Genomic DNA, 56,702 nt, shown 5'->3' on the forward strand with positions numbered 1-56,702 from the left:
CGACCGCACGCACGACCCCGAGGGCGTCGCCCGGGCCGTCGCGGGCGCGCGCGACGCGGGTCTCGCGGTGAGCCTCGACCTCATCTACGGCACCCCGGGGGAGACCCTCGAGGACTGGCGCGCCTCGCTCGAGGCCGCGCTCGCCCTCGAGCCCGACCACGTCTCGGCCTACGCCCTCACCGTCGAGGACGGCACGAGGCTCGCCGCGCGCGTGCGCCGCGGCGAGCTGCCCCTGCCGACCGGTGACGACGAGGCCGACAAGTACGAGCTCGCCGACGAGCTGCTCGCCGGCGCGGGCTACGACTGGTACGAGATCAGCAACTGGGCGCGCACGCCGCAGGACCGCTGCCGGCACAACCTCGCCTACTGGCGCGGCGACGACTGGTGGGGCGTCGGGCCCGGTGCCCACAGCCACGTCGCCGGCACGCGGTGGTGGAACGTCAAGCACCCCGCCGCGTGGGCCGGGCGCCTCGACGACGGCTCCTCGCCCGCGGCGGCCCGCGAGGTGCTCACCGACGCGCAGCGCGCCGACGAGGAGCTCCTCCTCGGGGTGCGGCTCGTCGACGGGGTCGCGACGAGCGCGCTCGAGCCCGGCGCCCGACGTGCCGTCGCGGGTCTCGTCGCGAGCGGCCTCGTCGACGGCCGGGCCGCGGTCGGCGGTCGCGTCGTGCTCACCCGCCGGGGCCGGCTGCTCGCCGACACCGTCGTGCACACGCTGCTCGGGGGAGCGGCGTGAGCGAGCAGCAGGAGCTCATCGCCCAGGTGCTGCGCAGCATCGACCTTCTCGGCGTGGTCACCAACGCCCTGCTCGGTGCGGCGGTGGCTCGCCAGTTCAACCTCGACCCCGTCGGCTTCGCGATCATCTCGATGATCTCGGCGCTGGGCGGCGGGGCGATCCGCGACGTGCTGCTCAACCAGACCCCGATCGCGCTCACCGACGGGGCCTATCTGGGGTGCGCGCTCGTCGCGTCGGGGCTGGCCTTCCTCGTCCGCTTCGAGGGGCGGCGATGGCGTCAGGTCTTCCCCTACGTCGACGCGCTGGCGCTCGGGGCATGGGCGGTCGCCGGCACGCAGAAGGCGCTGCTCACCGGCATCAGCCCGCTGCCCGCGGTCCTGCTCGGCGTGCTCACCGCGGTCGGCGGTGGGGCAGTGCGCGACGTCATGCTCGGCCAGGTGCCGAGCATCTTCCGCCGCTCGGAGCTCTACGCGACGGCTGCGCTCGCCGGCGCCCTGGTCTACCTCTTCCTGCGCGAGGTGGTCGGGCCCTACTCCGCCCCCGGCGGGGTGCTCGTCGGTGCCGGGGTGTGCCTGCTGGCCCGCCGTCTGGGATGGGTCCTGCCGACCGAGCCCGCGATCCTCGTGCCCCAGATCCGGGGCAAGGCGATCAACCGCTTCCGGCGGCGCGGCTGACCCCTTCGCCCGCGGTGTCTGTTATGCATAGGGCGCACCGTCGCCCCCGTGGCGTGGTGCACTCACCCACGACCAGGAGGACACCACGCCCATGAGCACCCAGCGCACCGCCGTCGTCACCGGAGCCGCCCGCGGCATCGGACGGGCCGTCGCCGTCCGTCTCGCGGCCGACGGGCACCAGGTCGCCGTCGTCGACCTCGACGAGAGCGCCTGCGCCGGCACCGTCGAGGAGATCACCGCGGCCGGCGGCCGGGCGATCGCCGTCGGCGCCGACGTCTCCGACGAGGCCCAGGTGGCCGCCGCCGTCGAGCGCATCGCCGCCGAGCTCGGCGCGCCGACCGTGCTCGTCAACAACGCGGGCATCATCCGCGACAACCTGCTCTTCAAGATGACCCTCGACGACTGGGACGCCGTCATGGGCGTGCACCTGCGCGGTGCCTTCCTCATGACCAAGGCGTGCCAGGCGTACATGACGCAGGAGAAGCACGGCCGCGTCGTCAACCTCTCGTCGACCTCGGCGCTGGGCAACCGCGGTCAGGCCAACTACGCGGCCGCCAAGGCCGGCATGCAGGGCTTCACCAAGACCCTCGCCATCGAGCTCGGCAAGTTCGGCGTCACCGCCAACGCCATCGCCCCGGGCTTCATCCAGACCGAGATGACGGCGGCCACCGCCGAGCGCGTCGGCGTCCCCTTCGAGGACTTCATCGCGTACTCGGCCAAGGAGATCCCCGTCCAGCGCGTCGGCCAGCCCGAGGACATCGCCGCGACGGCGTCCTTCCTGTGCTCCGACGAGGCCGGCTTCGTCTCGGGCCAGGTCATCTACGTCGCCGGGGGCCCACGGGACTGACCCGAGTCACAAGATTCTCGGGTGACCCGAGAAACCCCGGCTTCGCATGAGTTTCTTACTCATGCGAACCCGGGGTTTATCGGGTCACCCGATAAACCGGCTCAGGCGTCAGGGGCGGTGACGAAGTCGATGAGCTCCTCGACTCGCCCCAGCAGCGAGGGCTCGAGGTCGGCGTAGCTGCGCACGGTGCCGAGGATCTGCTTCCACGCGCGGGCGATGTCGGCCTGGTCGTCGTGGGCCCAGCCGAGGTGGGCGCAGATCCCGCGCTTCCACTCCACGGAGCGGGGGATGGTCGGCCAGGCCTCCATCCCGAGACGCTGCGGTCGCACGGACTGCCAGACGTCGACGAAGGGGTGACCGAGGACGAGGACGTGGGGGGCGAAGGGGGAGATCCCCGACGCCTTCGCGACGATCCGCGACTCCTTGGAGCCGGGCACGAGGTGGTCGACGAGCACGCCCATCCGGCGCCCTGGTCCGGGCGCGAAGTCCCGGATCGCCCCGGCGAGGTCGTCGACGCCGTCGAGCATCTCGACGACGACGCCCTCGACGCGCAGGTCGTGGCCCCACACCTTCTCGACGAGCTCGGCGTCGTGACGCCCCTCGACGAAGATCCGCGACCCGCGGGCGACGCGCGCGGTGCGGTCGGCGACGGCCACTGAGCCCGAGGCGGTCCGGGCCGAGGCCTGCTGCTGCTGGGCCAGGGCGGCCCGCCCGGCCCCCTTCGGCGCGGTGAGGACGACCGGGGCGCCGTCGAGGTGGAAGCCCGGCCCGAGGGGGAAGGCCTTGACCGCCCCGCGTCGGTCCTCGAGGTGCACGACGTGCATGCCGCCGGCCTTCTCGACCCGCACGACCGCGCCCACCCAGCCGGTCTCGACGTCCTCGACGACGAGGTCGGGGGTCGCCTCGACCTCGCGGCTGCGGGGCTTGCCCGCGCTGCGCCAGTCGCCGGACAGGACGTCGGATCCGTAGCGGTCGCTCACGTCGGGCGAGGCTAGTCGGCCGCGGCGCCCGTGCTCGCCGCAACACGCGTGCGCGATTGGGGAATACCGTCCGCGCCCGTAGACTTGGCACTCAGTGCCCGAGAGTGCCAGGGCGGGGGAGCCCGCCTCGGCGGGCCGTACCGACCGGATGAGCGAAGGGAGAGCCCGTGAGCACCGAGCGACGCATGGCCGTCCTCTCCGCGATCGTCGAGGACTACGTCCACACGAGCGAGCCCGTCGGCTCGCGCGCGCTGCTCGAGCGCCACCAGCTCGGCGTGAGCGCCGCGACCGTGCGCAACGACATGGCCGCGCTCGAGGACGAGGGGCTCATCGTGGCCCCGCACACGAGCGCGGGCCGCATCCCGACGGACGCGGGCTACCGGACCTTCGTCGACCAGCTCTCGACGCTCAAGCCGATGTCGCGGGCCGAGCGATCCGCGATCGCGCAGTTCCTCGAGGGGGCCGACGCCCTCGACGAGGTGCTCGACCGCACCGTGCGCCTCCTCGCGACCCTCACCCGGCAGGTCGCCGTCGTCCAGTACCCCTCGCTCACCCGCAGCACGGTGCGCCACGTCGAGCTCGTACCGATGTCCTCGAGCCGTCTCATGGTCGTCGTCATCACCGGCAGCGGCCGGGTCGAGCAGCGGGTCATCACGACCGAGACCGACTACACGACGCCCGCGGGCGCCGACGAGCTCGCGACCGCCCGCACCCAGATCAACGCCGTCGTCACCGAGCGCCGGCTCGGCGAGGCGGTCACCGCCCTGCGCACCCTCGACGACGACGAGCGCACCCGCTCCAGCCTCACCGACGGGGTGCTCGCCGCCATCGAGGAGGCCGCCCGCGAGGAGAGCGCGAGCCGCGTCACCCTCGCCGGCACGGCCAACCTCGCGCGGACCCCCTCGGACTTCCCGCTCACCCTCGAGCCCGTGCTCGACGCCCTCGAGCAGCACGTCGTGCTGCTCCGCCTGCTCGGCACCCAGGCCGAGCAGACCGGTGAGGTCGCCGTGCGCATCGGCAGCGAGAACCCCGTCTCGGGCCTGCAGACGACCTCGGTCGTCTCGACCGGCTACGGCGCCGGCGACGAGCTCGTCGGTCATGTCGGCGTGCTCGGCCCGACCCGGATGAACTACCCGGCGACGATCAGCCAGGTTCGGGCCGTCGCCACCTATCTCTCCCGGATCATCACGACCGGCTGACGCCGGGCACCCCCTTCGTCCCCCGACCCCTGATCGACAGGACCCCCACCGCTGTGAACGACTACTACGCCGACCTGGGCGTCGACCGCTCCGCCACGCCGGAGGAGATCAAGCGCTCCTACCGCAAGCTCGCCCGCAAGCTGCACCCGGACGTCAACCCCGGCGAGGAGGCCGAGGATCAGTTCAAGCGCGTCAGCCAGGCCTACGACGTCCTCGGCGACGAGGACAAGCGCCGCCAGTACGACATGGGCTCCGACCCCTACGGCGGCGCGCACGAGGGCTTCGGCGCGGGCTTCTCCTTCAGCGACATCATGGAGCAGTTCTTCGGCCAGGCGGCCGGTGGTGGTCGCGGTCCGCGTCCGCGGCAGACCCGCGGCCAGGACGGTCTCGTCGCCCTGTCCGTCGACCTCGAGACCGCGGTCTTCGGCGGTACCCAGGACCTGACGATCGACACCGCCGAGCGCTGCAGCACGTGCTCCGGCGACGGCGCCCAGCCCGGCACGAGCCGCAAGGTCTGCGAGGTGTGCGGCGGTCGCGGCGAGGTCCAGATGGTCCAGCGCAGCTTCCTCGGCCAGGTCATGACGTCGCGCCCGTGCGCGGCCTGCCAGGGCTTCGGCGAGGTCATCCCGCACCCCTGCCACGAGTGCTCCGGCCAGGGCCGCGTGCGCACCCGCCGCACGATGAGCATCCGCATCCCCGCGGGCGTCGACACCGGCACGCGCATCCACCTCTCCGGCGAGGGCGAGGTCGGCATCGGCGGAGGTCCCGCCGGCGACCTCTTCGTCGAGCTGCGCGTCACCCCGCACCCGACCTTCACGCGTCAGGGCGACGACCTGCACGCCTCCGTCCAGCTGCCGATGACGGCCGCCGCGCTCGGCACGACGCTCAACTTCGCGACCTTCGACGGCGAGCGCCAGGTCGAGATCGCCCGGGGCACGCAGCCCGGCGACACGATCGTCCTCGAGGGGCTCGGCGTCACCCACCTGCGGGGCGGCGGCCGCGGCGACCTCGTCATCCACGCCGACGTGCGCACCCCCACCCGTCTGGACGCCGAGCAGGAGCAGCTGCTGCGCGACCTCGCCGTCGCCCGCGAGGAGACCGAGCCCAGCGGCCAGCTCGCCGACGTCGACTCCGGATTCATGGGCAAGCTGCGCCACGCCTTCAAGGGCCGCTGAGCCGATGACCGCGCCGCTCTTCCACGTCGAGCGGGGGAGCCTGCAGGACCTGGCCCCCGGCGCGCACGTCAGCGTCGGCGGCGCCGAGGCCAGGCACGCGGTCTCGGTGCGCCGGATCGCCCCGGGCGAGCAGGTCATCGTCGCCGACGGCGCCGGCCAGGCGGTCCTCGGCACGGTCGAGGCGGCCGACGCCGCCGAGCTCGTCGTGCGCGTGGAGGCCCGCCGTGACGAGCCGCAGCCGAGCCCTCGCCTCGTCCTCGTCCAGGCCCTGGCGAAGGGGGGCCGCGACGAGGACGCGGTCGAGGCCGCCACCGAGCTCGGCGTCGACGAGGTCGTGCCGTGGGAGTCCGAGCGCGCGATCGTGCGCTGGCGCGGCCCGAAGGTCGCCAAGTCGCACCAGAAGTGGGTCAACGTCGTCACGGCCGCGGCCAAGCAGTCCCGCCGCGCGCGCACCCCCGAGGTGGCCCAACCGGTCTCGACCAGGCAGCTCCTCGCGCGCGTTGAGCAGGGCGTCGTGGCGCTGGTCCTCCACGAGGACGCGACGACCCCGCTCGCCGCCGTCGAGCTGCCGGCCGACGGCGACGTGCTGCTCCTCGTCGGGCCCGAGGGCGGCATGAGCCCGGTCGAGGTCGACCAGCTCGTCGCCGCCGGCGCCACCCCCGTGCGGCTCGGGCCGGGCGTGCTGCGCGCCTCGACCGCCGGACCGGCCGCGATCGCGGTGCTCAGCGCCCGCGCGCGGTGGCGCTGACCCGGTCCCGCTCGAGCCCACCCGCACTGCCCGCCCCCGTAGACTGCAGGCCTGATGACTGACGACTCTCGTCCCGACCTCTCCGCCCTCGACTCCCTGCCCGACGCCGCGCCCGCCCCCGACACGCTCGGGGAGCGCACCGTCGACGAGGTGATCGTCCTGCCCGACTCGGTCACCCCCGTGGCCCTGCTGGGGCCGCGCGACGAGCTGCTGCGCACGATGGAGCGGCAGTTCCCCCGCACCGAGATCCTCGTGCGGGGCAACGAGTTCCGGATCTCCGGCCCGAAGAAGGACGTCGACGTCGTCGACGCCCTCCTCGGCGAGCTCGTCGAGATCGTCCGCGCAGGGCAGCCGCTCAACCGCGACGCCGTCGAGCGCTCGATCTCGATGCTGCGCGGTGCGAGCCGTCAGCGCCCCGCCGACGTCCTCACGCAGAACATCGTGAGCAACCGGGGGCGCACGATCCGCCCCAAGACGCTGGGCCAGAAGGAGTACGTCGACGCGATCGACGACCACACGGTGATCTTCGGGATCGGCCCGGCCGGCACCGGCAAGACCTACCTCGCGATGGCCAAGGCCGTCGCCGCGCTCCAGGCCAAGCAGGTCACCCGGATCATCCTCACCCGCCCGGCCGTCGAGGCCGGCGAGCGACTGGGCTTCCTGCCCGGCTCGCTCAACGACAAGATCGACCCGTACCTGCGCCCGCTCTACGACGCGCTGCACGACATGATCGACGCCGAGTCGATCCCACGGCTCATGGCCGCCGGCACGATCGAGGTCGCGCCGCTCGCGTACATGCGCGGCCGCACCCTCAACGACGCCTTCATCATCCTCGACGAGGCGCAGAACACCTCGCCCGAGCAGATGAAGATGTTCCTCACCCGTCTCGGCTTCGGCAGCAAGATGGTCGTCACCGGCGACACGACCCAGGTCGACCTGCCCGGCGGGATGGACTCCGGCCTCAAGGTCGTCCAGCGCGTCCTCGAGGGCATCGAGGACATCCACTTCTCCGAGCTGACGAGCGAGGACGTCGTGCGCCACCGCCTCGTCGGGCAGATCGTCGACGCGTACGGGCGCTACGACGCCCGCACGGGCGGCCGACGGGCGAAGGGGGAGCGTCGGTGAGCGTCGAGCTCGGCAACGAGACCGACCACGAGGTCGACCTCGACGAGATCCGCGAGCTGTGCGGCTACGTCCTGCAGGAGATGCACGTGCACCCGGGCGCGGACCTCTACGTCCGCGTCGTCGACGAGCCGACGATGGCCCAGCTGCACGAGCAGTGGATGGACCTGCCCGGCCCGACCGACGTCATGTCCTTCCCCATGGACGAGCTGCGCCCGGGCCGTCCCGGCGCGCCCGCCCAGGGCATCCTCGGCGACATCGTCCTGTGCCCGAGCGTCGCCGAGCGGCAGGCCGCCGCGGCCGGTCACGCCCCTGCCGACGAGCTGCTCCTGCTGACGACGCACGGCATCCTCCACCTCCTCGGTCACGACCACGCCGAGGTCGACGAGGAGCGCGAGATGTTCGACCTCCAGCGCCGCCTCCTGCTCACCTTCCTCGCCGGCCGCGGACGCAGCGCGAACCCGCCTGCCGGCCGCTCGTGAACCTCCCGCTCGTCCTCGCGGCCCTCGCCGCGACCGTGCTCGCCTTCGTCCTCGTCCTCGCGGAGTCCGCGATCTCGACGACCTCCCGGGTCGCCGCCGAGGAGGCCGAGGAGCAGGGCCGACGGGGGGCGGCCCCCCTTCGCCTCATCCTCGCCGACTCGACGGGCTACGTCGCCGTGCTCAACTTCGTGCGCGCGATGGCCGAGTCCACGGCCGGCGTGCTCGTCGCCGTGGCGGCCGTCGAAGCGCTCGACGGGCTGCTGCGCCCGCTGCTCATCGCCATCGCGATCATGGTGCTCGTCTCCTTCGTCATCGTCGGGGTCTCGCCGCGCACCCTCGGGCGGCAGCACTCGACGGCTGTCGCGCTGGCCGTCGCCCCGGTCGTCGTCGGCCTGCGCCGGGTCCTCGGCCCCGTGGCCCGGCTGCTCATCGCGCTCGGCAACGCAGTGACGCCGGGCAAGGGCTACCGCGACGGCCCCTTCCGCTCCGAGGCCGAGCTGCGCGACCTCGTCGACCTCGCCGGGGAGTCCTCGCTCATCGAGGCGACCGAGCGCCGGATGCTCCACTCCGTCTTCGACCTCGGCGACACGCTCGCCCGTGAGGTCATGGTGCCGCGCACCGACATGATCACCATCGAGGCCGACAAGACGGCCCGCAAGGCGGTCAACCTCTTCATCCGCTCCGGCTTCTCGCGGGTGCCCGTCGTCGGCGAGAGCACCGACGACATCGTCGGCCTGCTCTACCTCAAGGACGTCATCCGACGGGTGACGGCCGACCCGGAGAGCGCGACCCTGCCGGTCACCGCGATCATGCGGCCCGCCCCCTTCGTCCCCGAGAGCAAGCCGGTCGACGACCTGCTGCGCGAGATGCAGCGCGACCACACCCACGCCGCGGTCGTCGTCGACGAGTACGGCGGCACCGCCGGGCTGGTGACGATCGAGGACATCCTCGAGGAGATCGTCGGGGAGATCGACGACGAGTACGACCGCGAGACCCCCGGCGTCGAGCCGATGGAGGGCGGGCTCGTCCGCGTGCCCGCGACGATGCACGTCGACGACCTCGCCGAGCTCTTCGATGTGAGCATCGAGGAGGACGAGGTCGACACCGTCGGCGGGCTCATCGGCAAGATCGTCGGTCGGGTGCCGATCGTCGGGTCCCGCGCCGAGGTGGCGGGCCTGGCCCTCACGGCTGAGAAGATGTCCGGGCGACGCCACCGCGTCGCGAGCGTCGTCGTCGAGCGGCTCGCCGAGCCGAGCGAGGACCAGGAGCAGGAGGAGGCGTCATGAGCCAGGACGGCACGAGCACGGACGAGACGACCTACCGGGCGGGCTTCGCCTGCCTCGTCGGGCGCCCCAACGCCGGCAAGTCGACGCTGACCAACGCCCTCGTCGGCGACAAGGTCGCGATCACCTCGAGCAAGCCGCAGACGACCCGGCACACGATCCGTGGCATCGTCTCCCGGCCCGGGAGCCAGCTGATCCTCGTCGACACCCCGGGCCTGCACAAGCCGCGCACCCTGCTGGGGGAGCGGCTCAACGACCTCGTCCGCGAGACCCTCCTCGAGGTCGACGTCATCGGCTTCTGCCTGCCGGCCGACCAGCGGATCGGCCCCGGCGACAGCTACATCGCCGCCGAGCTCGTCGAGCTGCAGCGCGCGAAGCGCGTGCCCGTCGTCGCCATCGCGACGAAGAGCGACCGCGTCGACCGGCAGCGCCTGGCCGAGCACCTCATTGCCGTCGACCAGCTCGGCGACTGGGCCGCGATCGTGCCGTGCTCCGCCGTCGCCGGCGACCAGGTCGAGGAGGTGCTCGCGCTGCTCTCAGATCGGCTGCCGCCCGCCCCCGCGCCGCTCTACCCCGAGGACGTCCTCACCGACGAGCCGGCCGAGACGATGATCGCCGAGCTCGTCCGCGAGGCCGCTCTCGAGGGCGTGCGCGACGAGCTGCCGCACTCGCTGGCCGTCGTCGTCGAGGAGATGGTGCCGCGCGCGGACCGCCCGGAGGACGACCCGATGACCGATGTGCGGGTCAACGTCTTCGTCGAGCGGCCGAGCCAGAAGGCGATCATCATCGGTCGTGGCGGGTCGCGCCTGCGCGAGGTCGGCACGACCGCGCGCGAGGGCATCGAGCGGGTCCTCGGCCACCGCGTCTACCTGGACCTGCACGTCAAGGTCGCCAAGGACTGGCAGCGCGACCCCAAGCAGCTCCAACGGCTCGGTTTCTGACCCCCTCGCCCCCTGCGGGAGTGCCCGGGGAGAGGTCACACGTGGGTCTCGATCTGCACGGACCCCCCTCGTAACTTGTCCGTCGACACCCCTAGGGGTGATGGTGGATGGTCGGTCGAGCGCGATCTCGGCCGTCGCCACCGTTACGCAACCGAAGGGAGGGGCGGCCTCGGCCGCCTCGGACTGACGTGAAAGAGACACCAGACAAGAACGAGACCACCCGCCGGGGAGATGTCGTCCAGCAGGGCACGCCACGCAGCCGCGTCGGCACCTCCGGCCCCGCAGGAGCGGCCCGCCTGACCGGGGACGCCGGTCTGCTCGACCTGCCGGTCGAGCCGAACCACCCCGCTCTCGAGCCGGTCATCGACGCCCCCGAGCACGAGCAGCCCGGTCGCCTCGACACCGTCGTCTTCGGCGTCACCGCCGTGGCCACCATCGCCTTCGTCGTGTGGGGCGCCGTGAGCACCGCCTCGCTGGCGAGCGCCTCCGACGCCGGTCTGGCGTGGGTCCTCGCGAACGCCGGCTGGCTCTTCAGCATCACCGCCACCGGCTTCGTCTTCTTCGTCATCTGGCTCGCCGCCAGCAAGTACGGCCGCATCCCGCTCGGCCGCGACGACGAGGGCCCGGAGTTCCGGACCGTGTCGTGGATCGCGATGATGTTCTCCGCCGGCATGGGCATCGGCCTGATGTTCTACGGCGCCTCGGAGCCGCTGACCCACTTCGTCACCCCGCCGCCCGGCACCGGTGAGGCGGGCAACCCGGCCGCCGGCCGCAACGCCATGGCGACGACCTTCTTCCACTGGTCGCTGCACCCGTGGGCCATCTACGCCGTCGCGGGTCTGGCCATCGCCTACGGCGTCTTCCGCAAGGGCCGCGGCCTGACGATCAGCGCGGTCTTCGAGCCGATCCTCGGCAAGCGCCGCGTCCACGGCCCTGCCGGCAAGATCATCGACAGCTTCGCGATCTTCGCGACCCTCTTCGGCTCGGCGACCTCGCTGGGCCTGGGTGCGCTGCAGATCGCCACGGGCGCGCAGATCGTCGGCTGGACCGGCGAGACGGGCAACAACCTGCTCGTCGGCATCATCGTCGTCCTCACCATCTGCTTCGTCATCTCCGCCGTCTCCGGCATCGAGAAGGGCATCCAGTGGCTGTCGAACACCAACATGGTGCTCGCGCTCGTCCTCGCGCTCTTCGTCTTCGTCGTCGGACCGACGATCTTCATCCTCAACCTGCTCCCGACGACGCTGGGCACGTACTTCCAGCACTTCATGGAGTACTCGGCCCGCTCGGACGCCCAGGGCGAAGAGGGCATCCAGGCCTGGCTCGGCGGCTGGACGATCTTCTACTGGGCCTGGTGGGTCAGCTGGACCCCCTTCGTCGGCATGTTCATCGCGCGCATCTCGCGCGGTCGCACCATCCGTGAGTTCGTCACCGGCGTGCTCCTCGTCCCGAGCGCGGTCTCGCTCGTGTGGTTCGCCATCTTCGGCGGCGCCGCGATCAAGGCCGAGCAGGACGGCGCGGGCCTGTCGAGCGCCGAGTCGCTCGAGGCGACGCTCTTCAACCTCCTCGACACGATGCCGCTGGCGACGATCACCTCGATCCTCGTCATGGTCCTCGTCGCGATCTTCTTCATCTCCGGCGCGGACGCCGCCTCGATCGTCATGGGCACGCTCAGCGAGAACGGCACGCTCGAGCCGTCGAAGAAGACGGTGATCTTCTGGGGCGTGGCGACCGGTGCCGTCGCGGCGATCATGCTCATCCTCGGCGGTGAGGACAGCCTGGCCGGGCTGCAGACGATCACCATCGTCGCGGCCCTGCCCTTCGTCGTCATCATGATCGGCATGGCCGTGTCGCTCATGAAGGACCTGCGCAACGACCCGATGGTGGTGCGGCGCAAGTACGCCGTCGCAGCCGTCGAGGCCGCTGTCGTCGAGGGCGTCACCCACCACGGTGACGACTTCAACCTGCGCATCCAGCAGTCCGAGCCGGGCGAGGGCATCGGTCACTCGGTGCCGACGCCGGACACCACGGACTCGTCCGAGCCGGAGCCGCAGAGCCACGCCGACCAGCCCGTCGACCGCCCGGTCGACGAGCGCGTCGGGCACGACGACAGCTCGGAGATGTCCACGAGGTAGTCCCTCACGAGCTCGACGACGGAGCCGACCTATCCTGGGTGCCATGCGAATCGGTGTATTTGGTGCCACGGGGCAGGTCGGCTCCGTCATGCGTGCCCTCCTGCAGGAGCGCGACTTCCCCGTCGAGGAGATGCGGTACTTCGCCTCGGCCCGCTCGGCGGGGACGACCCTGCCCTGGCGGGACGACGAGGTCACCGTGGAGGACACCGCGACGGCGGACTTCTCGGGCCTCGACATCGCCCTCTTCTCCAACGGCGGGTCGACGAGCAAGGAGTGGGCGCCGAAGGTCGCCGCGGCCGGCGCGACCGTCATCGACAACTCCAGCGCCTGGCGCAAGGACCCCGAGGTCCCGCTCGTCGTCTCGGAGGTCAACGCCGGTGACCTCGACTCGATCCCCAAGGGGATCGTCGCCAACCCCAACTGCACGACGATGGCCGCGATGCCGGTCCTCGCCCCGCTCCACGAGGAGGCCGGCCTCGTCCGCCTCCACGTCGCGAGCTACCAGGCCGTCTCCGGCTCCGGCGGTGCCGGGCTCGACGAGCTCGACAGCCAGCTGCGCGCCGGGTACGCCAGCGGCGACCCGAAGGACCTCGCCGTCGACGGCGGCGCGCTGACGCTGCCCTCCCCGCAGAAGTACGTCGTGCCCGTCGCCTTCAACGTCGTGCCGGTCGCCGGCTCGGTCGTCGACGACGGCTCGCTGGAGACCGACGAGGAGCAGAAGCTGCGCAACGAGTCCCGCAAGATCCTCCACGCGCCCGACCTGCGGGTCTCCGGCACGTGCGTGCGCGTCCCCGTCTTCACCGGCCACTCCCTGGCGATCCACGCCGAGTTCGAGCGCGACATCGACGTCGAGCGTGCGCTCGAGCTGCTCGAGGCCGCGCCCGGCGTCGTCGTCACCGACCACCCGAACCCGCTCGAGGCGACCGGCCGCGACGAGGTCTTCGTCGGCCGCGTCCGCGCCGACCAGGCCGCCCCCGAGGGCAAGGGCCTCGTGCTCTTCGTCGTCGGTGACAACCTGCGCAAGGGCGCGGCGCTCAACGCCGTCCAGGTCGCCGAGGAGCTCCTCGCGCGTCGCTGAGCCTGAGCCGCACCCACGACGAAGGGGGCCTGCCGACGAGATGTCGGCGGGCCCCCTTCGCCATGTTTGTCCGCAGTACGGGACCCCCTGGGTGGCGTCGCGCAGGCGGGTCTAGGGTGGTCGTCATGCAGGCGCGACTCCTCCTTCTCTGCCGCGGCGAGGTCTAGACGGCCCCCCTCGTCGCGGAGTTCGGTGCGTCCGGCCGACCCACCCGAGACGAGACGAGAAGAGACGATGATCCACTCCCAGGCCCCCTCCGGGATGCCGACACACAAGTACCTGCCCTTCCAGGACCAGATCCGCGTCGAGCTGCCGGACCGCACGTGGCCCGATGCCGTGATGACCAAGGCACCGCGCTGGTGCGCGGTCGACCTGCGCGACGGCAACCAGGCGCTCATCGACCCGATGGACTCCGAGCGCAAGCTGACGATGTTCCGGCTGCTCGTGAAGATGGGCTACAAGGAGATCGAGGTCGGCTTCCCCAGCGCGAGCCAGACCGACTACGACTTCTGCCGGATGCTCATCGAGGGCGGGCACATCCCCGACGACGTGACGATCCAGGTGCTCACCCAGTGCCGTGACGAGCTCGTCGAGCGCACCTTCGACGCGATCACGGGCAGCCGCCAGGCGATCGTCCACTTCTACAACTCGACCTCGGTCCTGCAGCGCCGCGTCGTCTTCGGCACCGACGAGGACGGCATCGTCGACATCGCCCTCCAGGGCGCGCGGCTGTGCAAGAAGCTCGAGGAGACGATCCCCGACACCGACGTCTACTACGAGTACAGCCCGGAGTCCTACACCGGCACCGAGCTCGAGTTCGCCGTCCGCGTCTGCAACGAGGTCATCGACGTCATCGACCCGACGCCGGACCACAAGATGATCATCAACCTGCCGGCGACGGTCGAGATGGCCACGCCGAACGTCTACGCCGACTCCATCGAGTGGATGATCCGCCACCTCGACCGGCGCGAGTCGGTCGTCGTCAGCCTGCATCCCCACAACGACCGGGGCGAAGGGGTGGCCGCCGCCGAGCTCGGCTACCTCGCCGGCGCGGACCGCATCGAGGGCTGCCTCTTCGGCAACGGCGAGCGCACGGGCAACGTCGACCTCGTCACCCTCGGGATGAACCTCTTCAGCCAGGGCATCGACCCGCAGGTCGACCTCTCGCAGATGGACGAGATCCGGCGCACCGTCGAGCACTGCAACCAGCTGCCGGTGCACCCGCGCCACCCGTGGGGCGGCGACCTCGTCTACACGGCCTTCTCCGGGTCCCACCAGGACGCCATCAAGAAGGGCTTCGACGACATGGAGCGCCGCGCCAAGGCCGCGGGCACCGACACCGACGGCATCGACTGGGGCGTGCCCTACCTGCCGATCGACCCGCACGACATCGGCCGCAGCTACGAGGCCGTCGTGCGCGTCAACAGCCAGTCCGGCAAGGGCGGCATGGCCTACCTGCTGAAGTCGGACCGGGGCATGGAGCTGCCGCGTCGTCTGCAGGTCGAGTTCAGCCAGGTCATCCAGCGCAAGACCGACACCGAGGGCGGCGAGGTGAGCGGCGCCGAGCTGTGGCGCATCTTCTCCGACGAGTACCTCCACTCCGAGGAGTCCGAGATCCGCTGGGGCCGTCTGGCGCCCGTGCGCTCGACGATCTCGGGCAGCGAGGACGGCCTGGACCAGATCGAGGCCGTGCTCACCGACGGCGGCAGCGAGATCACCGTCCACGGCCGCGGCAACGGCCCGATCGACGCCTTCACCGACGCGCTCGGCACCATCGGGATCGACGTGCGGGTCCTCGACTACCACGAGCACGCGCTGTCGGCCGGTGGCGACGCCCGCGCCGCCGCGTACGTCGAGTGCGCCGTCGGCGACCGCGTCCTGTGGGGCGTCGGCCTGCACGAGTCGATCGTCAAGGCCTCGCTGCGCGCGATCCTCTCGGCGGTCAACCGCGCGGAGCGCGACACCGTCTGACCCGTCGGCGGACGACGAAGGGGGCGTGACCGGGCACCCGGTCGCGCCCCCTTCGTATCGCTCAGCGCACCCCGCGCACGCGGAGCTGGATCGAGATCCGCGGGCCGCTCACGGCGGCAGCCTTCGGGACGCTGTGGTCCCACGTGCGCTGGCACGAGCCGCCCATGACGACGAGGTCGCCGTGGCCGAGGGGCAGCCGGGTCGACGGGCCGCCATCGCGGGGGCGCAGGGCGAGGACGCGCTGCGCGCCGAGGGAGATGATCGCGACCATCGTGTCCTGCTCACGGCTGCGCCCGATGCGGTCGCCGTGCCAGGCGACGGAGTCGCGCCCGTCGCGGTAGAGGCACAGGCCCGCCGTGACGAAGTCCTCGCCCAGCTCGTCGCGGTAGTGCGCGCTGAGGGCGGTGCGCGCCTGCTCGACGAGCGGGTGGGGGAGCGGCTCGTGCTCGCCGTAGAACTTCGTCAGGCGGGGCACGTCGAGCACGCGGTCGTACATCTGGCGGCGCTCGGCGTGCCACGGGACCTCGCGCACGAGGTCGTCGAGCACCGTGTCACCCCCGCTCACCCAGCCCGGGTGCAGGTCGACCCACGCCCCCCGGTCCAGCGTCGTGCGGCGCGGGTCGACCGGGGCGAGGGTCGGCCGCTCCGCGTCGTCGAAGAGGCTGGGCTGCAGCGCGCTCACGAGACGAGGATAGCAAGTGCATCGAACAGGTGTTCGAGGTGCTTGCGCGACCCCTTCCCGGTGCGGGTGGTCTCGAGGCTCGGGCGCGGGGCGCCCTTCGCACCTCGACCAGCACCAGGTCTTGCGCGCCCTTCGCGCCCGACCGGGGACGACGCGCGGCGCGGCGGCGGGCGTCGTCGGCGGCTCGTAGGACAATGGACGCATGCCCCTGTACCGAGACACCGGTGTCGTGCTGCGCACGCACAAGCTCGGCGAGGCCGACCGCATCATCACGATGCTCACCCGCGGTCGCGGCAAGGTCCGGGCGGTGGCGAAGGGGGTCCGCCGCACGAAGTCCCGCTTCGGCGCCCGCCTCGAGCCGGGCATGCACGTCGACGTCCAGTGCTACGAGGGTCGCAACCTCGACACCGTGACCCAGGCGGTCGGGGTCGACTCGTGGGGCCACACCCTCGCCAGCCGCTACTCGGACTGGACCGCGGCCGCCGCGATCCTCGAGACCGCCGACCGGCTCACGGAGGAGCACGAGGTCAGCGTCCAGCAGTACCACCTGCTGTGCGGGGCGCTGCGCACCCTCACGGCCGGCGAGCACGACTCCTCGCTCGTCCTCGACGCCTACCTCCTGCGCGCCCTCGCCGTCGCGGGCTGGGCGCCGAGCCTGCACGACTGCGCCCGGTGCGGCGCCGACGGCCCGCACCGCGCCTTCCAGATCGCCGCGGGCGGCTCGGTCTGCTCGCAGTGCCGCACGCCGGGCGCGAGCGCTCCCGCGCCGGCGACGACGGCGCTCATGGCCTCGCTCCTCGCCGGTGACTGGGCCCACGCCGACGCCTCCCCGATGCCGGCGCGGCGCGAGTCGAGCGGCCTGACCGCCGCCTTCCTCCAGTGGCACCTCGAGCGGGGCGTGCGCTCGCTCGGCCTGGTCGACCGCACCCCCCAGCCTCCGAGGGCGCCCGCCCTCGACGACCCGATGACGAGGACGCGATGACGACGAGACGGTACGAGACCCCCTTCGCGCACCCCACCGGGGTCACCGCGCCGCCGGTCCCGGCCGAGCTCGTGCCCGGTCACGTCGCCGTCGTCATGGACGGCAACGGCCGGTGGGCCAACGAGCGCGGGCTGCCCCGCACGAAGGGGCACGAGGCCGGCGAGGGCGCGCTGCTCGACGTCGTCGCCGGGGCGCTGGAGATCGGGGTGACCCACCTCTCGGCCTATGCCTTCTCGACGGAGAACTGGCGCCGCTCGCCCGACGAGGTGCGCTTCCTCATGGGCTTCAACCGCGACGTCATCCGGCGCCGCCGCGACCAGCTGCACGCGTGGGGCGTGCGGATGCGCTGGGTCGGCCGGCGCCCACGGCTGTGGGCCTCGGTCATCAAGGAGCTCGAGATCGCCCAGGAGATGACGAAGGACAACGACGCGATGACGTTGTACTTCTGCGTCAACTACGGGGGCAGGGCCGAGATCGCCGATGCCGTGCAGCGCATCGCGGAGGACGTGCGTCGTGGCCGGCTCAAGGGCAACGGCATCGACGAGCGCACCATCGCGCGCTACCTGCCCGAGCCGGGGATGCCCGACGTCGATCTCTTCGTGCGGTCCAGCGGCGAGCAGCGCACGAGCAACTTCCTGCTGTGGCAGAGCGCGTACGCCGAGATGGTCTTCCAGGACACGCTGTGGCCCGACTACGACCGCCGCCACCTGTGGCAGGCGATCGAGACCTACGCCCGGCGCGACCGGCGCTACGGGGGAGCGGTGGACGCGGTCGACGGATGAGCGAAGGGGTCAGCCGCGCGAGCAGTCCGCGCAGCGCCCGAAGATCTCCAGCGTGTGCTCGACCTGGGTGAAGCCGTGCTCGGCGGAGACCCGGTCGGCCCAGCGCTCCACCGTCGGCCCCTCGACCTCGACGGCCCGACCGCACTCACGGCACACGAGGTGGTGGTGGTGCCCGGTGCTGCACCGGCGGTAGAGGGACTCGCCCTCATCGGTGCGCACGACGTCGACGTCGCCGTCGTCGGCCATCGCCTGCAGGGCGCGGTAGACGGTCGCGAGGCCCACCCGCTCGCCGGCGGTCGACAGCCGGGTGTGCAGCTCCTGCGCGGACTCGAAGGCCTGGGAGCGCGACAGCGCCTCGGCGACGGCGACCCGCTGGCGGGTCGGCCTGCGTGCTGGTGTGCTCATCGTGCCCCTTCGTGGTCGCGGGCGTCGTCACCGCGGTGGTCGTGCTCGTGGTCGCCGTGCTCGTGCCAGTGGTCGCCGTGCGCGGCGTGACGGTGCCCGTCGTGGACGTAGTCGACGTGGTCGCCGTGCAGCACCTGCTCGTGGCCGCACTCGTCCCAGTGCACGTGCTCGTGCGGGTGCCCGGCAGGAGCCGCCCGGCGCCGTCGCAGGGTGCGCGCCGCCGCGCCGCCGGCCGCGGCGAGGACGAAGATCGCGATGAGCAGGAGGACGATCGTGCCACCGGAGGGGGTGTCCGCGTAGAAGCTCGCGACGACCCCGCCGACGCTCGTCCCGATGCCGATGACAACGGCCCACCGCAGGGCCCCGCGGAAGCTGCGCCCGAGCTGCTGACCGGCCGCGTTGGGCAGGATCATCAGCGCGCTGATGAGCAGCAGGCCGACGACGCGCATCGAGACGACGACGGTGAGGGCGGTGAGTGCGGCGAGCAAGACGTTGGTGCCGACGACCGGCAGGCCGACGGCCCGTGCGTACTCCTCGTCCTGCGCCACGGCGAAGAAGCGGCCGCGCAGCACCGTCGTCACGAGGACGACGACGGCGGAGAGCACGGCGAAGGCGACGAGGTCGGCGCGCGAGACCGTATTGATCGCGCCGAAGAGGTAGCCGTTGAGGTTGACCGGGGCACCCGCCGGCGCACGCGCGATGAGCACGACGCCGGCGGCGATGCCGCCGTAGAACATCACGGCGAGCGCGAGGTCGCCGCCCGTGCGCGCGTACGAGCGCAGCAGCTCGATGAGCACCGCTGCGACGAGGGCGACGACGAGCGCGGTCCACACGGGGGAGGTCGAGGTGACCACGCCGACCCCGACACCGGCCAGGGCCATGTGGCCCAGGCCGTCGCCGATGAGCGACATGCGCCGCTGGACGAGGAAGACCCCGACGAGCGGCGCGGCAGCGCCGACGAGCAGCGCCGCGAGCAACGCGTTGCGCATGAAGTCCAGGGAGAGCAGGTCGCTCATGCACGCCTCCTGGGGGCGATGATCTCGCCGGTGAGCGAGGGGTCGGGCTCGTGGTCGAGCTCGTCGTCGTGGTGGTGGTGCACGTGGCCGAGGTCGTCGAGCGCCGAGGGTGGCCCGTCGTAGGCGATCGCGCCGTCGCGCACGACGACGGCCCGGGTGACGAGGTCGCGAAGGGCGTCGAGCTCGTGCGTGACGACGACGAGGGTCGCGCCCCGCTCGACGAGGCGTCGCAGCACGGCGGCGAGCACCCGCTGGTTGCCGACGTCGACGCCGGCGGTCGGCTCGTCGAGGATGAAGAGCTCGGGTCCGGCGGCGAGGGCCCGGGCGATGAGCACCCGGCGCTGCTGGCCGCCCGAGAGGGTCGAGACCTCGTGGGTGCGCTGCTCGCCGAGACCGACGACCTCGATCGCCTCGCGGACGGCCGTGCGGTGCTCGGGAGCCAGGGCCCGCCACGGCGCCCACCACGGCACGCGGGGGACACGGCCGGTCGCGACGATCTCCTCGACGGTCGCCGAGACGGTCGAGGCGAGGGTGTGGCGCTGCGGGACGTACCCGACCCGCGTGCGCTCCTCGAGGTGCTCGCGCGGGGTGCCGAAGAGGTCGACGGTCCCGCGGCTGGTCTCGGCGAGCCCGAGCAGGCCCTTGACGACGGTCGACTTGCCCGACCCGTTGGGCCCGAGCACGGCGACGACCTCGCCGCGCTCCACGACGAGGTCGACGCCGGTGATGACGGTGCGCTCGGAGTACCCGAAGGAGGCCGCGTGCACCCGGATCACCGGGGTGGGCTCTGCTGAGCTCATGAGCAGGACTGGCCCTTCTCCAAGGTCGTGAGGTTGGCCTCCATGATGCCGAAGTAGTCCTGCGCGGACGACTCGTCGGTCACCCCTTCGATCGGGTCGAGGACCATGACCTGCGCGTCGGCCTCCTTCGCGATGGTCTCGGCGATGTCCTTGGGCACGAGGGTCTCGGCGTAGACGGTCGGCACGTCGTGCTCGCGGATGTGCTCGACGACGTCCTTCATCGCCTGCGCGCTGGGCTCGGTCTCGGGGGTGAGCCCGGTGATCGACTCCTGGGTCAGGCCGTACGCGTCGGCGAGGTAGCCGAAGGCGGCGTGCGAGGTGACGAGGTCGGTCGTCTGGCAGTCCTTCAGGCCCTCGCGGAAGGAGGCGTCGAGCGAGTCGAGCCGGGTGCGCATGTCCTTCGCGTTCTGCTCGTACTCCGCGGCGTGGTCGGGGTCGACCCGGCCGAGCTCGCCGGCGATCGCGTCGGCGACGTCCGCGTAGCGCTCCGGGTCGAGCCAGAAGTGGGGGTCCTGGGAGCCGTGGTCGTGGCCCGCGTGCTCCTCCGCGGACTCGCCGCCGTGGTCGTGGCCGTCGTCGGTGGCGGCGAGGTCGAGCCGGGCGGCCTTCGTCACGTCGAAGGCGGTGCCGTCGGCCTCGGTGATCGCGTCGTCGACGGCGGGCTGGAAGTCGGCGAGGTAGACCACCGAGTCGGCCTGGGCCACCGACAGCACGTCCTTCGGGCTGAGCTCGAGGTCGTGCGGCTCGGCGCCGGGGCGGGTGAGGTTGGTCGCCTCGACGCGGTCGCCGCCGACCTGCTGCACGGCGTACTGGAGGGGGTAGAAGGAGGTGACCACCTCGAGGCGGTCACCCCCGCCCGCGGCGTCGTCGGAGCCGTCGCTGCCGCAGGCGGCGAGGGCGAGGAGGGGGGCGACGAGGAGGGCGGTGCGCTTCATGACAACCATTCTCATCTCAACTGAGAACGGTTGTCAAAATCGGCGGGTCAGCGCGGGACGGCCCGCACGACGGTGATCGCCAGGCACAAGACGATGACCGCGAGGCGGAGCATCTTCTCCGACGGCGTGAGGCGCGGCCAGCTGATGGCGAGCACCCAGACGAGGACGAGCACCGCGAGGGCGAGGAAGACCCAGCCCCAGCCGGGCACGACCGCACCGAGCAGGACGAGGGCGAAGACGCCGAGGACGGGCACGACCGGCGGCAGCCCCGACACCCATCGGACGAGGGGCGCGGTGGCGCGGGCGACGGCGGTGTCCCGCGGGACCTCGGGGGACGGCTGGGACGGGCTCACCCGACGATCGTAGGCGGTGGTCGGCACCCCCTTCGCGGCCGGATAGCCTTGCGCCATGGCCAAGCAGACCTCCACCGTCGACACCGTCGTCTCGCTGTGCAAGCGGCGGGGATTCGTCTTCCCCTGCGGCGAGATCTACGGCGGCACCCGCTCCGCGTGGGACTACGGTCCCCTCGGCGTCGAGCTCAAGGAGAACATCAAGCGCCAGTGGTGGCGCTCGATGGTCACCGGTCGTGACGACGTCGTCGGCCTCGACTCCTCGATCATCCTGCCGCGCGAGACCTGGGTCGCCTCCGGGCACGTCGGCACCTTCACCGACCCGCTCGTCGAGTGCCTCAGCTGCCACAAGCGCCGCCGTCAGGACCACCTGCAGGAGGCCGTGGCCGAGAAGGCCGCGAAGAAGGGCCAGGAGCTCGACCCGGACGACGTGCCGATGTCCGAGGTCGTCTGCCCCGACTGCGGCACCCGCGGCCAGTGGACCGAGGCGCGCGAGTTCAACATGATGCTCAAGACCTACCTCGGCGTCATCGAGGACGAGTCCGGGCTGCACTACCTGCGCCCCGAGACCGCGCAGGGCATCTTCATCAACTTCCTCAACGTCCTCGGCACCTCGCGCAAGAAGCCCCCCTTCGGCATCGCGCAGACCGGCAAGTCCTTCCGCAACGAGATCACGCCGGGCAACTTCATCTTCCGCACGCGCGAGTTCGAGCAGATGGAGATGGAGTTCTTCGTCAAGCCCGGCGAGGACGAGGACTGGCACCAGTACTGGATCGACGAGCGCACCCGCTGGTACACCGACCTCGGCATCAAGCCCGAGAACCTGCGCCACTACGAGCACGCGCAGGAGAAGCTCTCGCACTACTCCAAGCGCACCGTCGACATCGAGTACCGCTTCGGCTTCAGCGGTAACGAGTGGGGCGAGCTCGAGGGCATCGCCAACCGCACCGACTTCGACCTCAAGAGCCACAGCGAGCACTCGGGCACCGACCTCGTCTACTTCGACCAGGCCTCCGGCGAGAAGTACACGCCGTACGTCATCGAGCCGGCGGCGGGCCTGTCGCGCTCGCTCATGACCTTCCTCGTCGACGCCTACGCCGAGGACGAGGCGCCCAACGCCAAGGGCGGGGTCGACACCCGCACGGTGCTGCGCCTCGACCACCGCCTCGCGCCGGTCAAGGCCGCGGTGCTCCCGCTCTCGCGCAACGCCGACCTCTCGCCCAAGGCCCGCGACCTCGCCGCCCAGCTGCGCCGCAGCTGGAACGTCGACTTCGACGACGCCCAGGCGATCGGCAAGCGCTACCGCCGCCAGGACGAGATCGGCACGCCGTACTGCATCACCGTCGACTTCGACACCCTCGAGGACGACGCCGTGACGATCCGCGAGCGCGACTCGATGCGCCAGGAGCGGGTGAGCATCGACCAGGTCGAGTCCTGGCTCGCCCCCAAGCTCCTCGGCTGCTGACCCTCCCCGCACGACAGCCAGCGCCCCCGGCCACCAGGCCGGGGGCGCTGCGTCGTCTCAGAGGAGCTCCCAGACCACCTCGACCTGGACGGTGAGGTCCTGCTCGCCGGCGTAGAGGGCGAAGGCCCTGCCGGTGCTCGCGTCGGCGCTGCTGAGCGACTGGGCCTCGAAGACGCCCCGGTCACCGCCGGGCTCGACGATCTTCGTGGCCCTCCCGAGCCGGCGCCCCGACGCCTTCGCGTACTGCTCGGCGGTCGCGCGCGAGTCGGCCATCGCCTCGTCGCGAGCCTCCTTCGTCGCCCGCGTCTCGTCGCTCACCGCGAGCCGGATCCCGCCGACGCGCAGCGCCCTGCCGGCGTCCTTCGTCGCCGCGGTGATGGCGTCGCCGGCGTCCTCGAGGGCGACCTCGACCCGCACCGACTGCGTGACGGAGTAGCCCGTCGGCTCGGGCGCCTGCCCCTTGACCCGGCGGTAGGTCGGGCGCATCTGGGCGCCGGTGGTCCGCACGTCCTCGCGGGCGACGCCCTGGTCGACGAGGGCGTCGACGGCCGTCGACAGCTCGGCGCTCGAGCGGCTCAGCGCGTCGTCGAGGCCCTCGGCCCGGGTCGTCACCGACAGGTCGAAGTGGACCTCGTCGGGCACGACGCTCGTGCTCCCCGAGCCACGGATGGTGATCGTCTCGCTGCTCGCCGGGCCTGCCGGGTCCGGCTCGTCGGCCTGCGCGCTGCTCGTGCCGACGACGTAGGCGAGCGCGAGCCCGACCACGACGGCGAGCGTCACGACCGCCCCGCGCATGCTGCTGGAGATCCCGCTCATCTGCCCCACCCCGATCCTCGTGCGACGGCCCGTGCCGTCGACCTCGGGGCTAGGACGCGGCGGGGGAGCGGGTGGTTCCCTCGCTCAGGCGCCGGTGGCGACGGGCCGCTCGGGGTCGGAGACCCACTCGCTCCACGAGCCGATGTACGGCACGGCGGTCACCCCGATCTCGGCGAGGGCGAGCGCCGTGTGCGCCGCGGTGACGCCCGAGCCGCAGTACGTGCCGACGGGTGTCGCGTCGGAGGCGTGCAGCCCGAGGGCGTGCAGCCGCTCCCGCAGCTCCTCCGGCGGGAGCAGCCGGCCGTCCGGGCGCACCAGCTCGCCCATGGGCAGGTTCGTCGCCCCGGGGACGTGCCCGGCGACCGGGTCGATCGGCTCGCTCTCGCCGCGGAAGCGCTCGGGCGTGCGGGCGTCGAGGAGCAGACCCTCCTGCGCGACCCGGGCGGCGCCGTCGGCGTCGAGGACCGGCAGGCTCCCGGGGCGCACGACGACGTCACCCGGCTCGACCGGGTCCGGCTCGGTGCTCACCGGCAGCCCGGCGTCGCGCCACGCGGACAGACCGCCGTCGAGCACGCGGACGTCCTCGACGCCTGCCCAGCGCAGCACCCACCACGCCCGGGCGGCCGACAGCGAGGTGCGCTGGTCGTAGACGACGACGGTGCTCTCGGCGCGCACACCCGCGGCTCGCAGGCCCTCCTGGAGCACCTCCGGGTCGGGCAGGGGGTGCCGTCCACCCGCGCCGGGCGGGCCGGCGAGGACGGAGTCGAGGTCGACCGGCGCCGCCCCGGGCAGGTGACCGGCGGCGTAGAGCTGGGCGCTCGGCGTGCCGCCCAGCTCGTACTGCACGTCGAGCACGACGACGTCGGGGCGCTGACGCATCGCGTCGAGGGCAGAAGGGGTGAGCAGCGTGCTCATGAGGGTCCTCCGGGGGTCGGTGTCGGGCCGGCCACGGGCACCTCGTGCTCGTAGTCGTCGTAGGAGCGGGGGTCCTCGCGCGGCTCGATGTGGGTCGAGACCCGCAGGTCGGGGTACTCCGTCCGCAGCGCGTCCTCGACCTCCTCGACGAGGTCGTGGGCCCGGCGCACGTCCCACGCCCCGGGCACGAGGACGTGCACCTCGGCGAAGGAGGTGTGGCCGGCCACCCGCGTGCGCAGGCCGTGGAAGTGGACCTCGTCGTCGGCCCACCGCGAGAGCAGCTCGGCGAGCCGGACGTTGTCGGACTCGTCCATCGTGCGGTCCATGAGCCCGCTCGTCGACTCGTCGAGCAGCCCCCACCCGGCCCACAGGATGTTGGCCGCGACGAGCAGCGCGACGACGGGGTCGAGCCAGTCGATGCCGGTGAGCCACACGAGCGCGACGCCGACGACGACCCCGACGGAGGTGACGACGTCGGTGAGCAGGTGCCGGCCGTCGGCGGTGAGGGTGATCGAGCGGTGCCGGCGACCGGCCCGCAGGAGCACGACGGCGACGAGCCCGTTGACGACCGACGCACCGACCGAGATGGCCAGACCGATGCCGACGTCCTCCACCGGCCGGGGGTCGAGCAGTCGCAGCACCGACTGCCAGATGATGACGAGCGCGGCGACGGCGATCATCGCGCCCTCGAGGGCGGCGGAGAGGTACTCCGCCTTCGCGTGGCCGAAGTGGTGGCCCGCGTCGGCGGGGGCCGCCGCGACGCGCAGGGCGACGAGCGCGCCGACGGCGGCGACGAGGTTGACGACCGACTCGGCGGCGTCCGAGAGCAGACCGACGGAGTCGGTGACGAGCCAGGCGGTGGTCTTCATCCCGATCGTCACCAGGGCGGCGGCGATGGCCAGCCAGGCGAAGCGGGTCAGACGGGCCCGGTCGACCCGGGCGGGCGGTGCGGCGGTCGTCACCCGGCCATCCTCGCGCACGGGGCCCGACCTGCGGCCCCGCAGCCGCCGGTCGCGCGGGTAGCGTCCGCCCCATGAGCCGGCACCACGACGTCGTCGTCCTCGGGGGAGGGAACGCCGGCATCTCGCTGGCCGCCCGGCTGCGCCGGGTCGGCTGCCGTGACGTCCTCGTCGTCGCCCCCTCCGCGACCCACCTCTACCGACCGATGCTCAACTACGTCGGCGGCGGTCAGGCGCGCCTCGACGAGCTCACCCTGACGACGCACGCCGTCATGCCCTCGGGCGTGCAGTGGCTGCGGGACCGGGCGGTCGCCGTGCATCCCGACCTCCACGAGGTCGAGACGGCGAAGGGGGAGCGCGTCGGCTACACCGACCTCGTCGTCGCGACCGGGCTCGAGGAGGACCTCGGCGCGGTCGAGGGCCTCGAGACGGCTCTCGCGTCGGGCTGGGCGAGCACCCCGCACCTCGAAGAACGGGCCGAGCGCACCTGGGAGGCGCTGCGCCCCCTTCGCCGCGGCAGGGTCGTGCTGAGCATCCCGCCCGAGCCGGCGCCGTGCGGTGGCACGGCGCTCAAGCCGCTCTTCCTCGCGGCCGACCACTGGCGGCGCGAAGGGGTCCTCGGCGACGTCGAGATCCATCTCGTCACCCCCTTCGCGTCGGTCCTCGACCTCCCCTTCGTCGACGGCACGCTCACCACCCGGCTCGAGCGGCTCGGCGTCCAGGTGCACCACGACGCCCGGGTCGCGTCGCTCGACGGCGCCACCCGCGAGGTCGTCGTCGCGTCCGGCGGGGGCACGACGACGATCGCGGACGTCGACCACGCCGTCGTCGTCCCGCACTACCGGGGGCCGTCCTGGCTGGCCGGTCTCGCCGGTGGCGAGCACGGGCTCGTCGACGTCGACCCCGAGACGATGGCGCACCGCAGCGCACCGGACGTGTGGTCCCTCGGTGACGTCGCCGACCTGCGCACCCGCCCGTCCGGGGGAGCGCTGCGCCGGCAGGTCGACGTCCTCGCCGACAACATCGCCCGCCGCCGTCTCGGCGAGCCGTTGCGCCGCTACGACGGCTACACGATCATCCCGATCACCACCGACCGGCGCCGGCTGCTCCTCGCCGAGATGGACCGCGACGGCACCCCTCAGCCCACCGTGCGCCGACCCGATCTCACCGTCCCGAGGACCTGGCTGTGGGTCTTCGACCGCTACCTCGAGCCGAGGGTCTACCGCTACGCCCTGCTGCGCGGCCGCGTCTGAGGCCGGACCGAGATCGGACCGGCTGCGCGGGCGCAGGTGCAGGGTCCATCCTGGCGACGAGAGGTCGCGCCGCACGAGGGCGGACGGGAGGTCGGTGCCATGGGTGGGCCGTCGCGAGACGAGCAGGAGTTCGTCAGCTGGGCGCGCTCCAGCGTGGCCGGGCTGCTGCGCGAGGCCGGCCACGGCCGGGTCGACGAGGAGCAGGCCCGCGTCGACGTGCACGAGGCCCTCGTCCTCGTGGCCGTGCGCTGGGGCGTGCTGCGCCACGAGGAGCCCCTCGCGTACGCGCGGCGCGCCATGCACCGGCACCGGACCCACCCGGGCTCGCGGACGACGCCCCCTCCCGCCACGTCCGACCTCGACGCCCTCGTCGACAGCGCGTGGCGCACCGCGACGACCCGTCGTCGGGCCGGGCGGCGCCGCGGGGCGGTCGTCGCGGCGGCCGTCGTCGCCGTGCTCGGCGTCGGCTTCGCCCTCGGGCCCGACGCGGCGGTCGAGCCCGTGCCGGCCCCGACGTCGACCTCCGAGGGCCCGGGCCGCCCGGTCGTGCTCGGCGGCGCCCAGGTCGACCGGCTCGTCCCGGCCGAGCAGCTGGGCGACCTGCCGCGGCACCCCGACCCGGGCAGCCTGGGCCTCGGGGCGACGCTGGGCTGGACCGCGGGCGCCGACATCTCCGGGCTGCCGCAGGGCGGGCTCTCGCAGCCGGTGCGCGCCGTGGCCCTGCGCCGCGTGCAGGGTCGTCACCGGGCGCACCTCGTGCTGCGCCTCACGGGCACGCCGACGCCCTACGTCGAGGTCGAGGAGCTGCTGACCAGCCAGGTCGTCGGGGAGCCGCTCGTGCTCACCGGCGACATGATCCACCCCGACCGCGACCGGGTCGCCGTGCCCCAGCCGGGTCGGGTGGTCGTCGTGGACGTCGCCCGCGGGCGCACCCAGGAGATCCCGGTGCCCGACGACCGGCTGAGCAGCCTCGGGTGGGCCGGCAACGGCGACATCATCGTGCGCGGGGAGTCGACGTGGCGGATCACCGGCTCGCGCGTGCGGCGGGCAGATCCCCAGGTCAGCCCGGCCCCCGAGGTGCTCGTGCTGCGTCCCGACGGCCGGCTCGAGCGCTCCTCCTACGCCGGCACGGGCGACCTCGTCGGCGGCGAGACGATGCCGGGCCCGGTCGGCGGTGTGCACGGCGAGACGGTGAGCGACATCGCCGGGTGGTCGGCGGCCGGCATCTGGCTGCCGCAGTGGGCCACCGCCCAGCTCGACGGCAGCTACCAGGGCGTCTACGCCGTGCAGGTCGACGCCTCGCCCCGTCCCCGGGTGCTCGCCGCGGCCGACGACAGCACCGTCATGGGCGGCCTCTTCCCGCTCGACTGGGGGCCGGCCGACCAGCTGCTCCTCCTCTCGCGCTCCGCCCTGGGCACCTGGGTCCTCGTGTGGGACGTCCACACCGGCACGACGTGGCGGGTCACCGAGGTCCTCGGGCAGCCACCGCCGGGGTCGCAGCCGGCGGTGGGGGAGATGGTCGGCTCGCCGGTGCTGTGAGCCGGCGGGGAGGGGCTGTCCGCCGGTGGTGGGACACTGGGGTGGTCATGAGCGCTCCCACCACCACCTCGCCCCGCACCGCGCCGCCCGCGACGCAGGCCGCGTCGCCGGTGCTGCCACCCCTTCGCCTCGGCCGCCACACGATCACCTCGCCGGTGGTCCTCGCGCCGATGGCCGGCATCACCAATGTCGCCTTCCGCCGGCTGTGCCGGCGCTACGGCGCGGCCGGTCACGTCGCCGGCGGGGCCGACGGGGCGAGCAGCCTGTACGTCAACGAGATGGTCACCTCGCGTGCGGTCGTCGAGCGCTCGCCCGAGACGATGCGGCTGCTCGAGCACGACCCGGACGAGCACCCGCGCAGCGTCCAGCTCTACAGCGTCGACCCCGGTGCCACCCGGCTGGCCGCCCGCATCATCGCCACGGAGGACCGGGCCGACCACATCGACCTCAACTTCGGGTGCCCGGTGCCGAAGGTGACGCGCAAGGGCGGGGGAGCGGCGCTGCCGTGGAAGCGCGACCTCTTCCGCTCCATCGTCGCCGCCGCCGTCGAGGAGGGCTCGCGCCGCGACATCCCGGTGACGGTGAAGATGCGCAAGGGTATCGACGACGAGCACCTCACCTACCTCGAGGCCGCGCAGATCGCCGTCGACGAGGGGGTCGCGGCGATCTCGCTGCACGGCCGCACCGCGTCCCAGGCGTACTCCGGCCAGGCCGACTGGTCGGCGATCCGGCTGCTCAAGGAGACGATCACGCAGGTCCCGGTCCTCGGCAACGGCGACATCTGGTCGGCCGACGACGCCCTGCGGATGGTCCGCGAGACCGGCTGCGACGGCGTCGTCGTCGGCCGCGGCTGCCTGGGCCGGCCGTGGCTCTTCACCGACCTCGCCGCCGCCTTCGCCGGCTCCGACGCCCGCGTCCGCCCGACCCTCGGCGAGGTCGCGGCGACGCTGCGCCTGCACGCCGAGCACCTCGTCGACTTCTACGACGGCGACGAGCTGCGCGGCTGCCGCGACATCCGCAAGCACATCGCCTGGTACCTCAAGGGCTTCCCGGCCGGCTCGCGCGTGCGCAACCAGCTCGCGCTCGTCGACTCCCTCGCCGCCCTGGACGAGCTCATCGCGACGCTCGACCCGGACGTGCCCTGGCCCGCCGAGGCCGCCGACGGGCCCCGGGGCCGCGCCGGCTCCCCGCGCACCGTCGCCCTCCCGGAGGGCTGGCTGCGCAGCCGCGAGCTCGACGCCGACCAGGCCGCCCAGGTCTCCCAGGCCGAGCTGTCGGTGAGCGGCGGCTGAGATGACGTCGGGGGCGAAGGGGGCGCCCGGTCGCCCCGGGGGGACGCCGGAGCGACCGGCGACCTACTTCGCCGACGCGGCCGAGCTGCGCGCGTGGTTCGAGGAGCACCACGACAGCGCGAGCGAGCTGTGGATGGGGCTGCGCGGCAAGCACGTCGCCGACCGCGGCATCACCTGGGCCGAGGCCGTGCCGGTCGCCCTGTGCTTCGGGTGGATCGACAGCGTGAGCGAGCGGGTCGACGAGGACTCGCGGCGCCAGCGCTGGACGCCCCGTCGTGCAGGCAGCACGTGGAGCGCGGTCAACGTCGCTCACGTCGAGCGGCTGCGCGAGCAGGGGCTGATGACGCCGGCGGGCGAGGCGGCCTTCGAGCGGCGGCGCGAGGACCGCACGGCGATCTACACCTACGAGGTCGAGGCCGGTGAGCTGCCGCAGGGATACGCGGCCCGTCTCGAGGCAGAGCCCCGTGCCCGGGCCTTCTGGGCCGAGGCGACGCCGGGGTACCGCAAGCAGGCCACCCACTGGGTGCTCGGCGCGAAGCAGGAGGCCACCCGCGAGCGGCGGATGGGCGAGCTCGTCGCCGACTGCGCGGCCGGTCGGCTCATCCGCACGCAGCGCTACGGCACCGAGCCGGCCTGGGTGCGTCGGGCCCGAGCCGCCCAGGACGGGCTCTGAGGTCTAGGTCGTCCTCGACGTGTCGACGTCGTCACGGGGGTCCCACCCCTGCATCCAGCGCGAACCGCCGGTCGGGACCTGGCGGGGCTCGTGGACACGCAACGACCCGCTCTCCAGGCCGTGGCGGTCGCCGAGGGTGGGCAGCACCTCGGCGACGAAGCGTTCCGGGTCCGAGGGGACGACGAGCGCCGCGGGCCGGCCGGACCGCGTGCCCAGGGCGACGACCCAGCCGCCGGAGTAGCGCTCGACGTCGAGGTGGTGGTCCTCGGCGTTGCGCTCGACGGTGACGAGGGGTGCCTCGTGCCGAGGCCCGACGGCGACGAGCCCCGCGAGGTCCTGGTCGACCTGGTCATGGCGACGCGCGAGCTCGTCGCGGGGCAGGACGGCGGTCAGCGGGTAGACGACGCGCTCCTCGCTCGGGTGCCACCTGCTCGTGAGCGGCAGCTGGACGACGACGAGGACGTGCTCCTGCACCGACGTGGCGACGTCGAGGCGCACGCCGTCGTCACGGGTGCCGAGGATCAGCAGGTGCGCGCTCGCCACGGCGCCGGCCCGGCGCATCTCTCGACGCCAGCGCATGAGCGGCCAGGTCGGCAGCAAGACCGCCGCCGCCAGTCCGAGCAGGACGAGGGCGAGGACGGGGTCCGAGAGCACGAGCAGGCAGAGCAGCAGCGCGAGCCCGCCGATCACCCAGCCCATGACGGACAACGCCATGGCGGGACCCGCGAGCCCCGGGAAGGGATCGGCGACCGGGATCCCGCGGCCGCGCTGCCCGGCGCGGCTCGCGGCCCAGCGCACGGCGTACCGCGCCTCGGCGAGGGTGATGATGTGCCGCCACACCGAGGTGACCCACAGCAGCAGCACGCCGACCGCGAGCGGCGCCAGCAGGGCGAGGACGGCGCCGCGGAGCACCTCCGGCGACGTCTGCGCCTCGAGGGCCTCGAAGGGGTCGTCGACCCCCGTGTCCTGCCGGGCGACGAAGCCGGCGACGAGCAGGGCGAGGAGCACGACGAGGGTGAGCGCTCCCATGAGGTTGCGGACCCGGGCGATGCGGGCGCCCCACCGCTCGGCGGGCAGCCCGTCGGGGTGGTCTCGATGCCGGTCGGCGACGAGGTCGAGCCCGTCCTGCACGCTGTGCTCGGTGACCTGCGGGCGCATCGCGAGGAGGGCACGAGCCGCCGAGTCGGGGCCGGAGGCGCCGAGGAGCACGTCGACGGCGTCGGCGCCGAGCCACCGTCGTACCCGCACGGCGGCGGTCAGCTGCTCGGCATCGATCGTCGCGTCGTCGGGGGTGGCAGGTGGCGGCTCGTCCGGGGTCGTCACAGACGCAACCCTAGGGCGGGGTCCTGCCGGACATAGGCTCGCCCCGTGACCTATGCCGAGGCCGATCGTGAGCGCTGGGTGGCCGAGGACCCCGTGCACAAGCGCGCCGATCGCGACGACTTCGCGCGCGACCGGGGGCGGCTCATCCACTCCGCCGCCCTGCGCCGGCTCGCGGCGAAGACCCAGGTCGTCCAGCCGGCGAGCGACGACTTCGTGCGCAACCGGCTGACCCACACCCTCGAGGTCGCTCAGATCGGCCGGGAGTTCGGCGGGGCGCTGGGCTGCAACGCCGACGTCGTCGAGGTGGCCTGCCTCGCGCACGACCTCGGGCATCCCCCCTTCGGCCACAACGGGGAGAGCGCGCTCGACGCGATCGCCGCGGGCATCGGCGGCTTCGAGGGCAACGCGCAGACCCTGCGGATCCTCACCCGGCTCGAGGCCAAGCGGGTCCACCCCGACGGCCGCCCTGCCGGTCTCAACCTCACCCGCGCGAGCCTCGACGCCGCGACGAAGTACCCCTGGACCCGCGACGACGGCCCGCGCCCCGGACCGAAGTACGGCGCGTACGGCGACGACGTCGCGGCCTTCGGCTGGGTGCGCCATGGAGCCGCGCCACGGGTGCGCTGCCTCGAGGCCGACGTCATGGACTGGTCGGACGACGTCGCCTACTCCGTGCACGACGTCGAGGACGCCGTCGCCTCCGGCCAGCTCGACCCCGCGGCCCTGCGCGACACCGCCAGCTCGGACTCGGTGCTCGCCGCCGCCCACGGCGAGTACGCCGCGGACCTGCCGGCACACGAGGTCGAGGCCGCGCTCGCCCGGCTCACCGACCAGGGCCTCGTGCCGCTGCACTTCGACGGCAGCCGCGAGGCGCTCGCCCGGCTCAAGGACATGACCTCGCGCCTCGTCGGCCGCTTCGTCCAGGCCGCCGAGGAGGCCACCCGCGAGCGCTACGGGCCCGGCCCGCTCACCCGCTACGCGGCCTCGCTCGTCGTGCCCGACGACAGCCGCGCCGAGGTCGCGGTGCTCAAGGGGATGGCCGCCCACTTCGTCATGCACGCGAGCGAGCGCGCCGACGTCTACGTGCGCCAGCGGGTCGTCGTCGGCGACCTCGTCGAGTGGTTCGCCGCCGACCCACGGAGCCGTCTCGACCCCGATCTGCGGGCCGACCACGCCGCCGCGGCCGACGACGCGGCACGGCTGCGGGTCGTCGTCGACCAGGTCGCCGGGCTCACCGACGTCCGGGCACTCGCCCTCCACGCCCGGCTCTGAGCGTCCCCTTCGCCGCGACAGGGGTGCCGCTCGGGACGGCGTCCGGGGAACCCGTCCGTGCCCGGGACGACGGACCCGGCCCAGGACACCCGCCCATGACCGAGACGTGTCCCGGTCACGCGGAGACGTCCCGGTCGGCCGCGGTGATCCCGGCCCGAGCGCGGGACTCGGGTCATCGCGGCCGGGTCGTCACCTCCGTGCGCCGAGGTCGGCTCTGAGCGCCCCCTTCGCCGCGGCACCTAGACTCACCTCGACCGCAGGAGGTGCACGCGTGGCAGGCAGGATCAGGGCCGAGGACGTCACGGCCGTCAAGGAGCGCTCGTCGATCACCGACGTCGTCCGCGAGCACGTGACGCTGCGCCCCGCAGGGGTCGGCGCGATGAAGGGGCTGTGCCCCTTCCACGACGAGAAGACCCCCTCCTTCACCGTGCGCGAGTCCGTCGGCAGCTATCACTGCTTCGGCTGCGGCGAAGGGGGAGACGTCCTCGACTTCGTGCAGAAGGTCGACCACCTCACCTTCACCGAGTCCGTCGAGCGGCTCGCCGGCAAGCTCGGCCTCGAGCTGCGCTACGAGGAGGGCGGTGCGCCGCGCCGCGGCGAGAGCATCGGCAAGCGCTCCCGGCTCATCGAGGCCAACCGCACGGCCGAGCAGTGGTACCAGCAGATGCTTGTCGACACGAGCGAAGGGCGAGCCGGTCGCGACTTCCTGCGCCAGCGCGGCTTCATGCGCCCCGACGCCGAGCGCTTCGGCATCGGCTACGCACCCCGCGGGGGCGAGGAGCTGACCCGCCACCTCCTCGGACGCGGCTTCACCGACGAGGAGCTCGTCGCCGCCGGCTTGAGCGGGCGGGGCTCGAGGGGCCTCTACGACCGCTTCCGCGGCCGTCTGCTGTGGCCGATCCGGGACACGACGGGCGACACCCTCGGCTTCGGCGCCCGGCGCCTCTTCGAGGACGACCGGATCAACGCGAAGTACCTCAACACCTCCGAGACGGCGATCTACAAGAAGAGCCAGGTGCTCTACGGGCTCGACCTCGCGAAGAAGGCGATCTCGACCGAGCGCAAGGCCGTCGTCGTCGAGGGCTACACCGACGTCATGGCGGCCCACCTCTCCGGGGTCGAGCAGGCCGTGGCGACGTGCGGCACCGCCTTCGGTGTCGACCACATCAAGATGCTCCGGCGGATCATGCGCGACGAGGCCGACATGTCGCCGGCGCGGGTGGTCTTCACCTTCGACGGCGACGCGGCGGGGCAGAAGGCCGCGATGAAGGCCTACGGCGAGGACCAGCGCTGGGCCAGCCAGTCCTTCGTCGCGGTCGCCCGTGAGGGCATGGACCCGTGCGACCTGCGGCTGCGGGACGGGGACGCCGCGGTGCGCGACCTCGTCGAGTCGGCGGTCCCGATGTTCGAGTTCGCGGTGCGCACGACGCTCGAGCGCTTCGACCTCACGACCGCGGAGGGTCGCGTGCGCGCGATGACGGCGGTCGCCCCGATCATCAACGCGATCCGCGACAGCGCGCTGCGCCCGGAGTACATCCGCACCGTCGCCGGATGGGTCGGTGTCGAGGTCGAGCAGATGCGCACCGCGACCCAGCGCGCCGGCCGTGTCTCGGCACAGCCGAGCACCGGCCCGAAGGAGCGCTCCGCACCCGCCGCTCCAGAGCCGAGCGCGGAGGCGATGGCCGGGCTGCCGGCGCCCGACCTGCGCGACCCCGTCGTCTTCGCCGAGCGCCAGCTCTTCCAGTCCGTGCTGCAGTACCCCTCCCTCTTCGCCGAGTCCGGCATCGAGGACTGGCAGCCCGAGGCGATCAGCGCCCCGGCGCACCGGGCCGTGCTCGACGCGATCCGTGAGGTCGGCCTGCGCCCGGACCTCTCGCTCGGCGGCTGGCACGCGCTGCTCGGCGAGGCCGCGTCGCTCACCGTGCGCGGGCTCATCGCCGAGCTCGCCGTCGCCCCCGTGCCCGTCGTCCTCGAGGCCTCGAGCGGGCTGCCGCCGCGGGCGTACACCGACTCGCTCGTCGCCCGGGTGCGGGAGCGCCAGGTGAGCCGCGAGATCGCCGACGGCATGGCGACGATGCGGCGCCTGGGCACCGACCCCAAGGCCGACCAGGCCGAGCTGCGCGCACTCTCGGTGCGCCTGCAGGACCTGGAGCGCCAGCGCGCAGCCATCCGTGATGGGCTGACCCGATGAGCATCCTGCGCCGACGTGACAAGCAGCCCCAGCCCGAGGGTCTCGAGCGGGGGGAGCGGGTCCTCGCCAGCGCGGCCCTCGCCGACGGCGGTGTGCTCGCCGTGACGACCTACCGGCTCGTCGTCGACGGCGAGCAGCCCGAGCGCTGCCCGTGGCACCTCGTCGACGGCGGCGGCTGGCGTCCCGAGCGCGACGAGATCTGGGCGACCTTCGTCGACGGGCGTGAGCCGGGAGCCTGGGTGCTGCCGGACCCGGGCCCGGTGACGGACGCCTTCCGCGAGCGCGTCCAGGCCAGCGTCGTGCTCACCGAGCACGTCGGCGTCGATCGTCGCGACAAGGCCCGGGTCGTCCTGCGCAAGGACCTCGCGACGGGCGCGCTGAGCGTGCAGACCATCTACTCCGAGGGCGCCGACCCCGACCGGCCCGAGCTCAAGGAGCAGGTCGACGACGCCCTCGCCCGGCTCGCGGAGCACGTCGGCCTCGAGCGCTGACCGCCGTTTTCGTCGCTCGCGGTCTTCTTGCTATGGTGGCGCAGCGCTGAGGCGCGATCCCCTGTAGCTCAATTGGCAGAGCAATCGACTGTTAATCGATAGGTTGTTGGTTCGAGTCCAACCGGGGGAGCTCTTCATGACCAGGCCCGGACGCATCGCGTCCGGGCCTTCGTCGTGCCCCGGCCGGGTCAGCTCGAGGTGCTCGAGCCGGAGGGCGACGGGGTGGTCGGGGACGTGCAGGACCGCACCTGCGGCGGCCGGTAGGTCTGCCGGCCGATGACCTTCGCGCTCGGCAGGTTGCGGGCGACGGTCCGGCGCCACTCGCCCGAGGAGATCATCGTGCGCAGCCCCTCGCTCACCCGGTAGCACAGGGCTCGGTCGTCCTTGGCCAGCCCGATCCCGTAGGACTCCCGGCCGAAGGGGCGACCGGACAGCCGCAGGTCGCTCCCGTCCTCCTCCTCGAGGTAGCCGGCGAGGATCGTCGTGTCGGACGTGACCGCCTTGACCTCGCCCTCGCGGAGCCGGTCGACGCATGCGTCGACGCTCTTCTCCTCGACGATGTGCAGCCCGGTGTAGTCGCGCACGAGGCGCTGCGTCGCCGAGGAGCCCGCGGCACCGCACACGGTGAAGCCCCTGAGCTCCTGCGGCGAGCGGATGCTGCTGCGGCGGGGGAGCAGGAGCTCTTGGTCGGTGACGAGGTAGGGCCCGGCGAAGCGGACCTGCTCGGCGCGCTGCGGCGTCATCGAGTAGCTGGAGACGACCATGTCGACCTGACCGGTCGCGAGGAGGGTCTCGCGCTGGTCGGGGATCGCCTGGACGAAGGTGATGCGCTCGGTGCCCATCTGCTGCGCGACGTAGCGGCTGACGTCGACGTCGAGACCGGAGTAGTCGTCGCCGTCCTTGACGCCGAGGCCGGGCTGGTCGAAGGAGATCGCGACGCGCAGGCGGTCGGGCGCCGGCGGCAGCCCGTCGCTCGAGGTCGTCGTGCCAGGGGTGGGGGTCGAGGTGCTCGGGGGCACGTCGACGGCCTGGCTGCACGCGCTCACCAGCAGCAGGGCCGGGACCGCGAGGGCAGCGGCGACTCGACGACCCCTGGGCATGGCCCTCATCCTCGCACCCCGCGTGCGGGACGGCCTCCCCCTTCGCCCAGGTCAGACGGGGTTGTGACCGCACCGTCACCCGCCGTCTCGAGCCCTGGGCACGGGTGCGGGGGCGCGGGCGTAGTCTCCTGCGCACCCGACCGAGGAGCAGCGATGCCCGACCGCCCGACCGAGCACGAGTCCCTCGCCGGGGCTGCCCGCCGGCCCTACTGGACCGACCCGGACCTGCGGCCGGCGCCCTCGCCGGGGGAGTCGCTCCGGGGCGAGGTGCGCTGCGACCTCGCGGTCGTCGGGGGAGGCTTCACCGGGCTGTGGGCGGCCCTGCAGGCCGCGGAGGCGGACCCGGGTCGGAGGGTCGTCGTGCTCGAAGGGGGACCGCTCGGCTTCGGCGCGTCAGGGCGCAACGGCGGCTTCGTCTCTCCCTCGCTCACCCACGGGCTGGCCCAGGGTGTCGGGTGCTGGCCCGACGAGATCGAGACCCTCGAGCGGATGGGGGCCGAGAACTTCGCGGGTCTGCAGGCCGACGTGGCCCGGCTGGGCATCGACTGCGACCTCCACGTCCCGGGGGAGCTGACCCTCGCGCTCGACGAGCACCAGGTGAGCACGCTGCGCGAGGGCTACCAGCTGCACCGGCAGCACGGTGCCGACGTGACCTGGCTCGACGCCCGAGCGGCGCGCGAGCGCGTCGACTCCCCGTGCTACCGCGCCGGCATGCTCGACCCGACGGTGGGTCTCGTCGACCCGGCGCGGCTGCTGTGGGGCCTGGCCACCGCGGCCCGGGAGCGCGGCGTCGTGGTCGTCGAGCGCAGCCCGGTGCGGGCGATGGTGCGCGACGGGTCGGGGATGCGGCTGCGCGGTGACGAGGGCTCGGTCCGCGCCGACCAGGTCGTCCTCGCGACCGGGGCGTACCCCGCGCTGCTGCGGCGGGTGGGCGCGTGGGTCATCCCCGTCTACGACCACGTCCTCATGACCGAGCCGCTCACCGGCGAGCAGCTCGCGTCCCTGCGGTGGCACGGGCGCGAGGGGCTGACCGACGCGGGCAACCAGTTCCACTACTACCGGCTCACCGCCGACGACCGCATCCTCTTCGGCGGGTACGACGCGAGCTATCACTACGGCGGCCGCATCGACGCCGAGCTCGAGCAGGGGGCGTCGCACGACCTGCTGGCCCGGCACCTGCTCGAGATCTTCCCCCAGCTGGAGGGAGTGCGGATCAGCCACCGGTGGGCCGGGGTCATCGACACGACCTCGCGCTTCACCCCGATCTTCGGGACCTCGCACGGTGGCCGCGTGGCCTACGCGATGGGGTACACCGGGCTGGGGGTCGCGTCCACGCGCTTCGGCGCGGCGGTGGCGCTCGACCTCCTCGCCGGTGCCGAGACCGAGCGCACCGGTCTGTCGATGGTGCGGGACAAGCCCATCCCCTTCCCGCCAGAGCCGCTGCGCTACGCGGCGGTCCAGGCGACCCGTGCGGCGATGGCCCGTGAGGACAGGACCGGGCGAAGGGGGCCGCTCCTGCGCGCGCTCGACGTCGCCGGGGTGGGCTTCGACTCCTGAGCGGTCGGGACGCAGCCAGCAGTCGTGACGTAGGGCGGCTGGGGCTTGAACCCAGGACCGACGGATTATGAGTCCGCTGCTCTGACCGACTGAGCTACCGCCCCGCACCGCGAGGCGGTGACGCGGGCAGGCTACCGCCCCCTTCGCCCCTGCCCGCGCACAGGTCGCCGGCCGACCGACAGCCTCCTGACAGGTCCGCCCGAGGTCGGGCCTACGTCGTGCGGCGAGCGTGGGATCTCCACATCCCCGACGGAAGGAGACACACATGCAGACGGAGAAGCTCATCGGGATCGGTGCGGCCGGTCTGGCCGCCCTCGGCCTCGGCGTCACCGGCGCCTCGTTCGCCTCGGCGGACGACAGCCCCTCGACCGGCTCGTCCAGCACGGGCTCGACCCAGGGCTCCGGCGAAAGCCAGGGTCAGCAGGGCGCGAAGGGGGAGCGGCCCGCGCCGGTCGACGACGGCCGGGAGCTGAGCGCTGATGCCGCGAGCAAGGCGATCACCGCCGCGCAGGGCAAGGAGGCGGACGCCGCGGTCAAGGGCGTGCACCTCGGTCGTGACGGCGGCTACGACGTCATGATGCTCCGCACGGACGGCACGATGGTCGAGGTCACGGTCGACGACTCCTTCACCGTGACCGGTGTCGAGGAGCGCGACGGTCGCGGCGGTCCGGGCGGTCCTCGTGGCGGCCCGGGCGGCCACGGAGCACCCGGCCAGGCCCCTGGCTCCCAGGGCTCGAGCGGCGAGGACTCCGACGACGCCCAGCAGGAGGCGCCCTCGGCGCCTCAGGGCGAGCAGGACTCGTCGCCGAGCGCCAGCTCCACCGTGAGCTGACCTGCCGGCCGGGCCCGGGAGCCCCTGCCCCCGGGCCCGGTCCGCTCGCCCCGTCGTCCGGGCCGTGATCCCTTCGCCCCGGGCCGTGACGGGTGAGGCAGTCGTGACCCGTGCGACCTCGCACTACCAGAGTCATCAGAAGTGCCCGGTGCGGGGGGTGGTGCTCCTGGTGCCGATGGGGCATGATGAGCCCAAACAGACGGCTGCGGCCGTCTCATATCTATGCATCACCACCGCGCATCGAGCGCATCCATCTCCGAGCAGTGCCCTGGCCGTGGGGAAGACGTCCATCGCACACAAGGAGGAACGGATGTCGACCGCAACGCGTGGAGTGGTGTTCATCCACAGCACCCCGACGGCGCTCTGCCCCCACATCACGTGGGCGCTGGAGTCTGCTCTCGGGCGTGACGTGGCCCTCGAGTGGACCGAGCAGCCGCTGGGTCCCTCGCTTCGTCGTGCCGAGGTCTCCTGGACGGGTCTGCCGGGCACCGGCGCGGCCCTGGCCTCCGCCCTGCGCGGGTGGGAGGGCGTGCGCTACGAGGTGACCGAGGAGCCGAGCCCCGGTGTCGACGGGTCACGCTGGTCGCACACCCCGAGCCTGGGCATCCATCACGCGACGATCTCTGCCTCCGGCGACACCGTCATCCACGAGAACCGCCTGCGTGAGGTCCTCACCCTCGCCCAGGGCGCAGGGGAGGCCGTCGAGGACATGCTCGACGAGCTCCTCGGCAGTCAGTGGGATGCCGAGCTCGAGCCCTTCCGCCACGCCGGCGAGGGCGCGCCCGTGCGCTGGCTGCACAAGGTCGGCTGACCTCCACCCACCCATGACGAAGGGGTGCGCCGCGGATCCTCCCCGCGGCGCACCCCTTCGCCATGCCCTGAGTCACCCGCCCCAGTCACCTCGGGCAAGGACCTTCGACCTCGGGAAGGAAATGTTCTTTCCCGAGGTCGAGCTTTCCCGCCCTGGGCGGGAAAGCTGAGGCCTCAGAGCGGGATGTTCGTGTGCTGCCCACGGGTCGCGGGGGCGGCGGCGAGGGTGGCGACGACCGCGGAGCGGGTCCCCGTCGGCTCGACGATCTCGTCGACGACGCCGATCTCGACCGCCCGCGGCAGACCACCGGAGAGGCGGTCGTGCTCGGCGGCGAGCTGCTCCTCGACGGCGGCGCGCTCTGAGTCGTCGACCTCGGCCAGGCGTCGGCGGTGCAGGATCCGGATGGCCGCGACCGAGCCCATGACCGCCACGTGCGCGTCGGGCCAGGCGTAGACCTTCGTCGCGCCGAGCGAGCGCGAGTTCATCGCGATGTACGCGCCGCCGAAGGTCTTGCGGGTGACGACGGTGACGCGCGGGACGACCGACTCGGCGAAGGCGTGGAGCAGCTTCGCCCCGCGTCGCACGACGCCGTCCCACTCCTGGCCGACACCGGGCAGGTAGCCCGGCACGTCGACGAGGACGACGAGCGGGATGCCGAAGGCGTCGCACATCCGCACGAAGCGGGCCGACTTCTCCGCCGAGGCGGAGTCGAGGCAGCCACCCAGGCGCATCGGGTTGTTGGCGATGACACCGACGCTGCGACCACCGAGACGGCCCAGCGCGGTGACGATGTTCGGCGCCCACCGCGCGTGCAGCTCTTCGGTCGTGCCCTCGTCGAGGAGGTCGTCGACGAGCGAGTGCACGTCGTAGGCGCGCTTGGCCGACTCGGGCAGCGAGGCCGCGAGGTCGCGGTCCTCGACGCCGTCGACGTCGAACTCGCCCTGCGTCGCCGGGTCCATGAGACGCGCGATGGCGCGGCCCCGGGCGAAGGCGTCGTCGACGGAGCTCGCGAGGACGTGGACGACACCGGAACGACGCCCGTGCGGCTCGGGCCCACCGAGGCGCAGCGCGTCGACGGCCTCGCCGGTGACGGAGCGCACGACGTCGGGCCCGGTGACGAAGATCCGGCCCTCGGGGGCGAGGATGACGACGTCGGTGAGCGCCGGGCCGTAGGCGGCGCCGCCGGCAGCCGCGCCGATGACGATGGAGATCTGCGGGATCTTGCCGCTCGCGCGGGTCATGATCGCGAAGATCAGGCCGACGGCGTGCAGCGAGACGACGCCCTCGGGCAGACGGGCGCCACCGCTGTGCCACAGGCCGATGATCGGCAGCTGCTCGGCGAGGGCGAGCTCGTAGGCGTCGACGACGACGCGGCAGCCGTCGACACCCATCGCGCCGCCCATGATCGTCGCGTCGGAGACGAAGGTGATGACCCGCTGGCCGTCGACCGTGCCGCGCGCGGCCATCATGCCGGAGCCGTCGTCGGGCCCGAGGAGCTCGACCGAGCCCTCGTCGAGGAAGGCCCGCAGGCGCTTCTCCGGGTGACGCGGGTCCTGCAGGCGGTCGGGCTTGCCGGCCTTGCTCACGGCAGCGCTCGCGGCGCTGGGCTGGCGCGCCATCAGATGCTCCCGAAGGCGAGCGCGACGTTGTGACCGCCGAAGCCGAAGGAGTTGTTGAGGGCGATGATCTGGCCGTCGCCGAGCGGGCGGGGCTCGTCGCGCACGACGTCGAGCGTCACGGCGGGGTCGAGATCGGTGATGTTGATCGTCGGGGGAGCGACCCGGTGGTAGACCGCGAGCGCGGAGAAGATCGCCTCGAGCGAGCCGGCCGCACCCAGGAGGTGACCGGTCATCGACTTCGTGCCGCTCACGGCCATGTGGTCGGCCTCGTCGCCGAAGGCGCGACGGATCGCGGCCACCTCGGCGACGTCGCCGACGGGCGTCGACGTCGCGTGGGCGTTGATGTGGACGACGTCGGCGGGGGTGGCCCCGGCGTCGGTCACGGCGTCGGCCATCGCGCGGCTGGCACCGGCGCCCTCGGGCTCGGGGGCAGCCATGTGGTGGGCGTCGGCGCTCACGCCGAAGCCGGCGAGCGTCGCGTAGATCGTCGCGCCGCGGGCCTTCGCGTGCTCCTCGGACTCGAGGACCATGATCGCGGCGCCCTCGCCGAGGACGAAGCCGTCGCGCGTCGTGTCGTAGGGGCGCGAGGCGGTCGCCGGGTCGTCGTTGCGGGTCGACAGCGCCTGCATCGCGGCGAAGCCGGCGATGGGCAGCGGGTGGATCGCGGCCTCGGAGCCGCCGCAGACGACGACGTCGGCCTTGCCGTCGCGGATCATCTGCAGGCCGTAGCCGATCGACTCCGCGCCGGAGCTGCAGGCCGAGACGAGGGTGTGGGCGCCCGCGCGGGCACCGAGCTCGAGCGAGATCGTGCCGGAGGCGCTGTTGGGCATGAGCATGGGGATCGACAGCGGGTAGACCCGACGGGCCCCCTTCGAGCCGAGGGTGTCCCACGCGGTGATGAGGGTCTGCACCCCGCCGATGCCGCTGCCGACGGCGACGCCGAGCCGCTCGGGCTCGACCTCGGGGGCGCCGGCGTGCTGCCAGGCCTCACGGGCGGCGACGAGCGCGTACTGGGCGAAGGGGTCAAGCCGCTTGGTCTCGACCTTCTTGAGCACCTCGGCCACCGGGGTGGTGAGGCTGGCGGCGAAGGTGACGGGCAGCTCGTGCTCGCTCACCCACTCCTGGGTGAGGGGCCGGGCGCCGGGGGTCCCCGCGAGCGCGGCCTCCCAGGTGGAGGTGACGTCCCCGCCGAGCGGGGTGGTCGCCCCGAGACCGGTGACGACGACGGTGGGTGAAGTCATGAGTTCTCCGTGGTGGGGTCGGCGAAGGGGGTGGGCCCGGCGGCCGCGCGGCACCGGTCGTGGTGACGACCGGCGCCGCGTGGCAGCGCGGTGGTGCGGGCGATCAGCCCTGGTTGGTCTTGATGTAGGTGACGGCGTCGCCGACGGTCTTGAGGTTCTTGACCTCCTCGTCGGGGATCTTCACCCCGAACTTCTCCTCCGCGGTGACCGCGATGGTCATCATCGACAGCGAGTCCACGTCGAGGTCGTCGGTGAAGCTCTTGTCGGCGGTGACCTCGGCAGCGTCGATGCCGGTCTCCTCGGCGACGACCTCGGCGAGGCCCTCGAGGATCTCCTGGTCGGTGTAGGCCATGCGTGTCTCCTTCTTCTGTGTGGGTGGTGCTGGTGGTGCGGGTGGTCAGGGGGCGATGACGACCTGGCCGGCGTAGGCCAGGCCGGCGCCGAAGGCGATCTGCAGGACGACGTCGCCGCTGCGGATCTGGCCGGACTCGACGAGCTTGCTCATCGCGAGCGGCACGGAGGCGGCCGAGGTGTTGGCCGTCGTGCGGATGTCGTCGGCGATGACGACCGACTCGGGCAGGCCGAGGGTCTTGGCCAGCGAGTCGATGATCCGCATGTTCGCCTGGTGCGGCACGAAGACGTCCACGTCGGCGACGGTGAGCCCGGCCGCGTCGAGGGTCTCCTGGGCCTTCTTCGCGATCGTCCACACGGCCCAGCGGAAGACGCTCTGGCCCTGCATCTTGATCGAGGGGAACTGCAGGTCCGGGTTGGCCCGGACCTCCATCCACGACTCGTCCTGGGCGATGACGGCCTTCTGCTCGCCGTCGCTGCCCCAGACGGTGGGGCTGATGCCCGGCGTCTCGGAGCGGGAGACGACCGCGGCGCCGGCGCCGTCGCCGAAGATGAAGGCGATGGTGCGGTCGTCGTAGTCGGTGAAGTCCGAGAGCTTCTCGACGCCGAGGACGAGGACGTTCTGGGCCGAGCCCGAGCGCACCATGTCCGAGGCCAGGCCGATGCCGTAGCAGTACCCGGCGCACGCGGCGCTGAGGTCGATGGCCATGCACGTCAGGCCCAGGCGGTGCGCGAGCTCGGGCGCCGCGGCGGGCGTCTGGTAGGGGTGGGTCACCGTCGCGACGAGGACCGCGTCGACCTGGTCGACCTCGAGCCCGGCGTGCGCGATCGCGGCGCGCGCGGCCTGCTCGGCCATGTCGACGACGGTCTCCTCCGGGGCCGCACGGTGGCGGGCCTCGATGCCGGAGCGCTGGCGGATCCACTCGTCGCTGGAGTCGATCCGCTCGACGATCTCGCTGTTGGGCACGACCCGCTCGGGGCGGTACCCGCCGATGCCCGAGATCCGCGAGTGGTAGCCGCCCGGCGTCGTGCCCAGGCCGGGGCTGAGGGTCACCATGCTGCTCATGCGAGCTCTCCCGTCGGGTGCAGGCGCAGCAGCGGCTGGCCGGGGGAGACGGGGTCGCCCTCCTCGACGAGCCACTCGACGACCTGCCCGCCGTAGGCCGAGATGACCTGGTGGGTGTCGCGAAGGGAGGAGACGCGGGCGACGAGGTCGCCCGGGCTCAAGGAGTCGCCGGGGCCGTGCGGCTCGACGGCGACGGTGCCCTTGACCGGGGCGACGACGAGGCGCCAGGCCGGGTCGGACGCGGTGCGCTCCTCGCCGTGCTCGCGCACCATGCGGTGGGCCGCCTCGAGGTCGTCCGGGGTGCGCAGCGCGAGCGTCTCGACGCCCTTGAGGCCACGCTTGGCCAGACCGGTGAGGGCGCCGGCCGGCGGCACCTCGATGATCCCGGTGACGCCGAGGTCGCGCATCGTGTCCATGCACAGGTCCCAGCGCACCGGCGAGGAGACCTGACGCACGATGCGCCGCAGCACCTCGCTGCCGGAGCCGACGACGGTGCCGTCGGAGTTCGACAGCAGCGGCACGCGCGCGTCGTGGGTGGAGACGGCGCGCGAGAGGCGCGAGAGGGTCTCGACGGCGGGCGACATGTAGTCGGTGTGGAAGGCGCCGGCGACCGAGAGCGGGATGACCCGGGCCTTCGCGGGGGCGTCGTCGGCCAGGGCGGCGAGCGCGTCGAGCGCACCGGCCGCGACGACCTGGCCGGCGCCGTTGACGTTGGCGGGGGTGAGACCGTGGCGCTCGATCGCGGCGAGCACCTCGCTCTCGTCGCCGCCGACGACCGCGCTCATGCCGGTCGGGGTCCGCGCCGAGGCGGCGGCCATCGCGCGGCCGCGCTGGGCGACGAGGACCATCGCCTGCTCGGCGCTGATGACACCCGCCGCGGCAGCGGCGGTGAGCTCGCCGACGGAGTGGCCCGCGCCGACGCCGACGACGCGGAAGCCGTCGGCCGGGTGCTGGAAGAGGCCGAGCATGCCGAGCAGGCCCGCGGCGACGATCAGGGGCTGGGCGACGGCGGTGTCCTTGATCGTCGCCTCGTCGGAGACGGTGCCGTGCTGCTCGAGGTCGAGACCGGCGACGGTGGACAGCCAGTAGAGGCGGTCGCGCATCCCGGGGAGCTCGAGCCAGGGGGCGAGGAAACCGGGGGTCTGGGAGCCCTGACCGGGGCAGGTGATCGCAAGCACGTCTCCACCTTCGCGATGATCGGGCCGTCGACGCGACGGCGACGGGCACAGCAAAATCAGTCAGTTGTTGGAGGTTACCTCCAACAACCGGCCGATCGTCAGGGCAGTGCGCACGGTGAAGGCGTCGTGCGGCTCAGCGAGGTCGTAGCCCGTGGCGTCGGTGATCTTGCCCAAGCGGTAGCGCACCGTGTTGACGTGGACGAAGAGGGCGCGCGCGGTGCCCTCGAGGCCCCCCTTCGTGTCGAGGTGGATCTCGGCGGTGCGCAGCAGCGCCGGCTGCGCGCGCAACGGCTCCCACACGGTCGTCACGAGCTCGTGGCGCGCCCACTCGTCGCCGGCGAGGGCCCGCTCGGGCAGCAGGTCCGAGGCGGGGCACGGGCGAGGGCAGGCCGGCCAGCCGCCGGACGCGTCGTAGCCGGCCATCGCGGCGGCGGCCGACAGCGCGCCCTCGACGAGGTCGTCGACGACGAGTCCGTGCACGAGCGGGCCGTCGCCGAAGCAGTCGGCGAGCGCGCTCACCTCGGCGGTGACGTCCTCGACCTGGCCGAGCACCGCGACGAGCCGGCGCCCCTGGACCCCGGCGATGACGGCGAGATGACGGCGGGCGGCCGCCCGGTGCAGGTGGGACAGGACCCCTTCGATCCCGCTCTCGTCGGGCGCCGGGGCGCGGCCGACGACGACGACCACCCCGGTCGTCGCGGTCCATCCGAGGGCCGAGGCCTGCGAGCGGATCGACTCGTCGACCTCGCCGCGCAGGACCGCGTCGAGGACGAGCGCCTCGAGCCGCGCGTCCCACGCACCGCGCTGCTCGGCCGCCTCGGCGTAGACGAGGGCGGCGCCGAAGGCGACCTCGCTGCTGTAGCGCAGGATCGCCTCGCGCACGACGACGACGTCCTCGGCGCGCACGACGCTCTCGACCCGTGACTCGACGACGCGGACGACCTCGCGGAGCAACGACAGGGTCTGGGCGAGGGTGATCGAGCGGGTCAGCTCGCGTGGTGCGGAGGCGAAGATCGCCCCGGGCCGGGCCGGCCCGCCGTGCGTGCCGGCGGCCAGCCACGCGACGAAGTCGGCGATGCCGGCCTGGGCGACCTGGGCCACCCAGGCGCGCTCCTGGGCGCTGAGGTCGGCGTACCAGGAGTGGCTCTCCTCGAGCTGCCTCGTCGCCGCGGTCGCGAGCTCGCCGGCCCGCCGGCGCACGGCGGCCTGGGCGCGCGAGGGGACGGGCGACGCGGTGGGCACGAGCGCACTCTAGGGGCTGTCTTTGTGGGCGGACGACAACCGGCCCCGTCGAGGACGACGGGGCCGGGTGCGTGGAGAGGTGCGAGGTCAGTCGGTGCCGAACTCCATGGCGGCGCGGTCGAGCGCGTCGTCCTCGTCGTCGACGGCGGCCGCGGCGGGGTTGGAGGCGATCTGCTCCGCACCACCGGGCTCGAGCTCGCCCATGAGGTCGGCGTAGCCGCCGCCGAGCTGGTCCTGGCCGGCGTAGATCTCGAGCTTCGCGCGGCTGTCGGCGATGTCGAGGTTGCGCATCGTCAGCTGACCGATGCGGTCGACCGGTCCGAAGGCGGCGTTCTCGGTGCGCTCCATCGACAGCTTGTCGGGGTGGTAGCTGAAGTTCTCGCCCGCCGTCGACACGATGCTCCAGTCGTCGCCGCGGCGCAGCCGCAGGGTGACCTCGCCGGTGACGAGCGAGGCGACCCAGCGCTCGATCGACTCGCGCAGCATGAGCGCCTGGGGGTCGAACCAGCGGCCCTCGTACATGAGGCGCCCGAGGCGGCGGCCCTGCGTGTGGTACGCCTCGACGGTGTCCTCGTTGTGGATCGCGGCGACGAGGCGCTCGTAGGTGATGTGGAGCAGCGCCATCGCGGGGGCCTCGTAGATGCCGCGCGACTTCGCCTCGATGATCCGGTTCTCGATCTGGTCGGACATGCCCAGGCCGTGGCGACCGCCGATGGTGTTGGCCTCGTGGACGAGGGCCACCGGGTCGTCGTAGCGGGTGCCGTTGATCGCCACGGGACGGCCGCGCTCGAAGCGGACGGTGACGTCCTCGGTCTCGATGGCGACCTCGGGGTCCCAGAAGCGCACGCCCATGATCGGCTCGACGATCTCGATGGACTCGTCGAGGTGCTCGAGGGTCTTCGCCTCGTGGGTCGCGCCCCAGATGTTCGCGTCCGTGCTGTACGCCTTCTCGGCGCTCGCGCGGTAGGGCAGGTCACGCGCGGTGAGCCACTCGCTCATCTCCTGGCGCCCGCCGAGCTCGGTGACGAAGTCGGCGTCGAGCCACGGCTTGTAGACCCGCAGCGCGGGGTTGGCCATGAGGCCGTAGCGGTAGAAACGCTCGATGTCGTTGCCCTTGAAGGTCGAGCCGTCGCCCCAGATCGACACGCCGTCCTGCGCCATCGCGCGCACGAGCATCGTGCCGGTGACGGCGCGCCCGAGGGGGGTGGTGTTGAAGTACGTGCGGCCGCCCGAGCGGATGTGGAAGGCGCCGGTCGCGATCGCGGCAAGACCCTCCTCGACGAGGGGGCCCTTGCAGTCGACGAGCCGGCTGATCTCGGCGCCGTACTGCCCGGCACGGCCGGGGATCGTCTCGATGTCGTCCTCGTCGTACTGGCCGAGGTCGGCCGTGTACGTGCACGGGACCGCGCCCTTCTCGCGCATCCACGCGACGGCGACAGAGGTGTCGAGACCACCGGAGAAGGCGATCCCGACGCGTTCGTTGACTGGCAGAGAGGTGAGGACCTTGGACACGAGGTCAGCGTAGGACCTCCCGCGCGCGCACCGCGCGCCGGTCCGTCCCCGCGACCTCATCTGATCGTCACCGGCGCGCCACCTGCGCGTCGCGGCCTGCTGGCCGGGCGTCCCTAGCGTCGCCGCCATGACCCCCACGAAGATCGCCACCGGCGTGCTCGCGGCCGCGGCTCTCGCCGCCCCCGCGGCCGCCGCCGTCTCCGCGCCGGCCCCCGCCCTCGACACCCAGACCCAGAGCGTCACCGGCGGCCCCGGTCTGCGCGAGAAGGACATGGTCCGCCCGCTCGTCGTGGCCCACCGCGGCGCGTCGGGCTACCGCCCCGAGCACACCCTCGCCGCCTACGAGCTGGCCGTCGGCCAGGGCGCGGACTACATCGAGCCCGACCTCGTCATGACGAGGGACGGCGTGCTCGTCGACCGTCACGAGCCCGAGATCGGCGGCACGACCGACGTCGCGCAGCGCCCCGAGTTCGCCGACCGGCGCACGACGAAGCTGCTCGACGGGGTGCGCACGACCGGGTGGTTCGTCGACGACTTCACCCTCGCCGAGCTGAAGACGCTGCGCGCGACCGAGCGCCTCGGCGAGCTGCGCGAGGAGTCGGCGATGTACGACGGCCGCTTCGAGGTGCCGACCTTCGAGGAGGTGCTGCGCCAGCGCGAGGAGCTCTCGCGGCGCACCGGCCGGGTCATCGGCGTCATCCCCGAGATCAAGCACTCGACCTACCTCCACGCGGAGGGCTTCGACCCCGAGCGCGAGGTGGCCCGCCTGGCCCGCAAGCACCACCTCGACCACCGCCGAGCACCGCTGTGGGTCCAGTCCTTCGAGCTCACCGCCCTGAAGGACCTGCGCGAGCAGCACGGCTTCCGGGCGCGCACGACCTTCCTCACGACGGCGAAGGGGGGCCCCTTCGACCTCAGCGGGCGGGGGACCACCTACGCCCAGCTGACGACGCCGGCGGCGATGAAGGACCTCTCCCGCTGGATCGACGGCTACGGCCCGGAGAAGTCCCAGGTCATCCCGCGCCGAGCAGACGGCTCCCTGGGGACGCCGACGACCTTCGTGCGCGACGCCCACGCAGTCGGGCTCACGGTCATGCCGTGGACCTTCCGGGCGGAGAACTCCTTCCTGCCGACGGACTACCGGGTCGGCGGCGACCCCTCGCACTTCGGCCGCGCGATCGACGAGGCCCGGGCCTTCCTCGAGACCGACGTCGACGGCATCTTCTGCGACCAGCCCGACGTGTGCGTGCAGGCCCGCACCGAGATGCTCCACGAGCGCGGCTGACCCCGCCCCTGACCCACGAGGCCCCCGCCACGCAGGTGCGTGGCGGGGGCCTTGTGCGTCGCCCTCGCGGGCGAGCGGAGCGGGCAGCGCGAGGAAGGCGATCAGTCCTGGCTCGGGACCGGGATGTCGAGATGCTGCTCCTCGGTACACCCCATGCCCTCTGGGGTCTTGGGGCAGAAGCCGATCGCCGTGCGACCCGTGGCCTCGCCGGCCGAGGTCTCGATCGTCAAGCCCGAGCCCCACGCCATCTCGTCAGTCGTGATCTCGACCTCGATGACGACGGCTCCCTCGCTGCCGTCGCACCGGGGCAGGACGCTCGACGTGGGTGAGCCGAGCTCTGAGAGCGGACGCGGGGTGAAGTCGTCCGACGGTCGTCGCGCGGTAACGCCGACCTTCGTGATGGTCAGCCCCTCGGACATCTCCCAGCGTGCCCGGGTGACCGACACCTCGTCGTCGGAGCAGAAGCCGTCCTGCGTCGCGACGGTGAAGACGGACTCAGCCGGGGAGTACGGCTCGGTGACGACCACCTGGCTCGGGCTCACCACGACCGTCGAGCTGCACCCCGCGAGCAGAAGGCACGCGAGACCGCTGACCCGCCGGATCACGACATGGCCTTGTGGATCTCTGGGCGTTCGGCTTCGCCGTAGCGGTCGGCATCTCCGCACACCGTCGAGCTGGCGCCGGGGTTGATGTACATCCTCGTCTCCTTCGTCCGGTCCGCCTCAGCCGACAGGCCTACCCCCTCGACAGTGAGACCACCTGAGTACGTCCGGTTGTTCTCGCTGAGGCTCCATATGGACCTCCCCTTCGGGAGCTTGGCGCAGTACCGGGAGCTCGGACGGGTCGAGTCCCGGTTGAGGCCCCGGCACGACGAAGGGGGAGGCCGGCGGGCCTCCCCCTTCGCTACCTCGCCTGCGCTCAGGCGTCGCCCCCGGCGTTGCCGGAGGTGCCGGCCCGCACGTCGAGCAGCTGGTACTTCTTCGCCGCCTCCTCGGGGACCGAGGCGTCCACCCAGCCGCGGGCAGCGAGCATCTGCAGCGCGCGGACCGCGACGGACGGGCCGTCGACGTGGAAGAAGCGACGGGCCGCGGCGCGGGTGTCGGAGAAGCCGAAGCCGTCCGTGCCGAGCGCCGAGAACTCCTCGGGGACCCAGGGACGGATCTGGTCCTGGACCTGCTTCATGTAGTCCGAGACCGCGACGACCGGGCCGACCGCCGGCTCGAGGGCCGTCGTGATGTACGGCGTGCGCTTCTCCTGCTCCGGGTGGAGGAAGGCCTGCTCGTCGCAGTCCATCGCCTCACGGCGCAGCTCGGTCCACGACGTCACCGACCACGCGTCGGCGACGACGCCCCAGTCCTTGCGCAGCAGCTCCTGGGCCTCGAGGACCCACGGCATGCCGACACCGCTGCCGAGCAGCTGGCAGCGCGGCGGGGTGTCGCCCAGACCCTCGGCGTCGCCCTTCTTGTAGAGGTACATGCCCTTGAGCAGGCCGTCGACGTCGATGCCCTCCGGCTCGGCCGGCTGCACGTACGGCTCGTTGTAGAGGGTGAGGTAGTAGATCTTGTTGCGCGACGGGTCGTCCTGCGGGGCGTCGCCGCCGTACATCGTCTCCAGACCGCGGCGCATGATGTGCCCGATCTCGAAGCCGAAGGCGGGGTCCCACGTGACGACGGCGGGGTTGGTCGCCGCGAGGATCTGCGAGTGCCCGTCGGCGTGCTGCAGGCCCTCGCCCGTGAGCGTCGTGCGACCGGCGGTGGCCCCGAGGAGGAAGCCTCGCGTCATCTGGTCGGCGGCCGCCCAGATGCCGTCACCGGTGCGCTGGAAGCCAAACATCGAGTAGAAGATGTACAGCGGGATCATCGGCTGGCCGTGGGTGGCGTAGCTCGAGCCGGCGGCGATGAAGGCCGCGACCGAGCCGGCCTCGTTGATGCCGGTGTGGATGATCTGACCCTGCTCGGACTCCTTGTAGGCGAGCATGAGGTCGGCGTCGACCGAGGTGTAGTTCTGGCCGTGCGGGTTGTAGATCTTCTTCGTCGGGAAGAAGGAGTCCATCCCGAAGGTGCGGGCCTCGTCCGGGATGATCGGCACGACGCGGTCGCCGAAGTCCTTCTCGCGCATGAGGTCCTTGACGAGACGCACCCACGCCATCGTCGTGGCGACCTCCTGCTTGCCCGAGCCCTTGGCCATCTGCTTGTAGGCGTCGTCGCCGGGCAGGGTGAGGTTCTTGTACTTCACCCGGCGCGAGGGCAGCGAGCCGCCGAGCTTCTCGCGGCGCTCGAGCATGTAGCGCACGGCCTCGTCGTCGGTCCCCGGGTGGTAGTACGGCGGGGCCTTCGGGTCGGCCTCGAGGACCTCGTCGCTGATCGGGATCTTCAGCCCGTCGCGCAGACCCTTGAGGTCGTCGAGCGTGAGCTTCTTCATCTGGTGCGTGGCGTTGCGGGCGGCGAAGTGCGTGCCCAGGCCGTAGCCCTTGATGGTCTTGACGAGGATGACGGTCGGCTGGCCGGTGTGCTCGGTCGCCGCCTTGTAGGCCGCGAAGACCTTGTTGTAGTCGTGGCCGCCGCGCTTGAGCTTCCACCACACGTCCTCGTCGCTCCAGTCCTGCACCATCTTGCGGGTGCGGGGGTCGCGGTCGAAGAAGTGCTCGCGGACGTACCGGCCGTCGTTCGCCCGGTAGGTCTGGTAGTCGCCGTCCGGCGTCTGGTTCATGAGGTTGACCAGGGCGCCGTCGTGGTCGGCGGCGAGCAGCGGGTCCCACCCGCGGCCCCACACGACCTTGATGACGTTCCACCCGGCGCCGCGGAAGAAGGCCTCGAGCTCCTGGATGATCTTGCCGTTGCCGCGCACCGGCCCGTCGAGGCGCTGGAGGTTGCAGTTGATGACGAAGGTGAGGTTGTCGAGCTCGTCGGTCGCCGCCGTCTGCAGCAGCCCCCGGCTCTCGGCCTCGTCCATCTCGCCGTCGCCGAGGAAGGCCCACACGTGCTGCTCGCTCGTGTCCTTGATGCCCCGGTTGTGCAGGTACTTGTTGAACTGCGCCTGGTAGATCGCGTCCATCGGGCCCAGGCCCATCGAGACGGTCGGGAACTCCCAGAAGTCGGGCATGAGGCGCGGGTGCGGGTAGCTCGGCAGCCCGAAGGGCTTGCCGTCGACCTCGTGGCTCTTCTCCTGGCGGAAGCCGTCCATCTGGTCCTCGGACAGCCGGCCCTCGAGGAAGGCGCGGGCGTACATGCCGGGGGATGCGTGGCCCTGGAAGAAGATGTGGTCGCCGCCGCCGGGGTGGTCCTTGCCGCGCCAGAAGTGGTTGAAGCCCACCTCGTAGAGGGTCGCCGCGGAGGCGTACGTCGAGATGTGACCGCCGACGGAGATCTCGGGTCGCTGCGCGCGGTGCACCTGCACCGCGGCGTTCCAGCGGATCCACGAGCGGTAGCGCCGCTCGACCTCCTCGTCACCGGGGTACCAGGGCTCGTGCTCGGGCCGGATGGTGTTGACGTAGTCGGTCGTCGTCAGCGACGGGACGCCGACGTTCATCGCCCGGGCGCGCTCGAGCAGGCGCAGCATCACGTAGCGGGCTCGGCGGCGGCCGGCCTGGTCGACGAGGGCCTCGAGCGACTCGACCCACTCCTGGGTCTCGTCGGGGTCGATGTCCGGCAGGTGGGTGGGGATGCCGTTGAGGATCGGGCCGTCGTCGGGCCGGTCGTCAGGGACGGTCACGTCTGCGTCCTTTCGGTGCACGGGGGTGCAGGGTGCTGCACCGGGCCCACCACGCGGTGGGTTGCTGGGACCAGTCTCCCACCCGAGGTGGCCACGGTCACATTCCGGGGTGGTGGTTGGATGAGCGCATGACGGAGCAGCCGCCCGCCCTGGACCTCTACGACGACGGAGCGGTGCGCTGGGCGCGGGTCGACCCGGGCCTGGCAGGGGTGCGTCGGGTCGCCACCTCGGTCGTCCTCGCCCCCCTGACGCTCGCCGCGGTCGTCGTCGCCGCGACGGTGTGGCGGTGGGCTGCCGTCCCGGCCGTCGTGCTGCTCCTGCTGTGGGCCTGGGCGTGGTGGCTCGTCGGCCGCCAGGTGAGCGCGATGAGCTATGCCGAGCTGCCCGACGAGCTGGTGATCCGCAAGGGGCGGATCTTCCGCACCCTCGTGACGATCCCCTACGGCCGCATCCAGTACGTCGACGTCGAGGCGGGCCCGCTGCTGCGTCGTGCCGGTCTCGCCGAGGTCGAGGTGCACACCGCCAACCCCCAGAGCGCCGGGTCGATCCCCGGCCTGCCCGAGCCGGTCGCCCACCGGCTGCGCGAGAGCCTCAGCTCGCTGGGCGAGAGCCGCCGGGCGGGGTTGTGAGCGCCCCGCCCGAGCCGGGCTGGCAGCGCTTCCACCCCCTCTCCCCGCTGCTGCGCGGCGGGCTGCTCCTCCTCGCCGTCGTCGGCTACCTCGCCAGCCAGCTCGTCGAGGACCTCCTCGGCGGGGTCACCGGCCGGGGCGAAGGGGGACCCGACGGCGGGTGGGAGGCGTCGGCGGGGGAGCACCCCCTCCTGGCCGTCGCCGCGGTCGCCCTCGTCGTCCTCGGCGTCGTCGCCGTGGCCGCGGCGTCGTGGTGGTTCACCCGCTACCGGCTCGGCCCGAGCACCATCGAGCTCACCCAGGGCGTCCTCTTCCGCCGTCACCGCCAGGCCCGGTACGCGCAGATCCAGGCCGTGAGCACGACCCAGCCCCTCCTCGCCCGGCTCGTCGGGCTCGCGGAGGTGCGGGTCGAGTCCGCGGGCGGCGGCGACTCGCACATGTCGCTCGCCTACCTCGACCGGCGCTCCGCCGCCGTGCTGCGCGACCAGCTCCTCGGGCTGGCCGAGCGCGCCGGGGCCGACCCGGTCGGCGCGGGGGTCGACGGGGACGCCCGGGACGAGAGCACGGAGGTCTCGCCGGACGGGCTCGACCGCTCACCCGCGGCGAGTCCCCCTTCGCCGGCGGGACCACCGCCGCCCCCGGTCGTCTCGATGCCCTTCGGCCGGCTGCTCACCTCGACCGTGCTCACGCTCGACACCCTCGTCATCACCGTGCTCGTCGTCCTCGGCCTGGGCGTCGGGGCGCTCTTCGGGCAGGTCGCGGTCACCGGCTTCGTCGTGCCGCTCCTGCTCTACGTCGTCGGCAAGGTCCGCCGCCTGCTGACCTGGGGCAACCTCACGATGCGGGTGAGCGGTCGCACCCTCGCCTCGCAGCACGGGCTCACCGAGCTCGCGACGTCGACCGTGCCGCTGCACCGCGTGCAGGCGGTCGAGCTCACCCAGCCGCTGCTGTGGCGTCGCCCGGACTGGTGGTCGGTGGCCGTCAACATCGCCGGGGTCAAGGTCGGCGGCGACGCCGTCGTCGAGGAGGGCGTCATCGTGCCCGCCGCGAGCCGAGCCGAGGCCGAGGGCCTGCTCGGCGTGCTCTCGACGACGATGGACACGACCCCGGCGCGGTCGGTGATGCGCGACGGCCTGCCGCCGCAGGCCGTCGGCTGCCCGCCCTCGGCCCGGCTGCTCGACCCGTGGGCCTGGCGGCGGCGAGGTGTCCTGCTCGCCGACGAGGTCGCCGTCGTGCGCAGCGGGCGGCTCGCCCGCGTCGTCACCGTCGTGCCCTGGGGGCGCATCCAGTCCGTCGAGGTCTCGCAGGGCCCGCTCGCGCGCCGGCTCGGGCTGGCCGACGTGCGGCTCGTCTCGACCGTCGGGGCGGTCCGCCCGCTCGCCCAGCACCTCGCCGCCCGGGACGCGCAGGAGGTGGCCGAGGAGATGCGCGCGCGCTCCCGCGCTCGGCGCGCCGGGCCAACTCCCAGCGCCCCTAGCCGACCCTTGCCATCCGGGTCGTGATTGGGTGGACTTGATGACAGACATCACGCGAAGCACGAGAGGTGGTACGAGGTGAGCGGGGAGAGCGCCACGAGCGCCGTGAGCCGGCTTGGTCTGGAGCACGACCAGGTGATCCAGGAGTTCGGCTGGGACGAGGACATCGACGAGGGCTTCCGGGCCTCGGTCGTCGAGGTCGTCGGGGGAGAGCTGGAGGACGAGGACTACACAGGTGTGGTCGACCACGTCCTCATGTGGTGGCGTGACTCCGACGGCGACCTCACCGACGCGCTCGTCGACACGCTGGGCACCCTCGAGGAGGGCGGCAGCATCGTGCTCGTCACCCCCACCTCCGGGCGACCCGACGAGGTCGACGCGACGGAGATCGAGGAGGCCGCGAGCACGGCCGGTCTGCACACCTCGGGCACGACGAAGTGCGGCCCGGACTGGGTGGCGACCCGGCTCGTGTCGCCCAAGGGCGGGCGATGAGGCGGCACCAGCCCGTCCCCGCACCCACGAGGAGCGCCCGCCCGCCGGCGGTCGGCGACCTCGCCCCGGATCTCGCCCTGCGCGACCAGAACGGCGCGAGCGTGCGCCTGTCGCAGTTCGCCGGCGAGAAGAACGTCCTGCTCGTCTTCTACCCCTTCGCCTTCTCCGGCATCTGCACGGGTGAGCTGAGCGAGATCCGCGACGACCTCGGCTCCTTCGTCACCTCCACGAGCGAGGTGCTCGCCATCTCGTGCGACCCGATGTTCAGCCTGCGCGCGTGGGCCGACCAGCAGGGCTACTTCTTCCCGCTGCTCTCCGACTTCTGGCCCCACGGCGAGGTCGCCCGCAGCTACGGCGTGCTAGACGAGAAGGCCGGCATGGCGGTGCGCGGCACCTTCCTCGTCGGCCGGGACGGCCGCGTCGTGTGGTCCGGCGTCAACGAGCAGGGCCAGCGTCGCGACTTCGCCCGGGTGCGCGCGGAGGTCGCCGCGCTCGACCGCGTCTGACCTGACGCAGACCCACACGGGCGGCGAAGGGGGAGCACAGCCGGGCCACAGGGTCCGCGTCGACCCTCGGTGAGGTGAGCGCACCGACCCTGCCCGTCCCGGCACCCCCTCTGCCCGTGCCCGCACCTGCGGCCCGGCGGTCCGGCCCGCCGCGCTGGTGGCGTGCTGCGACCGCGACGGCGGCCTGGGGGGTCGTCGTCGCCGTGTGCGCCCTCTGGGCGTACGGCGGCGGTCTGCGCGAGCTCGGCGACCTCGGCGGCGCCCTCGTCTCCCTCGGGCGGCTCACCGGCCTCGTCGCCTCGGCGCTGCTCCTGCTCCAGGTCGTGCTCATGGCGCGGGTGCCCGTCGTCGAGCGGGCGTGGGGGCAGGACGCGCTCGCCCGGGCGCACCGCGTCGTCGGCTTCTCCTCCTTCGTCCTGCTGTGGGTGCACGTCGTCCTCATCAGCGCCGGCTACGCCGCGCGCTCCCCGCTGGGTCTGCTCGGCACGCTCGCCGACCTCGTCCTCGACTACCCGGGCATGCTGCTGGCGCTCGCCGGCACCGCGGCCCTGTGCCTCGTCGTCGCGACCTCGCTCGCCCGCGC

At 72.9% G+C, this 56,702-nt stretch carries 53 protein-coding genes and 2 tRNA genes (2 of these 55 only partly in view); 33 read left to right on the forward strand and 22 right to left on the reverse strand.

All coding sequences use genetic code 11. The annotated features are described in order from the left end of the window. From hemW to fabG, 3 genes are all read left to right on the forward strand, one after another. On the forward strand, positions 1–736 hold the 3' portion of the coding sequence (gene hemW, locus EEW87_RS02170; RefSeq protein ID WP_123090849.1) for a radical SAM family heme chaperone HemW. It extends 521 nt beyond the left edge of the window; 736 of the gene's 1,257 nt are visible here — the last part of the coding sequence; its start codon lies off the left edge, out of view; its stop codon occupies positions 734–736. Continuing rightward, on the forward strand, positions 733–1,410 hold the full coding sequence (locus tag EEW87_RS02175) for a trimeric intracellular cation channel family protein (protein ID WP_240341633.1): 678 nt from the start codon (positions 733–735) through the stop codon (positions 1,408–1,410). Before hemW ends, EEW87_RS02175 begins: the two co-directional genes overlap by 4 nt. A gap of 91 nt (positions 1,411–1,501) precedes the next feature. Beyond that, complete coding sequence (fabG, locus tag EEW87_RS02180; RefSeq protein WP_123090848.1) at positions 1,502–2,257, forward strand: 3-oxoacyl-ACP reductase FabG; 756 nt, start codon at positions 1,502–1,504, stop codon at positions 2,255–2,257. Positions 2,258–2,358: 101 nt separating this feature from the next. On the opposite strand, the gene EEW87_RS02185 is transcribed toward fabG, so the two are convergent. After that, complete coding sequence (locus EEW87_RS02185) at positions 2,359–3,237, reverse strand: DUF3097 domain-containing protein (protein WP_123090847.1); 879 nt, start codon at positions 3,235–3,237, stop codon at positions 2,359–2,361. 167 nt (positions 3,238–3,404) lie between these two features. On the opposite strand from EEW87_RS02185, the gene hrcA reads away from it, so the two are divergent. From hrcA to leuA, 10 genes are all read left to right on the forward strand, one after another. Further along, positions 3,405–4,436, forward strand: coding sequence for a heat-inducible transcriptional repressor HrcA (hrcA, locus tag EEW87_RS02190; protein ID WP_123090846.1), 1,032 nt, complete (start codon positions 3,405–3,407; stop codon positions 4,434–4,436). Positions 4,437–4,489: 53 nt separating this feature from the next. Then, entirely contained in the window at positions 4,490–5,611 is a 1,122-nt protein-coding gene (gene dnaJ, locus EEW87_RS02195; RefSeq protein WP_123090845.1) for a molecular chaperone DnaJ, read from the forward strand. A gap of 4 nt (positions 5,612–5,615) precedes the next feature. After that, positions 5,616–6,359, forward strand: coding sequence for a 16S rRNA (uracil(1498)-N(3))-methyltransferase (locus EEW87_RS02200; RefSeq protein ID WP_123090844.1), 744 nt, complete (start codon positions 5,616–5,618; stop codon positions 6,357–6,359). Between the two features lie 54 nt (positions 6,360–6,413). Next, positions 6,414–7,484 carry a PhoH family protein gene (locus tag EEW87_RS02205; RefSeq protein WP_123090843.1) on the forward strand — a complete coding sequence of 357 codons (1,071 nt, stop codon included), beginning with the start codon at positions 6,414–6,416 and terminating at the stop codon, positions 7,482–7,484. Then, on the forward strand, positions 7,481–7,963 hold the full coding sequence (gene ybeY, locus EEW87_RS02210) for an rRNA maturation RNase YbeY (RefSeq protein WP_068274024.1): 483 nt from the start codon (positions 7,481–7,483) through the stop codon (positions 7,961–7,963). The genes EEW87_RS02205 and ybeY overlap by 4 nt, the downstream gene beginning before the upstream one ends. Continuing rightward, positions 7,960–9,249, forward strand: coding sequence for a hemolysin family protein (locus EEW87_RS02215; protein ID WP_123090842.1), 1,290 nt, complete (start codon positions 7,960–7,962; stop codon positions 9,247–9,249). The genes ybeY and EEW87_RS02215 overlap by 4 nt, the downstream gene beginning before the upstream one ends. Further along, complete coding sequence (gene era, locus EEW87_RS02220; protein ID WP_123090841.1) at positions 9,246–10,187, forward strand: GTPase Era; 942 nt, start codon at positions 9,246–9,248, stop codon at positions 10,185–10,187. Before EEW87_RS02215 ends, era begins: the two co-directional genes overlap by 4 nt. A 188-nt stretch (positions 10,188–10,375) precedes the next feature. Beyond that, positions 10,376–12,322 carry a BCCT family transporter gene (locus EEW87_RS02225; protein ID WP_372456523.1) on the forward strand — a complete coding sequence of 649 codons (1,947 nt, stop codon included), beginning with the start codon at positions 10,376–10,378 and terminating at the stop codon, positions 12,320–12,322. 43 nt (positions 12,323–12,365) lie between these two features. Next, the gene (locus EEW87_RS02230; protein WP_123090839.1) at positions 12,366–13,400 is read left to right on the forward strand and encodes an aspartate-semialdehyde dehydrogenase; all 1,035 of its coding nucleotides are present in this window, start codon (positions 12,366–12,368) and stop codon (positions 13,398–13,400) included. Between the two features lie 234 nt (positions 13,401–13,634). Further along, positions 13,635–15,371, forward strand: a complete 1,737-nt coding sequence (gene leuA / locus EEW87_RS02235; protein WP_123090838.1) for a 2-isopropylmalate synthase — start codon at positions 13,635–13,637, stop codon at positions 15,369–15,371. 61 nt (positions 15,372–15,432) lie between these two features. On the opposite strand, the gene EEW87_RS02240 is transcribed toward leuA, so the two are convergent. Next, positions 15,433–16,053 (reverse strand): alpha-ketoglutarate-dependent dioxygenase AlkB, encoded by a 621-nt coding sequence (locus tag EEW87_RS02240; RefSeq protein ID WP_404811626.1) that lies wholly within the window; start codon positions 16,051–16,053, stop codon positions 15,433–15,435. 202 nt (positions 16,054–16,255) lie between these two features. Here EEW87_RS02240 and recO point away from each other — a divergent pair, with 202 nt between their 5' ends. Further along, the gene (gene recO / locus EEW87_RS02245) at positions 16,256–17,035 is read left to right on the forward strand and encodes a DNA repair protein RecO (RefSeq protein ID WP_068274035.1); all 780 of its coding nucleotides are present in this window, start codon (positions 16,256–16,258) and stop codon (positions 17,033–17,035) included. Next, the gene (locus tag EEW87_RS02250) at positions 17,032–17,817 is read left to right on the forward strand and encodes an isoprenyl transferase (protein ID WP_068274039.1); all 786 of its coding nucleotides are present in this window, start codon (positions 17,032–17,034) and stop codon (positions 17,815–17,817) included. The genes recO and EEW87_RS02250 overlap by 4 nt, the downstream gene beginning before the upstream one ends. Before the next feature lie 9 nt (positions 17,818–17,826). Here the strand turns inward: EEW87_RS02250 and EEW87_RS02255 are convergent, their stop codons facing one another. The 5 genes from EEW87_RS02255 to EEW87_RS02275 are packed head-to-tail and all read right to left on the reverse strand — an operon-like array spanning position 17,827 to position 21,326. After that, the gene (locus EEW87_RS02255) at positions 17,827–18,222 is read right to left on the reverse strand and encodes a Fur family transcriptional regulator (protein WP_123090836.1); all 396 of its coding nucleotides are present in this window, start codon (positions 18,220–18,222) and stop codon (positions 17,827–17,829) included. Beyond that, complete coding sequence (locus EEW87_RS02260; protein WP_123090835.1) at positions 18,219–19,238, reverse strand: metal ABC transporter permease; 1,020 nt, start codon at positions 19,236–19,238, stop codon at positions 18,219–18,221. Before EEW87_RS02260 ends, EEW87_RS02255 begins: the two co-directional genes overlap by 4 nt. Continuing rightward, the gene (locus tag EEW87_RS02265; RefSeq protein WP_123090834.1) at positions 19,235–20,038 is read right to left on the reverse strand and encodes a metal ABC transporter ATP-binding protein; all 804 of its coding nucleotides are present in this window, start codon (positions 20,036–20,038) and stop codon (positions 19,235–19,237) included. Before EEW87_RS02265 ends, EEW87_RS02260 begins: the two co-directional genes overlap by 4 nt. Beyond that, positions 20,035–20,973, reverse strand: a complete 939-nt coding sequence (locus EEW87_RS02270; RefSeq protein WP_225985044.1) for a metal ABC transporter substrate-binding protein — start codon at positions 20,971–20,973, stop codon at positions 20,035–20,037. The genes EEW87_RS02265 and EEW87_RS02270 overlap by 4 nt, the downstream gene beginning before the upstream one ends. Positions 20,974–21,020: 47 nt before the next feature. Next, a complete protein-coding gene (locus EEW87_RS02275) occupies positions 21,021–21,326 on the reverse strand; it encodes a hypothetical protein (protein ID WP_068274394.1) in 306 nt (101 codons plus the stop codon). Positions 21,327–21,381: 55 nt separating this feature from the next. On the opposite strand from EEW87_RS02275, the gene EEW87_RS02280 reads away from it, so the two are divergent. Next, positions 21,382–22,788, forward strand: coding sequence for a glycine--tRNA ligase (locus EEW87_RS02280; RefSeq protein WP_123090832.1), 1,407 nt, complete (start codon positions 21,382–21,384; stop codon positions 22,786–22,788). A 57-nt stretch (positions 22,789–22,845) separates the two neighbouring features. On the opposite strand, the gene EEW87_RS02285 is transcribed toward EEW87_RS02280, so the two are convergent. The 3 genes from EEW87_RS02285 to EEW87_RS02295 all read right to left on the reverse strand — a co-directional run bounded on the left by EEW87_RS02285 (position 22,846) and on the right by EEW87_RS02295 (position 25,481). Beyond that, positions 22,846–23,604 carry an SIMPL domain-containing protein gene (locus EEW87_RS02285; RefSeq protein WP_148041517.1) on the reverse strand — a complete coding sequence of 253 codons (759 nt, stop codon included), beginning with the start codon at positions 23,602–23,604 and terminating at the stop codon, positions 22,846–22,848. An 84-nt stretch (positions 23,605–23,688) separates the two neighbouring features. After that, positions 23,689–24,519 carry a sulfurtransferase gene (locus EEW87_RS02290; RefSeq protein ID WP_123090830.1) on the reverse strand — a complete coding sequence of 277 codons (831 nt, stop codon included), beginning with the start codon at positions 24,517–24,519 and terminating at the stop codon, positions 23,689–23,691. Continuing rightward, on the reverse strand, positions 24,516–25,481 hold the full coding sequence (locus EEW87_RS02295; protein ID WP_240341634.1) for a cation diffusion facilitator family transporter: 966 nt from the start codon (positions 25,479–25,481) through the stop codon (positions 24,516–24,518). The genes EEW87_RS02290 and EEW87_RS02295 overlap by 4 nt, the downstream gene beginning before the upstream one ends. Before the next feature lie 71 nt (positions 25,482–25,552). Between EEW87_RS02295 and EEW87_RS02300 the strand changes: the two genes are divergently transcribed. The 4 genes from EEW87_RS02300 to EEW87_RS02315 all read left to right on the forward strand — a co-directional run bounded on the left by EEW87_RS02300 (position 25,553) and on the right by EEW87_RS02315 (position 30,235). Continuing rightward, complete coding sequence (locus EEW87_RS02300) at positions 25,553–26,731, forward strand: NAD(P)/FAD-dependent oxidoreductase (protein ID WP_123090829.1); 1,179 nt, start codon at positions 25,553–25,555, stop codon at positions 26,729–26,731. A 99-nt stretch (positions 26,732–26,830) separates the two neighbouring features. Next, entirely contained in the window at positions 26,831–28,270 is a 1,440-nt protein-coding gene (locus EEW87_RS02305) for a hypothetical protein (RefSeq protein WP_123090828.1), read from the forward strand. Positions 28,271–28,317: 47 nt separating this feature from the next. Then, positions 28,318–29,562 (forward strand): tRNA dihydrouridine synthase DusB, encoded by a 1,245-nt coding sequence (gene dusB / locus EEW87_RS02310; protein ID WP_123091505.1) that lies wholly within the window; start codon positions 28,318–28,320, stop codon positions 29,560–29,562. Position 29,563: 1 nt separating this feature from the next. Next, positions 29,564–30,235 carry a YdeI/OmpD-associated family protein gene (locus tag EEW87_RS02315; RefSeq protein WP_123090827.1) on the forward strand — a complete coding sequence of 224 codons (672 nt, stop codon included), beginning with the start codon at positions 29,564–29,566 and terminating at the stop codon, positions 30,233–30,235. A gap of 3 nt (positions 30,236–30,238) precedes the next feature. On the opposite strand, the gene EEW87_RS02320 is transcribed toward EEW87_RS02315, so the two are convergent. Then, positions 30,239–31,558: a hypothetical protein gene (locus EEW87_RS02320; RefSeq protein WP_123090826.1), complete on the reverse strand. Its 1,320-nt coding sequence runs from the start codon at positions 31,556–31,558 to the stop codon at positions 30,239–30,241. Between the two features lie 45 nt (positions 31,559–31,603). On the opposite strand from EEW87_RS02320, the gene EEW87_RS02325 reads away from it, so the two are divergent. From EEW87_RS02325 to EEW87_RS02340, 4 genes are all read left to right on the forward strand, one after another. Then, positions 31,604–32,830 carry a deoxyguanosinetriphosphate triphosphohydrolase gene (locus EEW87_RS02325; RefSeq protein ID WP_123090825.1) on the forward strand — a complete coding sequence of 409 codons (1,227 nt, stop codon included), beginning with the start codon at positions 31,604–31,606 and terminating at the stop codon, positions 32,828–32,830. A gap of 271 nt (positions 32,831–33,101) precedes the next feature. After that, the gene (gene dnaG, locus EEW87_RS02330) at positions 33,102–35,021 is read left to right on the forward strand and encodes a DNA primase (protein ID WP_123090824.1); all 1,920 of its coding nucleotides are present in this window, start codon (positions 33,102–33,104) and stop codon (positions 35,019–35,021) included. Then, a complete protein-coding gene (locus EEW87_RS02335; protein WP_123090823.1) occupies positions 35,018–35,512 on the forward strand; it encodes a hypothetical protein in 495 nt (164 codons plus the stop codon). Before dnaG ends, EEW87_RS02335 begins: the two co-directional genes overlap by 4 nt. 57 nt (positions 35,513–35,569) lie before the next feature. Beyond that, a tRNA-Asn gene (locus EEW87_RS02340) sits at positions 35,570–35,642 on the forward strand. A 58-nt stretch (positions 35,643–35,700) separates the two neighbouring features. Here the strand turns inward: EEW87_RS02340 and EEW87_RS02345 are convergent. Then, positions 35,701–36,612 (reverse strand): transporter substrate-binding domain-containing protein, encoded by a 912-nt coding sequence (locus EEW87_RS02345; protein WP_163562361.1) that lies wholly within the window; start codon positions 36,610–36,612, stop codon positions 35,701–35,703. A gap of 153 nt (positions 36,613–36,765) precedes the next feature. Between EEW87_RS02345 and EEW87_RS02350 the strand changes: the two genes are divergently transcribed. Further along, positions 36,766–38,169 carry an NAD(P)/FAD-dependent oxidoreductase gene (locus EEW87_RS02350; protein WP_123090821.1) on the forward strand — a complete coding sequence of 468 codons (1,404 nt, stop codon included), beginning with the start codon at positions 36,766–36,768 and terminating at the stop codon, positions 38,167–38,169. A 30-nt stretch (positions 38,170–38,199) separates the two neighbouring features. On the opposite strand, the gene EEW87_RS02355 is transcribed toward EEW87_RS02350, so the two are convergent. After that, a tRNA-Ile gene (locus EEW87_RS02355) sits at positions 38,200–38,273 on the reverse strand. 161 nt (positions 38,274–38,434) lie between these two features. Between EEW87_RS02355 and EEW87_RS02360 the strand changes: the two genes are divergently transcribed. After that, positions 38,435–39,001, forward strand: a complete 567-nt coding sequence (locus EEW87_RS02360; RefSeq protein WP_123090820.1) for a hypothetical protein — start codon at positions 38,435–38,437, stop codon at positions 38,999–39,001. Positions 39,002–39,311: 310 nt separating this feature from the next. Beyond that, on the forward strand, positions 39,312–39,812 hold the full coding sequence (locus EEW87_RS02365; protein ID WP_123090819.1) for a DUF3145 domain-containing protein: 501 nt from the start codon (positions 39,312–39,314) through the stop codon (positions 39,810–39,812). A gap of 173 nt (positions 39,813–39,985) precedes the next feature. Here EEW87_RS02365 and EEW87_RS02370 read toward each other — a convergent pair whose 3' ends face one another. The 7 genes from EEW87_RS02370 to argG form a co-directional block, all read right to left on the reverse strand. Then, a complete protein-coding gene (locus EEW87_RS02370) occupies positions 39,986–41,431 on the reverse strand; it encodes an acyl-CoA carboxylase subunit beta (protein WP_123090818.1) in 1,446 nt (481 codons plus the stop codon). Further along, on the reverse strand, positions 41,431–42,672 hold the full coding sequence (gene fabF / locus EEW87_RS02375) for a beta-ketoacyl-ACP synthase II (RefSeq protein ID WP_123090817.1): 1,242 nt from the start codon (positions 42,670–42,672) through the stop codon (positions 41,431–41,433). Before fabF ends, EEW87_RS02370 begins: the two co-directional genes overlap by 1 nt. A gap of 103 nt (positions 42,673–42,775) precedes the next feature. Beyond that, positions 42,776–43,024, reverse strand: coding sequence for an acyl carrier protein (locus EEW87_RS02380; protein ID WP_068274070.1), 249 nt, complete (start codon positions 43,022–43,024; stop codon positions 42,776–42,778). 45 nt (positions 43,025–43,069) lie between these two features. Then, entirely contained in the window at positions 43,070–44,089 is a 1,020-nt protein-coding gene (locus tag EEW87_RS02385; protein WP_224767002.1) for a beta-ketoacyl-ACP synthase III, read from the reverse strand. Continuing rightward, positions 44,086–45,267, reverse strand: coding sequence for an acyltransferase domain-containing protein (locus EEW87_RS02390; RefSeq protein WP_123090816.1), 1,182 nt, complete (start codon positions 45,265–45,267; stop codon positions 44,086–44,088). Before EEW87_RS02390 ends, EEW87_RS02385 begins: the two co-directional genes overlap by 4 nt. 60 nt (positions 45,268–45,327) lie before the next feature. Beyond that, positions 45,328–46,509 (reverse strand): PucR family transcriptional regulator, encoded by a 1,182-nt coding sequence (locus EEW87_RS02395; RefSeq protein ID WP_123090815.1) that lies wholly within the window; start codon positions 46,507–46,509, stop codon positions 45,328–45,330. A gap of 87 nt (positions 46,510–46,596) precedes the next feature. Continuing rightward, positions 46,597–48,021, reverse strand: a complete 1,425-nt coding sequence (gene argG / locus EEW87_RS02400; RefSeq protein ID WP_068274080.1) for an argininosuccinate synthase — start codon at positions 48,019–48,021, stop codon at positions 46,597–46,599. Positions 48,022–48,148: 127 nt separating this feature from the next. Here argG and EEW87_RS02405 point away from each other — a divergent pair, with 127 nt between their 5' ends. After that, positions 48,149–49,306, forward strand: coding sequence for a glycerophosphodiester phosphodiesterase family protein (locus tag EEW87_RS02405; RefSeq protein WP_123090814.1), 1,158 nt, complete (start codon positions 48,149–48,151; stop codon positions 49,304–49,306). Between the two features lie 101 nt (positions 49,307–49,407). Here the strand turns inward: EEW87_RS02405 and EEW87_RS02410 are convergent, their stop codons facing one another. Further along, positions 49,408–49,848 carry a hypothetical protein gene (locus EEW87_RS02410; protein ID WP_148041516.1) on the reverse strand — a complete coding sequence of 147 codons (441 nt, stop codon included), beginning with the start codon at positions 49,846–49,848 and terminating at the stop codon, positions 49,408–49,410. 376 nt (positions 49,849–50,224) lie between these two features. Continuing rightward, positions 50,225–53,017 (reverse strand): pyruvate dehydrogenase (acetyl-transferring), homodimeric type, encoded by a 2,793-nt coding sequence (gene aceE, locus EEW87_RS02415; protein WP_205473762.1) that lies wholly within the window; start codon positions 53,015–53,017, stop codon positions 50,225–50,227. 128 nt (positions 53,018–53,145) lie between these two features. Between aceE and EEW87_RS02420 the strand changes: the two genes are divergently transcribed. From EEW87_RS02420 to EEW87_RS02440, 5 genes are all read left to right on the forward strand, one after another. After that, positions 53,146–53,646 (forward strand): PH domain-containing protein, encoded by a 501-nt coding sequence (locus EEW87_RS02420; RefSeq protein WP_123090811.1) that lies wholly within the window; start codon positions 53,146–53,148, stop codon positions 53,644–53,646. After that, positions 53,643–55,148 carry a PH domain-containing protein gene (locus EEW87_RS02425; RefSeq protein WP_123090810.1) on the forward strand — a complete coding sequence of 502 codons (1,506 nt, stop codon included), beginning with the start codon at positions 53,643–53,645 and terminating at the stop codon, positions 55,146–55,148. Before EEW87_RS02420 ends, EEW87_RS02425 begins: the two co-directional genes overlap by 4 nt. Positions 55,149–55,199: 51 nt before the next feature. Further along, positions 55,200–55,613, forward strand: a complete 414-nt coding sequence (locus tag EEW87_RS02430) for a DUF3052 domain-containing protein (RefSeq protein WP_123090809.1) — start codon at positions 55,200–55,202, stop codon at positions 55,611–55,613. Next, the gene (locus tag EEW87_RS02435; protein WP_123090808.1) at positions 55,610–56,119 is read left to right on the forward strand and encodes a peroxiredoxin; all 510 of its coding nucleotides are present in this window, start codon (positions 55,610–55,612) and stop codon (positions 56,117–56,119) included. Before EEW87_RS02430 ends, EEW87_RS02435 begins: the two co-directional genes overlap by 4 nt. A gap of 74 nt (positions 56,120–56,193) precedes the next feature. After that, on the forward strand, positions 56,194–56,702 hold the 5' portion of the coding sequence (locus EEW87_RS02440) for a ferredoxin reductase family protein (RefSeq protein ID WP_123090807.1). The gene runs 901 nt beyond the window's last position; only the first 509 of its 1,410 coding nucleotides appear in the window; the start codon lies at positions 56,194–56,196; its stop codon lies off the right edge, out of view.

The sequence above is a fragment of the Janibacter melonis genome, assembly GCF_003721155.3.
GTDB lineage: Bacteria > Actinomycetota > Actinomycetes > Actinomycetales > Dermatophilaceae > Marihabitans > Marihabitans melonis.

Excerpts from the sequence above, each read along its gene's own strand:
- EEW87_RS02420 (WP_123090811.1), top strand. The coding sequence starts at position 53,146 with ATGACGGAGCAGCCGCCCGCCCTGGACCTCTACGACGACGGAGCGGTG.
- EEW87_RS02435 (WP_123090808.1), top strand. The coding sequence starts at position 55,610 with ATGAGGCGGCACCAGCCCGTCCCCGCACCCACGAGGAGCGCCCGCCCG.
- leuA (WP_123090838.1), top strand. The coding sequence starts at position 13,635 with ATGATCCACTCCCAGGCCCCCTCCGGGATGCCGACACACAAGTACCTG.
- EEW87_RS02260 (WP_123090835.1), bottom strand. The coding sequence starts at position 19,238 with ATGAGCGACCTGCTCTCCCTGGACTTCATGCGCAACGCGTTGCTCGCG.
- EEW87_RS02285 (WP_148041517.1), bottom strand. The coding sequence starts at position 23,604 with ATGAGCGGGATCTCCAGCAGCATGCGCGGGGCGGTCGTGACGCTCGCC.
- era (WP_123090841.1), top strand. The coding sequence starts at position 9,246 with ATGAGCCAGGACGGCACGAGCACGGACGAGACGACCTACCGGGCGGGC.
- EEW87_RS02200 (WP_123090844.1), top strand. The coding sequence starts at position 5,616 with ATGACCGCGCCGCTCTTCCACGTCGAGCGGGGGAGCCTGCAGGACCTG.
- EEW87_RS02335 (WP_123090823.1), top strand. The coding sequence starts at position 35,018 with ATGAGCATCCTGCGCCGACGTGACAAGCAGCCCCAGCCCGAGGGTCTC.
- EEW87_RS02300 (WP_123090829.1), top strand. The coding sequence starts at position 25,553 with ATGAGCCGGCACCACGACGTCGTCGTCCTCGGGGGAGGGAACGCCGGC.
- EEW87_RS02385 (WP_224767002.1), bottom strand. The coding sequence starts at position 44,089 with ATGAGCAGCATGGTGACCCTCAGCCCCGGCCTGGGCACGACGCCGGGC.
- EEW87_RS02265 (WP_123090834.1), bottom strand. The coding sequence starts at position 20,038 with ATGAGCTCAGCAGAGCCCACCCCGGTGATCCGGGTGCACGCGGCCTCC.
- EEW87_RS02305 (WP_123090828.1), top strand. The coding sequence starts at position 26,831 with ATGGGTGGGCCGTCGCGAGACGAGCAGGAGTTCGTCAGCTGGGCGCGC.
- fabF (WP_123090817.1), bottom strand. The coding sequence starts at position 42,672 with ATGACTTCACCCACCGTCGTCGTCACCGGTCTCGGGGCGACCACCCCG.
- EEW87_RS02405 (WP_123090814.1), top strand. The coding sequence starts at position 48,149 with ATGACCCCCACGAAGATCGCCACCGGCGTGCTCGCGGCCGCGGCTCTC.
- EEW87_RS02380 (WP_068274070.1), bottom strand. The coding sequence starts at position 43,024 with ATGGCCTACACCGACCAGGAGATCCTCGAGGGCCTCGCCGAGGTCGTC.
- dusB (WP_123091505.1), top strand. The coding sequence starts at position 28,318 with ATGAGCGCTCCCACCACCACCTCGCCCCGCACCGCGCCGCCCGCGACG.
- EEW87_RS02350 (WP_123090821.1), top strand. The coding sequence starts at position 36,766 with ATGCCCGACCGCCCGACCGAGCACGAGTCCCTCGCCGGGGCTGCCCGC.
- recO (WP_068274035.1), top strand. The coding sequence starts at position 16,256 with ATGCCCCTGTACCGAGACACCGGTGTCGTGCTGCGCACGCACAAGCTC.
- EEW87_RS02345 (WP_163562361.1), bottom strand. The coding sequence starts at position 36,612 with ATGCCCAGGGGTCGTCGAGTCGCCGCTGCCCTCGCGGTCCCGGCCCTG.
- EEW87_RS02250 (WP_068274039.1), top strand. The coding sequence starts at position 17,032 with ATGACGACGAGACGGTACGAGACCCCCTTCGCGCACCCCACCGGGGTC.
- EEW87_RS02365 (WP_123090819.1), top strand. The coding sequence starts at position 39,312 with ATGTCGACCGCAACGCGTGGAGTGGTGTTCATCCACAGCACCCCGACG.
- EEW87_RS02270 (WP_225985044.1), bottom strand. The coding sequence starts at position 20,973 with ATGAAGCGCACCGCCCTCCTCGTCGCCCCCCTCCTCGCCCTCGCCGCC.
- EEW87_RS02290 (WP_123090830.1), bottom strand. The coding sequence starts at position 24,519 with ATGAGCACGCTGCTCACCCCTTCTGCCCTCGACGCGATGCGTCAGCGC.
- fabG (WP_123090848.1), top strand. The coding sequence starts at position 1,502 with ATGAGCACCCAGCGCACCGCCGTCGTCACCGGAGCCGCCCGCGGCATC.
- EEW87_RS02230 (WP_123090839.1), top strand. The coding sequence starts at position 12,366 with ATGCGAATCGGTGTATTTGGTGCCACGGGGCAGGTCGGCTCCGTCATG.
- EEW87_RS02315 (WP_123090827.1), top strand. The coding sequence starts at position 29,564 with ATGACGTCGGGGGCGAAGGGGGCGCCCGGTCGCCCCGGGGGGACGCCG.
- EEW87_RS02205 (WP_123090843.1), top strand. The coding sequence starts at position 6,414 with ATGACTGACGACTCTCGTCCCGACCTCTCCGCCCTCGACTCCCTGCCC.
- EEW87_RS02280 (WP_123090832.1), top strand. The coding sequence starts at position 21,382 with ATGGCCAAGCAGACCTCCACCGTCGACACCGTCGTCTCGCTGTGCAAG.
- EEW87_RS02255 (WP_123090836.1), bottom strand. The coding sequence starts at position 18,222 with ATGAGCACACCAGCACGCAGGCCGACCCGCCAGCGGGTCGCCGTCGCC.
- EEW87_RS02370 (WP_123090818.1), bottom strand. The coding sequence starts at position 41,431 with ATGGCGCGCCAGCCCAGCGCCGCGAGCGCTGCCGTGAGCAAGGCCGGC.
- EEW87_RS02360 (WP_123090820.1), top strand. The coding sequence starts at position 38,435 with ATGCAGACGGAGAAGCTCATCGGGATCGGTGCGGCCGGTCTGGCCGCC.